Annotated in this window: 43 protein-coding genes (1 of these 43 running past the window's edge); 16 read left to right on the top strand and 27 right to left on the bottom strand. The window is 71.9% G+C overall.

Annotated features, from left to right (window positions below):
- Positions 1-10, bottom strand: the start of a protein-coding gene (locus tag ABD297_RS02210; RefSeq protein ID WP_344252553.1) for an extracellular solute-binding protein. 1,352 nt of this gene lie to the left of the window's left edge; the window shows 10 of its 1,362 coding nt (coding positions 1-10); the start codon lies at positions 8-10; its stop codon lies off the left edge, out of view.
- Positions 11-143: 133 nt separating this feature from the next.
- Positions 144-1,280 (bottom strand): ROK family transcriptional regulator, encoded by a 1,137-nt coding sequence (locus ABD297_RS02205; protein WP_344252551.1) that lies wholly within the window; start codon positions 1,278-1,280, stop codon positions 144-146.
- Between the two features lie 168 nt (positions 1,281-1,448).
- Here ABD297_RS02205 and ABD297_RS02200 point away from each other — a divergent pair, with 168 nt between their 5' ends.
- From ABD297_RS02200 to ABD297_RS02185, 4 genes are all read left to right on the top strand, one after another.
- Complete coding sequence (locus tag ABD297_RS02200; protein WP_344252549.1) at positions 1,449-1,724, top strand: DUF2277 domain-containing protein; 276 nt, start codon at positions 1,449-1,451, stop codon at positions 1,722-1,724.
- Positions 1,725-1,871: 147 nt separating this feature from the next.
- Positions 1,872-2,498 (top strand): class I SAM-dependent methyltransferase, encoded by a 627-nt coding sequence (locus ABD297_RS02195; RefSeq protein ID WP_344252547.1) that lies wholly within the window; start codon positions 1,872-1,874, stop codon positions 2,496-2,498.
- Between the two features lie 55 nt (positions 2,499-2,553).
- A complete protein-coding gene (locus ABD297_RS02190; protein WP_344252545.1) occupies positions 2,554-3,264 on the top strand; it encodes a DNA alkylation repair protein in 711 nt (236 codons plus the stop codon).
- Positions 3,261-4,598, top strand: a complete 1,338-nt coding sequence (locus ABD297_RS02185) for an MATE family efflux transporter (RefSeq protein WP_344252543.1) — start codon at positions 3,261-3,263, stop codon at positions 4,596-4,598. Before ABD297_RS02190 ends, ABD297_RS02185 begins: the two co-directional genes overlap by 4 nt.
- A gap of 247 nt (positions 4,599-4,845) precedes the next feature.
- Here the strand turns inward: ABD297_RS02185 and iolC are convergent, their stop codons facing one another.
- Positions 4,846-5,835, bottom strand: coding sequence for a 5-dehydro-2-deoxygluconokinase (gene iolC / locus ABD297_RS02180; RefSeq protein ID WP_344252541.1), 990 nt, complete (start codon positions 5,833-5,835; stop codon positions 4,846-4,848).
- Positions 5,836-6,049: 214 nt separating this feature from the next.
- Here iolC and ABD297_RS02175 point away from each other — a divergent pair, with 214 nt between their 5' ends.
- The 6 genes from ABD297_RS02175 to ABD297_RS02150 all read left to right on the top strand — a co-directional run bounded on the left by ABD297_RS02175 (position 6,050) and on the right by ABD297_RS02150 (position 13,759).
- Positions 6,050-7,381 carry an ABC transporter substrate-binding protein gene (locus ABD297_RS02175; protein WP_344252539.1) on the top strand — a complete coding sequence of 444 codons (1,332 nt, stop codon included), beginning with the start codon at positions 6,050-6,052 and terminating at the stop codon, positions 7,379-7,381.
- Between the two features lie 140 nt (positions 7,382-7,521).
- Entirely contained in the window at positions 7,522-8,517 is a 996-nt protein-coding gene (locus ABD297_RS02170) for a carbohydrate ABC transporter permease (protein WP_344252537.1), read from the top strand.
- Positions 8,514-9,407 carry a carbohydrate ABC transporter permease gene (locus tag ABD297_RS02165; RefSeq protein ID WP_344252535.1) on the top strand — a complete coding sequence of 298 codons (894 nt, stop codon included), beginning with the start codon at positions 8,514-8,516 and terminating at the stop codon, positions 9,405-9,407. The genes ABD297_RS02170 and ABD297_RS02165 overlap by 4 nt, the downstream gene beginning before the upstream one ends.
- Positions 9,404-10,933 (top strand): GH1 family beta-glucosidase, encoded by a 1,530-nt coding sequence (locus ABD297_RS02160; protein ID WP_344252533.1) that lies wholly within the window; start codon positions 9,404-9,406, stop codon positions 10,931-10,933. Before ABD297_RS02165 ends, ABD297_RS02160 begins: the two co-directional genes overlap by 4 nt.
- On the top strand, positions 10,930-11,961 hold the full coding sequence (locus tag ABD297_RS02155; protein ID WP_344252531.1) for a LacI family DNA-binding transcriptional regulator: 1,032 nt from the start codon (positions 10,930-10,932) through the stop codon (positions 11,959-11,961). The genes ABD297_RS02160 and ABD297_RS02155 overlap by 4 nt, the downstream gene beginning before the upstream one ends.
- Positions 11,962-12,139: 178 nt before the next feature.
- Positions 12,140-13,759, top strand: coding sequence for a S53 family peptidase (locus ABD297_RS02150; protein ID WP_344252529.1), 1,620 nt, complete (start codon positions 12,140-12,142; stop codon positions 13,757-13,759).
- A 111-nt stretch (positions 13,760-13,870) separates the two neighbouring features.
- On the opposite strand, the gene rplI is transcribed toward ABD297_RS02150, so the two are convergent.
- The 6 genes from rplI to ABD297_RS02120 all read right to left on the bottom strand — a co-directional run bounded on the left by rplI (position 13,871) and on the right by ABD297_RS02120 (position 19,587).
- The gene (rplI, locus tag ABD297_RS02145) at positions 13,871-14,317 is read right to left on the bottom strand and encodes a 50S ribosomal protein L9 (RefSeq protein ID WP_030197754.1); all 447 of its coding nucleotides are present in this window, start codon (positions 14,315-14,317) and stop codon (positions 13,871-13,873) included.
- Positions 14,318-14,343: 26 nt separating this feature from the next.
- Positions 14,344-14,580 (bottom strand): 30S ribosomal protein S18, encoded by a 237-nt coding sequence (gene rpsR / locus ABD297_RS02140; protein ID WP_013494395.1) that lies wholly within the window; start codon positions 14,578-14,580, stop codon positions 14,344-14,346.
- 141 nt (positions 14,581-14,721) lie between these two features.
- A complete protein-coding gene (locus tag ABD297_RS02135; protein ID WP_344252527.1) occupies positions 14,722-15,345 on the bottom strand; it encodes a single-stranded DNA-binding protein in 624 nt (207 codons plus the stop codon).
- A gap of 60 nt (positions 15,346-15,405) precedes the next feature.
- On the bottom strand, positions 15,406-15,693 hold the full coding sequence (rpsF, locus tag ABD297_RS02130; RefSeq protein ID WP_030197748.1) for a 30S ribosomal protein S6: 288 nt from the start codon (positions 15,691-15,693) through the stop codon (positions 15,406-15,408).
- Positions 15,694-15,942: 249 nt separating this feature from the next.
- Positions 15,943-17,286, bottom strand: coding sequence for a hypothetical protein (locus tag ABD297_RS02125; protein ID WP_344252525.1), 1,344 nt, complete (start codon positions 17,284-17,286; stop codon positions 15,943-15,945).
- A gap of 72 nt (positions 17,287-17,358) precedes the next feature.
- Positions 17,359-19,587, bottom strand: coding sequence for a transglycosylase domain-containing protein (locus ABD297_RS02120; protein WP_344252522.1), 2,229 nt, complete (start codon positions 19,585-19,587; stop codon positions 17,359-17,361).
- 300 nt (positions 19,588-19,887) lie between these two features.
- Here ABD297_RS02120 and ABD297_RS02115 point away from each other — a divergent pair, with 300 nt between their 5' ends.
- The 3 genes from ABD297_RS02115 (at position 19,888) to ABD297_RS02105 (ending at position 22,187) form a co-directional block, all read left to right on the top strand.
- Positions 19,888-20,553 (top strand): PadR family transcriptional regulator, encoded by a 666-nt coding sequence (locus ABD297_RS02115; protein WP_344252520.1) that lies wholly within the window; start codon positions 19,888-19,890, stop codon positions 20,551-20,553.
- A 3-nt stretch (positions 20,554-20,556) separates the two neighbouring features.
- Positions 20,557-21,648 carry an inositol-3-phosphate synthase gene (locus ABD297_RS02110; protein ID WP_344252518.1) on the top strand — a complete coding sequence of 364 codons (1,092 nt, stop codon included), beginning with the start codon at positions 20,557-20,559 and terminating at the stop codon, positions 21,646-21,648.
- 224 nt (positions 21,649-21,872) lie between these two features.
- Positions 21,873-22,187, top strand: a complete 315-nt coding sequence (locus ABD297_RS02105; protein WP_344252516.1) for a YtxH domain-containing protein — start codon at positions 21,873-21,875, stop codon at positions 22,185-22,187.
- 154 nt (positions 22,188-22,341) lie between these two features.
- Here ABD297_RS02105 and ABD297_RS02100 read toward each other — a convergent pair whose 3' ends face one another.
- Together ABD297_RS02100 and ABD297_RS02095 are read right to left on the bottom strand one after the other, a co-directional pair.
- Entirely contained in the window at positions 22,342-23,328 is a 987-nt protein-coding gene (locus ABD297_RS02100) for a DUF4190 domain-containing protein (protein ID WP_344252514.1), read from the bottom strand.
- 114 nt (positions 23,329-23,442) lie between these two features.
- On the bottom strand, positions 23,443-24,135 hold the full coding sequence (locus tag ABD297_RS02095) for a DedA family protein (RefSeq protein WP_344252512.1): 693 nt from the start codon (positions 24,133-24,135) through the stop codon (positions 23,443-23,445).
- 182 nt (positions 24,136-24,317) lie between these two features.
- Between ABD297_RS02095 and ABD297_RS02090 the strand changes: the two genes are divergently transcribed.
- Positions 24,318-24,956 (top strand): peroxiredoxin, encoded by a 639-nt coding sequence (locus tag ABD297_RS02090; protein ID WP_344252510.1) that lies wholly within the window; start codon positions 24,318-24,320, stop codon positions 24,954-24,956.
- Positions 24,957-25,041: 85 nt separating this feature from the next.
- Here the strand turns inward: ABD297_RS02090 and ABD297_RS02085 are convergent, their stop codons facing one another.
- The 16 genes from ABD297_RS02085 to ABD297_RS02010 form a co-directional block, all read right to left on the bottom strand.
- The gene (locus ABD297_RS02085; protein ID WP_344252508.1) at positions 25,042-26,103 is read right to left on the bottom strand and encodes a threonine aldolase family protein; all 1,062 of its coding nucleotides are present in this window, start codon (positions 26,101-26,103) and stop codon (positions 25,042-25,044) included.
- A 73-nt stretch (positions 26,104-26,176) separates the two neighbouring features.
- Positions 26,177-26,887, bottom strand: coding sequence for an SDR family NAD(P)-dependent oxidoreductase (locus ABD297_RS02080; protein ID WP_344252506.1), 711 nt, complete (start codon positions 26,885-26,887; stop codon positions 26,177-26,179).
- Positions 26,884-28,239, bottom strand: a complete 1,356-nt coding sequence (locus tag ABD297_RS02075) for a DUF6421 family protein (protein WP_344253108.1) — start codon at positions 28,237-28,239, stop codon at positions 26,884-26,886. The genes ABD297_RS02080 and ABD297_RS02075 overlap by 4 nt, the downstream gene beginning before the upstream one ends.
- A gap of 791 nt (positions 28,240-29,030) precedes the next feature.
- Positions 29,031-29,306, bottom strand: a complete 276-nt coding sequence (locus ABD297_RS02070; RefSeq protein ID WP_344252504.1) for a WXG100 family type VII secretion target — start codon at positions 29,304-29,306, stop codon at positions 29,031-29,033.
- Between the two features lie 97 nt (positions 29,307-29,403).
- Positions 29,404-29,679, bottom strand: a complete 276-nt coding sequence (locus tag ABD297_RS02065) for a WXG100 family type VII secretion target (protein ID WP_081633740.1) — start codon at positions 29,677-29,679, stop codon at positions 29,404-29,406.
- Between the two features lie 273 nt (positions 29,680-29,952).
- A complete protein-coding gene (locus ABD297_RS02060; protein ID WP_344252502.1) occupies positions 29,953-34,353 on the bottom strand; it encodes a type VII secretion EssC family protein in 4,401 nt (1,466 codons plus the stop codon).
- Positions 34,350-37,067 (bottom strand): transglutaminase TgpA family protein, encoded by a 2,718-nt coding sequence (locus tag ABD297_RS02055; RefSeq protein ID WP_344252500.1) that lies wholly within the window; start codon positions 37,065-37,067, stop codon positions 34,350-34,352. The genes ABD297_RS02060 and ABD297_RS02055 overlap by 4 nt, the downstream gene beginning before the upstream one ends.
- Entirely contained in the window at positions 37,064-38,527 is a 1,464-nt protein-coding gene (locus ABD297_RS02050) for a DUF58 domain-containing protein (protein ID WP_344252498.1), read from the bottom strand. The genes ABD297_RS02055 and ABD297_RS02050 overlap by 4 nt, the downstream gene beginning before the upstream one ends.
- 34 nt (positions 38,528-38,561) lie before the next feature.
- Positions 38,562-39,554 carry an AAA family ATPase gene (locus ABD297_RS02045; protein WP_344252497.1) on the bottom strand — a complete coding sequence of 331 codons (993 nt, stop codon included), beginning with the start codon at positions 39,552-39,554 and terminating at the stop codon, positions 38,562-38,564.
- Positions 39,555-39,639: 85 nt separating this feature from the next.
- On the bottom strand, positions 39,640-45,957 hold the full coding sequence (locus ABD297_RS02040; protein ID WP_344252493.1) for an Ig-like domain-containing protein: 6,318 nt from the start codon (positions 45,955-45,957) through the stop codon (positions 39,640-39,642).
- The gene (locus ABD297_RS02035; RefSeq protein WP_344252491.1) at positions 45,954-46,739 is read right to left on the bottom strand and encodes a hypothetical protein; all 786 of its coding nucleotides are present in this window, start codon (positions 46,737-46,739) and stop codon (positions 45,954-45,956) included. The genes ABD297_RS02040 and ABD297_RS02035 overlap by 4 nt, the downstream gene beginning before the upstream one ends.
- Before the next feature lie 178 nt (positions 46,740-46,917).
- Positions 46,918-48,621: a serine/threonine-protein kinase gene (locus tag ABD297_RS02030; protein WP_344252490.1), complete on the bottom strand. Its 1,704-nt coding sequence runs from the start codon at positions 48,619-48,621 to the stop codon at positions 46,918-46,920.
- Positions 48,622-48,664: 43 nt separating this feature from the next.
- Positions 48,665-51,502: an FHA domain-containing protein gene (locus ABD297_RS02025; protein ID WP_344252488.1), complete on the bottom strand. Its 2,838-nt coding sequence runs from the start codon at positions 51,500-51,502 to the stop codon at positions 48,665-48,667.
- Positions 51,503-51,504: 2 nt separating this feature from the next.
- Positions 51,505-52,317 (bottom strand): PP2C family protein-serine/threonine phosphatase, encoded by an 813-nt coding sequence (locus tag ABD297_RS02020; RefSeq protein ID WP_344252486.1) that lies wholly within the window; start codon positions 52,315-52,317, stop codon positions 51,505-51,507.
- Positions 52,314-52,802, bottom strand: coding sequence for a hypothetical protein (locus ABD297_RS02015; protein WP_344252484.1), 489 nt, complete (start codon positions 52,800-52,802; stop codon positions 52,314-52,316). Before ABD297_RS02015 ends, ABD297_RS02020 begins: the two co-directional genes overlap by 4 nt.
- Before the next feature lie 212 nt (positions 52,803-53,014).
- Positions 53,015-54,514, bottom strand: a complete 1,500-nt coding sequence (locus ABD297_RS02010; protein WP_344252482.1) for a CCA tRNA nucleotidyltransferase — start codon at positions 54,512-54,514, stop codon at positions 53,015-53,017.
- A 166-nt stretch (positions 54,515-54,680) separates the two neighbouring features.
- Here ABD297_RS02010 and ABD297_RS02005 point away from each other — a divergent pair, with 166 nt between their 5' ends.
- Both ABD297_RS02005 and ABD297_RS02000 read left to right on the top strand, forming a co-directional pair.
- Positions 54,681-55,166, top strand: coding sequence for an NUDIX hydrolase (locus ABD297_RS02005; protein ID WP_344252480.1), 486 nt, complete (start codon positions 54,681-54,683; stop codon positions 55,164-55,166).
- Entirely contained in the window at positions 55,163-57,550 is a 2,388-nt protein-coding gene (locus tag ABD297_RS02000; RefSeq protein WP_344252478.1) for a DUF6049 family protein, read from the top strand. Before ABD297_RS02005 ends, ABD297_RS02000 begins: the two co-directional genes overlap by 4 nt.
- The last annotated feature ends 121 nt before the right edge of the window (positions 57,551-57,671 follow it).

Raw genomic sequence — 57,671 nt, 5'->3', positions numbered from 1 at the left:
TCTTCTTCATCCTGTCTTCCTTTCGAAGGGCCGCGGAGCGGACCGGTTGCTCGCTGACGCGAGTGGAGGGGTGTCGTGCTGGTGAGCCTGTGGAGGGGTCAGTCGAGGAGAGGAGGGCGTATGCCGTCCGGCCGGGTCGGGGGTCAGGCGACGCCGAGCTGGTCCCAGAGGACGAGCACGGCAGCGCCGCGCAGGACGATGTCGTCGGGCCGGTGCGCGAGGCGCACGGTGAGGTCGGTGGTGGTGCGGGCGAGGAGGCGGGCACGGAGCGTCTCGTCGAGGGCGTCACGCAGGACACCCCCGAGGAGGTGCTCGGGTCCGCTGAGGACGACCTCGGAGAGGTCGAGGGCGGCGACGACGGGTGCGAGGGCGATCCCGAGCCGCTCGCCGGCCTCCCGCAGCGGCTCCTGCGGAGCGTCGGCGCCCGCCGCTTCGAGCGCCTTCTCGAGGTTGGGGGCCGACACCCACGTCTCGAGGCAGCCGACCTTGCCGCAGCGGCACGTGGCGCCGCCGTCGGTGCCGACGGTGACGTGGCCGATCTCGCCGGAGGCGAAGTGGGCGCCGCGGACGCGCTGACCCCCGACGATGAGCCCGCCACCGACACCGCGGCCGATCTTGACGAGGACGAGGTCGTCGCCGCCCTCACCGAGGGTGTAGTCGGCATGGACCGCGGCGTCGGCGTCGTTGACGACGAAGACGGGCAGTCCCGTGGCGTTCGCGACGATGTCGCGCAGCGGCACGTCGGTCCAGCCGAGGTTGGGGGCGGTGTCGACGACGCCCCCGGGGCCGACGATGCCGGGGGTCCCGACGCCGATGCCGAGCAGCGGTGCGGTGGCGGCGCCGATGACCTCGTGCACCAGGTCGAGCACCTTGTCGACGACGGCCTGGCCGGAGTCGTCGGCGATGGCGCGCTCGGCCCGCACGAGGATGTTGCCGTCGAGGTCGAGCACGGCCGCGCGCAGCACCTCGTGCTCGGCGAGGTCGACGCCGATGGCCTGCAGGCCGGTCCGGTTTACGTCGACGAGGGTGCCGGGCTTGCCGGGGCGCACCACCTCGGAAGGTCCGAGCTCGACCGCGTGGCCGCTGTCCATCAGCTCGGAGACGAGGTCGGACACGGTCACCTTGCTCATCCCGAGGCGGCGGGCGAGGTCGGCGCGGCTCATGGCCCCGACGGAGTAGAGCATCTGGAGCACGAGCGAGAGGTTGTGCCGCCGGCCGTGGGCAGGCAGGACGGCGGAGCGGGGGGAGACCCGGCGGGCGCGGGGCACGGTGGTGGACACGAGAGTTAGTAAAGTTTACTAACTCTCGTGTTGGCAAGGGGTTCGCCGGAAGTTTCCCAGGCAGGGCATCGTGCGCCGCCGAGTCCCGGTCGAGGTGATCGCGCGACCGGCGCCGCTTCCGCGATCACCTCGACCCACGGCGCGGGCGGCGCGACCTACAGTCGAGGCATGTGCCGCAACATCCGACAGCTCCACAACTTCGAGCCGGCCGCGACGAGCGACGAGGTCCATGCCGCCGCGCTGCAGTACGTCCGCAAGGTCAGCGGGAGCACCAAGCCCAGCCAGGCCAACCAGGCCGCCTTCGACGAGGCGGTCGAGGCGGTCGCCCACGCGACCGCCCACCTGCTCGAGCACCTGACGACGTCCGCACCGCCCAAGGACCGCGAGGTCGAGCGCCAGAAGGCGCGCGAGCGCAACGCCGTCCGCTTCGGCACCCCGGCCTGACCCGACCGGCAGCGACCCGGACCCGATCCGGTCCCGCTCCGGACGCATCCGGAGCGACGGCAGGCCCCGCTCTCGTCCGACCCGAGTCCGACGAGAGCGCCGGTCGTCGCCCTGCGCGCGGGCCGGGCGTCGCCCTAGGCTGACGCCATGGGCATCTGGGCCACCCAGGTCACTCCGCGCCTCGTCGCGGCCGGCGGCGAGGACGACGCGGTTCGGGCGCTGCGCGCCCGGGCCTGCCGCGGTCTGCGCGGTGAGGTGGTCGAGCTCGGCTTCGGCAGCGGCCACAACGTCGGCCTCTACCCGCCGGAGGTCACCCGCATCGTCGCTGTGGAGCCGTCCGACGTCGCCTGGGAGCTCGGCGCCGCTCGCCGCTCGCGCTGTCCGGTCCCCGTCGTCCGCGGCGACCTCGACGGCCAGTGGCTCAGCCTCGAGGACGAGAGCGCCGACGCGGTGCTGTCGACCTTCACGCTGTGCACGATCCCCGACGTCCACCGCGCGCTCGCGGAGGTGCGCCGCGTGCTGCGTCCGGGAGGCGCCCTGCACTTCCTCGAGCACGGCATCGCACCCGAGGAGGGCGTGCAGCGCTGGCAGCGCCTCCTCGAGCCGCTGCAGATGAAAGTCTTCGACGGATGCCACCTGACCCGACCCATCGACCGTCTCGTCGAGGAGTCCGGACTCGTCATCGAGACGATCGAGCGGGAGTACGCGCCGATGCCGAAGGTCATGCGTCCGTGGGTCTTCGCCTACCTCGGACGGGCCACCAAGCCCTACTGACCCGCCCACGGCACAGCGCCCGAGAGAGGTCGACGTCGCCGACTACGGTGGGCGCATGACGAGCGGCCCACACCCCGACCTCGTGTCGCAGGTGCGGGCGGCACTCGCCGCGCAAGCCGACCCGGGACGCGCCGCCGCGCAGCAGCGCTACATGAAGTCGGCGATGCCCTACGTCGGGCTGACCTCGCCGCAGCTCAAGGCCACGCTCGGCCCCCTGCTGCGCGACCCGGGTCTCGCCATGGCGTCGCGTGAGCAGTGGGAGGCGACCATCCGCTCGCTGTGGGACGGCGCCGCGCACCGCGAGGAGTGGTATGCCGCCATCGCCCTCGCGCGCCACCGTCCCTACCGCGTGTGGGTCGACAGCGACTCGATGCCGTTGTGGGAGAGCCTGATCCGGGCCGGCGCCTGGTGGGACGTCGTCGACGACATCGCCACCCACCTCGTCCGCGACACCGTGCTGGCCCACCCGAAGGTCGAGGGCCTGAGGATGCGCGACCGGGCCGGGTCCGACTCCCTCTGGGTGCGGCGGGCAGCGATCATCTGCCAGGTCGGCGCCCGTGACCGCCTCGACCAGCACCTGCTGGCCGACGTCATCGAGCCCAACATCGCCGACCGGGACTTCTTCAGCCGCAAGGCGATCGGCTGGGCGCTGCGTGACCACGCCCGCGTCGACCCCGGATGGGTGCGTGCCTTCGTCGCCGGCCATCCCGACCTGTCGGGTCTCTCCAGACGCGAGGCCCTCAAGCACCTGGAGCCCCTGCCGTGAGCGGGCCGCCACCGCCGGGAGGCCACCGCCGCGAGATCGTCCGCCTCGCCGTCCCGGCCTTCCTCGCCCTCATCGCCGAGCCCCTCTTCCTGCTCGCCGACTCCGCCATCATCGGCCACCTCGGGACCGCCGAGCTCGCCGGCCTCGGGGTGGCGAGCGCCGCCCTCGTCACGGCGGCCGGCGTCTTCGTCTTCCTCGCCTACGGCACGACGAGCGTCGTCGCCCGTCACCTCGGCGCCGGTGACGAGCGCTCCGCCGTGAGCGCCGGCATCGACGGGCTCTGGCTCGCCGTCGGCCTCGGCGCGGTCACGGCAGCCGTCGTCGCCCTCTGGGCCGGCCCGATCAGCGGGGTGTTCGGTGCGTCGCCCGCGGTCCTCGAGCAGGCGACCACCTACCTGCGGATCTCGGCCCTCGGCATCCCGGCCATGCTCGTCATCCTCGCGGTGACCGGCGTGCTCCGCGGGCTGCAGGACACGACCACACCGCTCGTCGCCTCGGTCGTCGGCTTCGGCGCCAACATCGTGCTCAACCTCGTCTTGGTCTACGGGTTGCACTGGGGCATCGCAGGATCCGCGTGGGGCACCGTCATCGCGCAGACGGGGATGGGCGTCGCCCTCGTCACCGTCCTGCTCGTCAAGGCTCGGGCCCGACATGCTCGTCTCCGACCCCATCCCGCACGCGTGCTCGCGGCCGCGCGCACCGGCATACCCCTGCTCGTGCGCACCGTCGCCCTGCGCGCCACGCTCCTCGTGACGACCTGGGTGGCGGCGTCCCTCGGCGACGTCCCGCTGGCGGCCCACCAGGTGGCGCTCACGGTCTGGTCGTTCCTGGCGTTCGCCCTGGACGCGCTGGCCATCGCGGCCCAGGCGATCACCGGTCGTGCGCTCGGCGCCGGCGACCGCGAGGGGGTGCGCCTGGCCATGGGCACGATGGTGCGCTGGGGGGTCTGGGGCGGCTTGGCGCTCGGACTCGTCCTCGTCGCCCTGCACACGGTGGTGCCGCCGCTCTTCAGCCCCGACCCCGCCGTGCAGCAGGCGCTCGGCGCCGCCCTCGTCGTCGTCGGCCTCGGCCAGGCGGTGGCCGGCTACGTCTTCGTCCTCGACGGGGTGCTCATCGGCGCGGGCGACGGGCGGTGGCTGGCACGCGGCATGGTCGTCACGTTCGTCGCCTACCTTCCCGTGGTGCTCGCGGTGCGCGCCGCGGGACCGAGCGGCTCGCCGACCCGCGACGTCGTCGTGCTCTGGCTCGCGTTCACCGTCTTCATGGTCATCCGCGGTGCCGTGCTGGGGTGGCGGGCACGCCACGACGACTGGATGGTCGTCGGCGCCCGCTGACCGCTCCGCACGCGCCGTCGCGACCGTGTCGGAGAGTCAGGGCCAACTGCTACGGGTTTCCCAGTGTTCTTTAAGGTCGGGCGCCCATAGTCGTTCTCGTGAGTTGCTCCTGTGCGACTCGGTGATCTCCTCCCCCTGTCGGATCACCGGGTCAAAGGGCACCCGCTCCCGCTGGTCGAGTTCGGCGACGTGACCAGCGGGGGCGGGTTTTCTCGTTTCCGGGCCCGTCTGCGTCCGAGGTCGGGCCTCACATCGCGCCGTCGGCGACCTCGACGTCGGAGAGCAGGGCCTGCACCTCGGCCGTCGTCGGCATCGCCGTCGAGCACCCGAGCCGGCCCGCCACGAGCGCACCGGCGACGGACGCGAAGTGCAGCGTGCGCTCGAGGTCCCAGCCGGAGAGCAGGCCGTGCACGAGCGCGCCACCGAACGCGTCACCCGCACCGAGCCCGTTGACGACCGTGACGGGGAAGGCGTCGACGCCGACCTCCTCGTCTGGCGTCAGGGCGAGGACGCCCTGTGGCCCCTGCGTCACGACCGCCAGCTCGACCCCCGCAGCGAGCAGGGCGCGCGCCGCGCGCCGGGGCTCGGACTCCCCCGTGACGAGCTCGCACTCGGCGAGGTTGCCGACCGCGACGGTCGCCTGCCGCAGGGCCACCACCGCCTGGCTGCGCGCCCGTGCGCGGGCGTCACCCTCGGCGTCGCCGGGCTCTCGCCAGAAGGCCTCCTGGTAGTCGAGGTCCAGCACCGTCAGCGGCGCCCGGGCACGCTCCTCGAGGGCGGCTCGGTGCGCGGCGCGGCTGGGCTCCTGGCTCAGTCCGGTGAGGCTCGACCAGTAGGCGCTTGCCTCTCGAATGGCTTGCAGCGGAAGCGATTCCGGCGTGATGAGCAGGTCGGGAGCGGTCGGGTAGCGGTAGAACCAGCGGGGGAAGTAGTCGGGCGGGAACATCTCGCAGAAGGTGACCGGCGTCGGCGGCCCGTCGGTGATGGTCTGCACGTAGGCGTCGTCGACGCCGAGCTGCAGCAGCTCGCGGTGGACGAAGCGTCCGAAGGCGTCGTCGGCCGTGGCGCTGACGAGCGCCGCGCGCCTGCCGTGACGCGCCGTCGCGACCGTGACGTTGGCCGCGGTGCCGCCCAGGAACTTCTCGAAGGTGCGCACCTCGTCGAGCGTCACACCGTGCTGGAGGGGATAGAGGTCGACCCCCACCCGACCCATCGCGACGAGGTCGTGGACGGTCATGGTGCCTCCTGCGGGACGCCGGGGCCCGGCCGCGGGCCGGGACCTCCACGCTAGCGGCGATCCGCACCCCGCAGCAGGTCACGGAATGGTCACGGCCCTTGACCGATGGGTGCCGACACCTCCATTCTCCTCGTGAGAGCGCTCTCACGGCCGCGTTTCACGCACGGAGAGCGCTCCCACACCCACACTGGGGATGAGACCAAAGGAGCTCTCCATGACATCCCGTTCCACCCGGATCGGCGCGCCCTCCGTGCGCTCTCGCCATGCCGTACTCGCCACTCTCACCGTCGGCCTCCTGGCCCTGACCGCCTGCAGCTCCGGCTCGGGCACCGACGGGAGCGCCACCCAGGCCGGCAGCACCGGCGGCGCCGCCGGCGGCCCCGTCACCCTGACGCTCGCCACGTTCAACCAGTTCGGCTACGAGGAGCTCATCCCCGAGTTCGAGAAGTCGCACCCCAACATCAAGGTCACCCACAAGAAGGCCGCGACGTCCAACGAGGCCCGCGACAACTTCTTCACCCGTCTCTCGGCCGGCAGCGGCATGGCCGACGTCGAGGCCGTCGAGGTCGACTGGCTCCCGGAGATGCTGCAGTACTCCGACAAGTTCACCGACCTCAACACCCCCGACGTCGCCGGCCGCTGGCTCGACTGGAAGGCCAAGGCCGCCACCGACTCCGACGGCCACCTCATCGGCTACGGCACCGACTCCGGCCCCGAGGCCATCTGCTACCGCAGCGACCTGTTCAAGAAGGCCGGCCTGCCCAGCGACCGCGAGTCCGTGGCCAAGCTCTTCGGCAACACGTGGGAGAGCTACTTCGCCGCCGGCAAGCAGTTCAAGGCCAAGTCCAAGGTGCCCTTCTTCGACAGCATCGGCGCCACCTACCAGGGCATGGTCAACCAGATCCCGGCCGCCTACGAGAACCCGAGCGACGACAGCATCACGGCGACCGACAACGCCGACGTCAAGAAGGTCTACGACCAGGTCATCCAGGCCGGCATCACCGACGGCCTCTCGGCCAAGCTCCAGCAGTGGGGTGACGACTGGACGGCGAGCTTCCAGAAGGACGGCTTCGCCACGATGCTCTGCCCCGGCTGGATGGTCGGCGTCATCGAGGGCAACGCCAAGGGCGTCAAGGGCTGGGACGTCGCCAACACCTTCCCCGGCGGCGGCGGCAACTGGGGCGGGTCCTACCTGACCGTGCCCAAGCAGAGCGCCCACCCCAAGGAGGCCCAGATCCTCGCCTCGTGGCTGACCGCGCCCGAGCAGCAGATCAAGGCCTTCAAGAAGGTCGGCGCCTTCCCGAGCCAGAAGCAGGCGCTCGAGAGCCCGGACCTGCTCTCGTTCAAGGTCGCCTCGTTCAACGACGCCCCCACCGGTCAGATCTTCGCCGACCGGGCCAAGGCCGTGACGATGACGCCGTACAAGGGGGCTCACTACTTCGCGATCAACGACGCGATGCAGCAGGCCCTGACCCGCGTCGAGCAGGGCACCTCCCCGCAGGAGTCCTGGGACAAGTGGGTCGGCGACGTCAAGGCGCTCGGCTGACCTGACGCCGCCGGTCGAGGGGTGCGCCACACGCCATGCGCCCCCTCGACCGACCAGCAGACCAGCCGACCGCGGACGGCCCGGTGCACCCCTCACCGTCACCCGGGCACCGGGCCGTCCGCCCGACCATCGGAACCGCCATGACCGTTCAGTCCCCCACGCGCACCACGCAGCCGGACCCCTCCGGCGCCCCGGGCTTCGTGCAGCGCTCGCCCCTCAAGCCCCGGTCGCCGTGGCGCCGCCGCCTGACGAAGCTGGACGAGAAGGGTGCGCCGTACGCGTACATCTCGCCGTTCTTCATCCTCTTCGGCGTCGTCGGGCTCTTCCCGCTGCTCTACACGGCGTGGGTCTCGCTCCACAAGTGGAGCCTCATCGGGGGCCAGGGCAACTTCGTCGGCCTCAAGAACTACACCGACGTGCTCGCCCAGCCCTACTTCTGGAACGCGCTGAAGAACACCATCAGCATCTTCCTGCTCTCGAGCGTCCCCCAGGTCATCGCGGCCCTTCTCATCGCCGCCGCGCTCGACAGCGGCCTGCGAGCCCGGACGTTCTGGCGGATGGGCGTGCTGCTGCCCTACGTCGTCGCCCCGGTCGCCGTCGCCCTCATCTTCAGCGACCTCTTCGGCGACAAGTTCGGGCTGGTCAACCACCTGCTCGGCCTCGTCGGCGTCGACCCGATCCAGTGGCACAAGGAGGTCCTGCCGAGCCACGTCGCCATCGCCACGATGGTCAACTTCCGGTGGACCGGCTACAACGCCCTGATCTTCCTCGCCGCGATGCAGGCCATCCCGCGCGACTACTACGAGGCCGCGATGATCGACGGCGCCGGCCGCGTGCGGACCTTCTTGTCGATCACCGTCCCGCAGCTGCGCGCGACGATCATCTTCGTCGTCATCACCTCGACGATCGGCGGCCTGCAGATCTTCGACGAGCCGCGGATGTACGACCAGTACGGCCTCGGCGGCGCCGACCGGCAGTGGCAGACGCTGACCCTCTACCTCTACCAGCTCGGCTGGACGCAGAAGAACTTCGGCCGCGCGGCCGCGGTCGCCTGGATGCTCTTCCTCATCGTCGTCATCTTCGCGGTCGTCAACTTCCTCGTCACCCGCCGGATCGCCTCGAAGGGACAGCGATGACCGCCCCGACCCTGACCCCCGCACCCGCCGTGGAGCCAGCCGCCAAGACCCGGCGCGGCACCCGCCTCGTGCGGCGCACCCAGGCCAGCCCCACGGCATACGTCTTCCTCGCGATCGTGCTCGTCGGCTCGGCGTTCCCGCTCTGGTGGTCCTACGTCATCGGCAGCAAGGACTCCGCCGCGATCGTGCAGGACCCCTACTCGCTCGTCCCCGGCGGGCACTTCCTGCAGAACGCGAGCACCGTCATCACGACGATCCCGTTCTGGAAGGCCCTGGGCAACAGCATCCTCGTCAGCGGCACCGTGTCCGTGCTCGTCGTGCTCTTCTCGGCGATGGCCGGCTTCGCCTTCGCCAAGCTGCGCTTCCGTGGCCGCAGCGGGCTGCTCGTCTTCGTCATCGCGACGATGGCGGTGCCGACGCAGCTCGGGATCGTGCCGCTCTTCATCGTCATGAGCAAGCTCGGCTGGATCGGCAGCCTGTGGGCGGTCATCCTGCCCAGCGCGGTCAGCGCCTTCGGCGTCTTCTGGATGACGCAGTACCTCCACGAGGCCCTCCCCGACGAGCTCATCGAGGCCTCGCGCGTCGACGGCGCCTCGACGCTGCGCACGTTCTGGTCCGTGGCGCTCCCCGCCGCCCGCCCGGGCGCGGCGATGCTCGGCCTCTTCACGTTCATCGCGACGTGGACCAACTTCTTCTGGCCCTTCATCATCCTCGACCCGGGCAACCCGACGCTGCCCGTCGCCCTGCAGCAGCTGCAGGCGGCCTACTTCGTCGACTACTCCCTCGTGCTCAACGGGGTCGTGCTCATGGCACTGCCCCTCATCGTCCTGTTCGTCTTCGCCGGGAAGCAGCTCGTCTCCGGCATCATGCAAGGAGCAGTCAAGGGATGACCGCGCAGACGCGTAGCCCCCAGCCCCTCACCGTCCCCGCCGCCGATCTCGTTCTGGCACAGACCCGCCCGGTCCCCACGGACTTCGTCCTGGGTGCGGCGACGGCTGCCTACCAGATCGAGGGCGCCCGCCACGAGGACGGCCGCACCGACTCGATCTGGGACACCTTCAGCCACGCCCCGGGCGCCGTCGTCGACGGCGACACCGGAGACGTCGCGTGCGAGCACTACCACCGGTATGCCGCCGACGTCGCCCTGATGAAGTCGCTCGGGCTGCAGTCCTACCGCTTCTCCACCTCCTGGGACCGGGTGTGCCCCGACGGCGGAGCCGTCAACGCCAAGGGCCTCGACTTCTACGAGCGGCTCGTCGACTCGCTGCTCGAGGCCGGCATCGCGCCGTGGCTGACGCTCTACCACTGGGACCTGCCCCAGGCCCTCGAGGACCGCGGCGGCTGGACCTCGCGCGAGACGGTCGACCGGTTCGTCGACTACTCGCTCGCCGTCCACGACCGGCTCGGTGACCGAGTGCGCACGTGGACGACGCTCAACGAGCCGTTCTGCGCCGCCTTCCTCGGCTACACCGCCGGCATGCACGCGCCGGGACGCACCTCGCCGGCCGACGGGCTGGCCGCCGCCCACCACCTGATGCTCGCGCACGGCCGCGTCGTGCAGGAGCTGCGCGCCCGCGACGCCTCGCTCGAGCTCGGCCTGACGCTCAACTTCACCGTCGCCGACCCGCTCGACCCGTCCGACCCGCGCGACGTCGACGCCGCGCGCCGCGTCGACGCCCAGATGAACCGCATCTTCCTCGACCCGGTCTTCCGCGGCGCCTACCCGGCCGACCTCCTCGACGACGTCCGTCACCTGGGACTCGAGGACCACATCATGGACGGCGACCTCGAGGTCATCTCGACGCCCATCGACGTGCTCGGCGTCAACTACTACAACGGCGAGGCCATCGGCCACGAGCCGCCCGCGGCCGCACGCGCCGACAGCCTCAACGGCGGCCGCTTCACCCGCTCGCCCTTCCCCGCCGCCGACGACTCGCACCGCCACCCGCGCGGACTGCCCGTCACCGCGATGGACTGGGAGATCCAGCCCGAGGGCCTGACCCGCCTCCTCGTCCGGCTGCACGAGGAGTATGCCGGCCCGGCCGGGGTCACCCTCCACGTGACGGAGAACGGCGCCGCCTTCGACGACGCCCCCGACGAGGACGGCTTCGTCGACGACCGGGGGCGGACGGCATACGTGCGCTCGCACCTCGGCGCGATCCTCGACGCCGTCGACGCGGGCGTGCCCGTGCGCGGCTACTTCTACTGGTCGCTGCTCGACAACTTCGAATGGGCCTGGGGATACGCCAAGCGCTTCGGTATCGTCCGAGTCGACTACGACACCCAGGTGCGCACCCCCAAGGCGAGCGCCCTCGACTACGCACGGATCATCGCGACGCGCCGGCTGCCCACCCCGTGGGCCGATCTGGACGCGACCGGCGACGGCGACGAACCAGCAGGAGAATCCACGACATGAGCGACGGGACGCTGGCCACCCCCGTCGGGCGACCCACCCTCGAGGAGGTCGCCCGGGTGGCCGGCGTGTCCCGGGCCACGGTCTCGCGCGTCATCAACGGCTCGCCCCGGGTCAGCGCGGACGTGCTCGCCGTCGTCGAGAAGGCGATCGCCGAGCTCAACTACGTGCCCAACCGCGCGGCGCGCTCGCTCGTGGCCCGGGCCACGATGTCGATCGCGCTCGTCGTGCCCGAGGACGCGCACCGCTTCTTCGGCGACCCCTACTTCGCCGACGTCGTCCAGGGCATCAGCGACCGCCTCGACGACAGCGAGTACGTCCTCAACCTCCAGCTGACCCACCCGAGCAGCCCGTCCGAGAAGACCCGCCGCTACCTGCTCGGCGGCAACGTCGACGGCGCCATCGTCGTGTCGCACCACTCCGGCGACCACTTCCTCACCTCGCTCAGCCGGTCGCTGCCCGTCGTGTTCGGTGGTCGGCCCATCGGCGAGGAGGCCAAGGACAGCGACTACTACATCGACGTCGACAACCGGCTCGGCGCCGTCACCGGCACCCAGCACCTCATCGACCGCGGCCGCACCGCGATCGCGACGATCACCGGACCGGCGGACATGCCCGCCTCCGTCGACCGCGAGCAGGGCTGGCGCGACGCGCTGGCTTCGGCCGGACTGTCGGACCACCGCGTCGCCCACGGCGACTTCACCGAGGCGGGCGGCATCCGGGCGGCGCTGACGCTCGTCGACACCTACCCCGACGTCGACGCGATCTTCGTCGCGAGCGACCTCATGGCGAGCGGCGCGCTGCTCGCCCTCGAGGAGCGCGGGCTGCGCGTCCCGGACGACGTCGCCGTCGTCGGCTTCGACAACAGCAAGTACGCCACCCGCGGCAGGGTCGGCCTGACCACCGTCGCGCAGCCGGCCCAGGAGATGGGCGTCGTCATGGCCGACACCCTGCTGCGCCTGCTCGCCGGGGAGTCCCCGCCCCGCGTGACGACCCTCGACACCCACCTCGTCGTCCGCGACTCCACCTGACGCCTGCCGGGCCGCCCATTCGCGCGGTTCCGTGGGTCGGCGCCCCCGATCGGTGCCACAGTTGATGACGTCGCCGGATCACAGCAGGTCCATCCACAGGTCGCATCCCATGGATCGGGGCCCCGCGCTGCGTGAGAACTCCCGGGGTCCGCCATGGTCAACCCAAGGCGGTGAGGGCATGGCTGCCCGCAAGATCTTCTCCGACAGTGTCGTCCCCCTACCCGAGTCCGACGGTCCGGCGCCCAACGGGGCGATCGTCCAGTCGGCCACCCAGCGTGAGCTCGACGACTCGCTGGACGTGCTGTTCACGCTGTCGCTGGATCCCGCGGCGACCGCCAAGCTCGAGGCCCGGGTGGCGGCGGGCGAGGTGGCCACCCCCGAGGAGATCGCCGCGGCGACCGCCCCGGACGATGCCCGTGCCAAGCTCACGCAGTGGCTGGAGTCCCACGGCTTCTCGGTCGCCAAGACCTCCGCCGACGGCACCTCCGTCTACGCCTCCTCGACGGTGTCCAACATCGCCAAGCAGCTGCAGGTCGACATGGCCAAGGTCACCAAGGACGGCGTGACCTACTCGGCCGCCCGCACCGCCCCCAGCCTCCCCTCCGACGTCGGCGAAGGGGTCCGGGCGATCCTCGGCCTGCAGCCCTTCCGTCAGCTCAACAAGCACTTCCGCAAGTACGTCGGCCCGACCGACGTCTCCGGGTCGCGTGCCCTGACCGCGGCAGCCGCGGCCGCGGCGACGGGGACCCCGCCCTACCTCGTCGACGACCTGCGAGACGCCTACGGCGCCCAGGGCCTCTCCGTCACCGGCGACGGCCAGATCATCGCGATCCTCATCGACACCGTGCCCCTGACCAAGGACCTCAAGGCGTTCTGGGCGCGCAACGGCTTCACGGGCACCTCCGCCAGCCCGAAGCGGGTCACGAAGGTCAACGTCGGCGGCACGACCCTGCCGCCGCCCGAGGGCGAGGAGACCCTCGACGTGCAGTGGTCGAGCGGGATCGCGCCCGGGGCGAAGATCCGGGTGTATGCCGCGGGGTCCCTCCGCTTCGTCGACCTCGACCAGGCGCTCGACCGGATCATCACCGACCTGCCGCGCTACCCGGGCCTGCGCCAGCTGTCCATCAGCCTCGGGCTCGGCGAGACGTTCCTCGGCGGCCCCGGCGGCGAGGTCGCCGCCCAGCACCAGAAGTTCCTCAAGCTGGCGGCCGCCGGAGTCAACGTCTTCGTCTCCAGCGGGGACGCCGGCTCCAACCCGGACGGCTCCGGCCACGGCTCGAGCGGACCCCTCCAGGTCGAGTACGAGGCCTCGGACCCCGTCGTCATCGGCGTCGGCGGCACGACGCTCGACCTCAGCTCGGCCGGAGCCGTGACGAGCGAGACCGCCTGGCCCGGCAGCGGGGGCGGCATCAGCGCGCTGTTCCCGCGCCCCGCCTGGCAGACCGGTGCCGGGGTGCCCGCCGGCGACAAGCGCCTCGTCCCCGACGTCAGCGCAGCCGCCGACCCGAACACCGGCGCGCTCGTGATCCTGCACGGCCACGACAACCAGATCGGCGGCACGAGCTGGAGCGCCCCGGTCTGGGCGGGCATCTGCGCACTGCTCAACGAGGCCCGAACCACCGCCGGCAAGCAGGCCCACGGCTACCTCGCGCCGCTGCTCTACCCGCTGGCCGGGACCGACTGCTTCCGCGACATCACCTCGGGCAGCAACGGCGCCTACCAGTCGGCGGCCGGCTACGACCCGGTCACCGGCCTCGGCTCGCCGCACGTCGGCAACCTCATCAACCGGCTGACCTAGCCCCTGCCGACCCGAGCCTGTCCCGACATCCACCCTGGCAACGCGAAGGGCCGGGTCCGCGTGGTGCGGACCCGGCCCCTCGACCGTGCTGGTGGTGCTGGTGAGCTGCGCTCAGGCGGGGACGACCTCGAAGGTGAGGGTCGCCGCGACCTCGGGGTGCAGACGGACGGTCGCCTCGTAGGAGCCGAGCGTCTTGATGGCCTGCTTGACCTCGATCTTGCGCTTGTCGAGCTCGGGGCCACCGGCAGCCTTGACGGCAGCGGCGATGTCACCGTTGCTGACGGCGCCGAAGAGGCGGCCGGACTGACCCGACTTGGCCGGGACCTTCACCGACGTCGCCTCGAGCTGGCCCTTGATGCCCTTGGCCTGGTCGAGGTCCTTGATCTCGCGGACCTCGCGGCCCTTCGTCAGGGCGTCGACCTGCTTCTGGCCACCCTTGGTCCACGGGGTCGCGAGACCACGCGGCATCAGGAAGTTGCGGCCGTAGCCGTCCTTGACCTCGACGACGTCACCGGCGGCACCGAGGCCGGAGACCTCGTGCGTGAGAATGAGCTTCATGGTGTTCTCCTCGTTCCCGAACTAGCTCAGCGAGCGGAGCTCGAGTAGGGCAGCAGGGCCATCTCACGGGCGTTCTTGACGGCCGTGGCGATGAGACGCTGCTCCTGGACGGACACACCGGTCACGCGACGCGCGCGGATCTTGCCGCGGTCGGAGATGAACTTGCGCAGGAGCGCAGTGTCCTTGTAGTCGATGTTCTCGACCTTCGCCGCCTTCAGCGGGTTGGCCTTCTTCTTGGGCTTGCGCACAACGGGCTTTGCCATCGTGGTGCTCTCCTTCTTGATGAGAGCCCGGGGTTTCACGCCCCGGGATGGAAATGAACTTCTGGGTATGTCGTCCGGCTCAGTGCGCCGGACGACGGTGCTGACCTGCTCGACCGAGGTCGAAGGAGATCGACGGGTCGATCAGAAGGGGGGCTCGTCGTAGCTGGGGGCTGCGCCCCAGCCGCCACCCTGCTGGCCGCCCTGCTGACCACCGGACTGCTGGCCGCCGGAGGGCTGGTTGTTCCAGCCACCCTGGCCACCGCCGGCCGGAGCCGCCTGGCCACCGGCGCTGCCGCCGGTCGCCCACGGGTCCTCGGCCTGGCCGCCACCGGAGCCACCGCTCCAGCCGCCGCCCTGGCCACCCTGGCCGCCGCCGAAGCCGCCACCGCCGCCGCCGCCGCGCTGGGTCTTGTTGACCTTTGCGGTGGCACTGCGCAGGGACGGGCCGATCTCGTCGACGTCCATCTCCACGACGGTGCGCTTCTCGCCTTCCTTCGTCTCGTACGAACGAGACTTGAGTCGGCCGGACACGATCACGCGCATGCCCCGCTGGCAGGACTCGGCGACGTTCTCCGCCGCGTCGCGCCAGACCGAGCAGCGCATGAACAGCGTCTCGCCGTCCTTCCACTCATTGCTCTGGCGGTCGAACTGCCGCGGCGTCGAGGCCACGGTGAAGTTCGCGACCGCAGCACCGGACGGCGTGAAACGCAGCTCCGGGTCGGCGGTCAGGTTGCCGATGATCGTGATGACGGTGTCGCCTGCCATGCGTGGGCTCCGTTCAGTCCTTCGTCGGGTGATCGAGCGGGTTCAGTGACTGTTACTGAATCAGGCGCCGGGGCGCAGCAGCTTGGTGCGCATGATCGACTCGCTGAGGTTCAGCTGACGATCGAGCTCCTGAGCGGTGGCCGGCTCCGCCGTCATGGTGACGACGACGTAGATGCCCTCGGACTTCTTCTTGATGTCGTAGGCGAGACGGCGACGGCCCCAGATGTCGACGTTGTCGACGGTGCCGCCGTCGTTCTTCACGACGGTGAGGAACTTGTCCATCGTCTTGTCGACGGTGCGCTCTTCGGTCTCCGGGTCGAGGATGACCATGAGTTCGTACTGACGCATGCTTCTAACCCACCTCCTCTGGTCTCGGCGGTCACGAGTCTCTCTCGTGACAGGAGGGTTGCATTCGTCCCACCGCGGGCACGGGGCCCGGCCTGATCTTCCAGCCGGGTTCAGCCTCGCAGACCTCACCGACATCGAGTCGCTTCGATCCACAGGCCACCGGGCACACGGCGAACTGGGCAAGACTACCGGGCCGGACGGCATACGCCGAAATCGGCGGACGCACGGCTCCGGGTCGGCCGGTGCCGGTCAGGAGAAGCGGACGATGAGGCGGTCGTGGGCGCCGCTCATCGGGCCGGCGAGGTCGTCGGCCTCGACGGAGGCGGTCCCCCACCGTTCACGGGCGCGCAGCCACACGACGGCGACGAGCCAGAGCACAGCCACGACGCGCAGCATCGAGAAGAAGGCGTACCACGGGGCCGGCAGGCCTCGGTCGGGCACGGTCGTCGCCGCGATCGTCAGCCAGACGGCGACGAAGTTGAGCGCCTCGGCGCCGGCCCAGATGAGGTGGTCGCGCCACTGCAGCGCGCACCAGGCGATGAGCGGCAGGAGCCACACGGAGCTCTGGACCGTGAACGACTTGCCGGTGACGAGGACGAGCCCGACCATGACGAGCGACACCTCGGCGACCGTCGGCCGGCGCGCCGACGTCAGCGCGAGCACGGCCCCGACGACGAGCGCGACGAGCCAGCCGACCACCGCGAGCGCCGTCACGGCCCCCGCGGGTAGCGCGTGTCCGGCGAGCTGGGGCAGCAGCCACGGCGAGCCGTAGCCGGCCGACGCGGACGCCCACCCGAGGTAGGGCGACGCGGCGGCGTCACGGTTGAGCAGCCACAGCCCCGACAGCAGCGCCCCGAAGGTCAGCAGCGCGTAGCCGACGAGTCGGCCCATCTCGCGCAGCCGGCCGGACCGGACGGCGAGCAGGGCGATCGCGACGACGATGAGCACGGGGTAGGACCGCGCCCCGATGGCCAGGCCGAGCAGCACCCCGGCGAGTGTGGGGTTGCGCCTCGACCACGCCCACATGCCGGCGGTGGCGAGGGCCACCCCGAGCAGGTCGGCGGAGATGAAGGCGGAGAGGACCACGACCGGCGAGAGCGCGACGTGCGCCGCCGAGAAGGGCCGGGACGCCGACGAGGCGACGAGCCACACGATCGCGAGCAGCAGCAGGGTCAGCAGCACCGACCACAGCGCGAAGTACCACGCGGCCCGCGTCTTCAGGGTCCCGTCGTCGGGCCCGAGGCTGGCCACCGCCGTGAGCACGAGCCCGGTCAGGGGCGGCTGGCCGGTCGCGGGGGCGCCGGCGCCACCCTGGAGGTATGCCGCGACGCCGGCCTTGAGGTTGGCGTCACGGTAGGCGTTGGGCAGGTCGGCGTAGCAGGCGCTCCAGAACTGGGTGTCGCCGGTGAACCCGTTGCGCAGGCACGGCGCGCGCAGGAGCATGGCGAGCCCGGCCGTGACGGCGGTCAGGGCCGACAGGAGCGCAGCCGTCAGCAGCCACGGCAGCTCGCGCGCCGCGGCATACCTCCCGCGTGGGCCTCCGACCACCTCGGAGGCCGCGCGGACGACGGGGTCGTGGACCGTCTCGCTCACATCGCGCTCATGGCGTCACCCGACGAGCCGGCCGTCCCGGCGCGCCACCGCGCATCTCCCCCTGCCGGCCCATCAGCCGTTGCCGGGTTTGGTGGAGGTCGGCGACGGGCCCGGGAGCGGGATCGTGATCGACGGTTGGGTCGTCGACGGCTGGGGCTTGCCCGTGCCGTTCGTCTTGGTGGGCAGCTGCGTCGTCGTCGGCGCCTGCGTCGTGGTGGTCGGCGCCTGCGTCGTCGTGGGCGCCTGCGTCGTCGTCGTGGGAGGCGGCGTGAAGGTCGTCGTCGGCGTCGGGATCTTGTCGTCCCCGACACCCGCGCGGGCCGGGAAGTCCTGGACCTCCATGCCGCTGAGGGCCACCTTCATGAAGTCGTAGAAGACGTCGGCCGGGATCGTCCCACCGGTGAGGTTGGTGTCCTCGTTGCTGGTCAGCGTCTGCGGGTTGCCCTTGTCGTCCGGCTTGTACATGCCGATCGAGACGGCGAGCTGCGGGACGAAGCCGGAGAACCAGATCGACTTGGCGTAGGACGACGTTCCGGTCTTGCCGGCGATCGGGCGGCCGAGGCGCTGGAGCTTGGTGGCGGTGCCGCCGTCCTTGACGGTGTAGGTCATGGCGTCGGTGACGTCCGCCGTGACGTCCTTGTCGAAGGCACGCCTCGTCTCGGGCTTGGCCGTGTAGGTGAAGTCGCTGGAGACGGAGGTGACCTTCTTGACGAAGTACGGCTTGGCCCGCACGCCCTGTGACGCGATGGTGGAGTAGGCGGTGGCCATGTCGATGACGTGGGGCGAGGCGGTGCCGAGCACGTTGGTCAGCGTCGTGTCGAGGCCGGGTGTCCGCTCGGGGATGCCGGCGTCGATGGCGGCCTGGCGGGTCAGCGCCGGCGTGATCGTGTTGTTGAGGTTGACGAAGGCCGTGTTGATCGAGCGGCCGATCATGCGGCGCATGTCGACCATGCCGTAGGAGCGGCCACCGAAGTTGGTGATCGTCGTGCCGGCGATGTCCTGGGGCTGGTTGCCGTCGAACTTCGTCTTCGTCGAGACCCCGTCGCGCACGGCGGCGAGCACCGCGAACGGCTTGAAGTTCGACGCGCCCTGCATGATCGCCTGGGTCGAGGTGTTGAACTGCGACTTGGAGTAGTCGGCGCCGCCGTACATCGCGAAGACCGCGCCGTCACCGGGTCGCACCGCGACGAGCCCGCCGGTCACCTTCTTGGGGAGGTTGTCCCTCATCGCCGTGATCGCGGCCGCCTGGGCCCGCTTGTCGATGGTGGTGACGATGCGCAGGCCGCCGTTGTCGATGTCCTGCTCCGAGAGCCCGGTCGAGAGGAGCTCACGCTTGACCTGCGCGGTGATGTAGCCGTTGGGACCCGAGGAGAACTTGTTGCCCTTGTAGGGCTGGATCTTCGGGACCTCGGAGTACTTGGCGCGGTCGGCGGCGCTGAGCCAGCCCTCCTGGACCATGCCGTCGAGGACGTACGCGTAGCGCTTGGTCAGGTTGGCCTTGGCGTCCGCGCCGTTGGCCGGGTCGTAGAGCGAGGGGGCGTTGATGACCGCCGCGAGCACCGCGCCCTCGCCGACGGTGAGCTTGGAGACGTCCTTGCCGAAGTAGGCCTTGGCCGCGCTCTGGATGCCGTAGGCGCCGCGGCCGTAGTAGATGGTGTTGAGGTACTTCTCGAGGATCTCGGACTTGGAGAGCTGGCCGTCGATCTTGACGGAGATGAGGATCTCCTTGGCCTTGCGCGAGATCGTGCGGTCCTGGGTCAGGAAGTAGTTCTTGACGTACTGCTGCGTGATCGTCGAGCCGCCGACCTGGGCCTCGCCGGTGATGCTCGTCTTGACGGCGCGCAGGATGCCGCCGACCGAGATGCCGTTGTTCTGGTAGAAGGTGCGGTCCTCGGCGGCGATGTGCGCGTCCTGGACGAACTTCGGCACCTTCGAGAGCGGGACGGACTCGCGGTTGCCGTCCTGGACGGCGATGCGGTCGAGCTCGGTCTTGCCGTCGCTGTAGTAGACGATCGAGACCTGCTTGTTGGCCAGCTGGTTGGGCTGCGGGATCGACGTCTTGTTGTAGGCGACGACGACGCCGACGACCCCGAGCACGAGCAGGACCGCCGCGGCGATCGAGCCCCACTTCAGCGTGCCGAGCAGCCACTTCTTCCACCCGGTGCGGCCCCCGCCGTCACCGTCGTCGAAGCTCGCGCCCTGCGCGGGCCGGCCGGTGCCGTTGCCGCCGCCGGCACGCTGGGGCCGACCCTTGGCAGCCGCCTGCTGGGCAGCGCGGATGTCGCGCCTGCTCTGCGTCACAACCTGCTCCATTCACTGATCCGGCCCGAGAGAAACCATCCCGAGCCGCCACTCAGTATGACCTGACCGGCGCTGGGACGACGAAACGAAGGAGGCGGCTCACACGACCGGCACAAGTGCCCCACAGACTCCTCTCACATACCCCCCGGGGAGTCGGCGGGGTCGAGCGACCGGATCCAGCCGCCGAAAGCGCCTCCAGCTGGCAAGAACCGGTGTCGGACCTGTCGGTCGACCCACCGTGTCGCGAAGATGCGTCGGCGAGATGTATCGCAGCGATATATCTGGGTGTACGGTGGGTCCGTGCCGAAGTCCGACCGCCCCCAGAGCCGCCGCGCCGCGCTGCTCGAGTTCGCGGTCCTCGGCCTGCTCCACGACGGCCCCCTGCACGGCTACGAGCTGCGCAAGCGCCTCACCACCGCGCTCGGCATCTTCCGCGCCCTGTCGTACGGCTCGCTCTACCCGGCCCTGAAGCACCTCGTCGACTCCGGCTGGATCCACGAGACCACCGAGACCTCCCCTCGAGGCACGGCGAGCAGCAAGCGGCCCCGCATCACCTACGAGCTGACGGCCGACGGCAAGGAGCACTTCCAGGACCTCGTCGCCGCCAGCGGCCCCGACGCCTGGGACGACGACGACTTCGACGTCCGCTTCGCCTTCTTCTCCCGCACCGAGGCCCAGGTGCGCCTGCGCATCCTCGAGGGCCGGCGCTCCCGGCTCGAGGAGCGCCTCGCCAACGTCCGCGAGGCCTCGCAGGCCCGCCGCGAGCGCATGGACAGCTACACACTCGCCCTCCAGCAGCACGGCGAGGAGCGCGCCGAGCGCGAGGTCCGCTGGCTCGAGGAGCTCATCGTCGCCGAACGGCGCGCGGCCCTCGACCCCGGCCCCGCGGCATACGACGAGCCCACCCCAGACAGCTCCACCCGCAGCACGACCACCGAGAGCACGACCACCAACAACAAGGAGTGATCCATGGGATCCGTACGCGTCGCCATCGTCGGCGTCGGCAACTGCGCGAGCTCGCTCGTGCAGGGCGTCGAGTACTACAAGGACGCTGACGCCACCACCGGCGTCCCCGGCCTCATGCACGTCAAGTTCGGCGAGTACCACGTCGGTGACGTGGAGTTCGTCGCCGCGTTCGACGTCGACGACAAGAAGGTCGGCAAGGACCTGTCCGAGGCCATCAACGCCTCGGAGAACAACACCATCAAGATCGCCGACGTCCCCACCACGGGCGTCGAGGTCCAGCGCGGCCACACGCTCGACGGCCTCGGCAAGTACTACAAGCTGACGATCGACGAGTCGTCCGCCGAGCCGGTCGACGTCGTGCAGGTGCTCAAGGACCGCAAGGTCGACGTCCTCGTCTCCTACCTCCCGGTGGGCTCCGAGCAGGCCGACAAGTTCTACGCGCAGTGCGCCATCGACGCGAAGGTCGCCTTCGTCAACGCCCTGCCGGTCTTCATCGCCTCCGACCCCGAGTGGGCCGCGAAGTTCGAGGCCGCCGGCGTGCCGATCATCGGCGACGACATCAAGAGCCAGGTCGGCGCGACGATCACGCACCGCGTCATGGCCAAGCTCTTCGAGGACCGCGGCGTCGTGCTCGACCGGACGTACCAGCTCAACGTCGGCGGCAACATGGACTTCAAGAACATGCTCGAGCGCGAGCGTCTCGAGTCCAAGAAGGTCTCGAAGACCCAGGCCGTCACGAGCAACCTGACCGGCCCGCTCTCGGGTCTCGTCGACAGCAAGAACGTCCACATCGGGCCGTCCGACTACGTCGCCTGGCTCGACGACCGCAAGTGGGCCTACGTGCGCCTCGAGGGTCGCGCCTTCGGTGACGTGCCGCTGAACCTCGAGTACAAGCTCGAGGTGTGGGACTCCCCCAACTCGGCCGGCATCATCATCGACGCCATCCGTGCGGCGAAGATCGCCAAGGACCGTGGCATCGGCGGCGCCCTGCTGTCCGCCTCGTCCTACCTGATGAAGTCCCCGCCGGAGCAGCGCCCGGACGACCTCGGTCGCGCCAAGCTCGAGGCCTTCATCGCGGGCACCGAGGAGCGCTGACCTCAGCTCCCGATGCCGGAGCCGGGGGTGGGTGGCGAGCGCGAGCGTGCGAGCGTCCCCACCCACCGCTCCGGTATGCCGTGAGGCCCCCTCCCAGCCGGGAGGGGGCCTCACGCGCGCCCGGGCCGGGCGAATGGCGGGCAGGTGCGGCGGCGGTGGGTATGGCTGCAGTGAGACCGTCGGCGCCCAGCACCGGGCCGCCGACCCGAACCACGGAGGCTCCCATGAAGAGACTGCTCATCGTCACCGCCGGCGCCGTCGGCTTCCTGCTCGGCTCGCGGGCCGGCCGCCAGCCCTACGAGCAGTTCATGCGCACGATCGGCCAGCTCAAGGACGACCCCCGCGTGCAGGAGAAGGCGCAGCAGGGTGTCCAGCTCGTGCGCGAGCAGGCCCCGGTCGTGGCCGAGAAGGTGGCCGACGCCGCCCGGACCGCGACCGACAAGGTCACCTCGCACTCGACGAGCGAGGACGCGGACGCCCGCGTCGAGGAGGCCGTGCAGTACCAGAAGGACCACGGACCCAAGGGCCCGCTGCCCTGAGCCCGCTGCCCTGAGCCCGCTGCCCTGAGCTCGGGCCCGCCGGACGGGCTCGAGCTGCTCGAGTGTGCCGTGGGGCCCCTTCCGCGCCGGAGGGGGCCCCGCGGCCTACCCCGTCCACGGCTCGGCCCTCGCGACGTCGGGCGAGGAGCCGGGGTCAGCTGAGCGCGGAGCCGGTCGTCGTGCCCGACGGGGCCTCGACGACGCACACGACCGTGCGGTCACCACGCCAGGTGTAGGCGTCCGACGGGCTGATCGAGGACGGGTCCAGCTCGTCGTACGCCTTGTCGGTGATGAGCGGGTCCGCCTTCTCGGAGCACCCCTTCTCGGCGGCGGCCGAGACGGCCTTGTCGCCCGGGTAGGGCCCGGCCGGGAGCTCGAAGGTGACGACGACCTGGCTCTCGTGCGGCGACGCGCACGGCACCACCGTGACGAGGTCGACGGCGTCCTTGCGACCACCCGAGAAGCAGTCGCCGGCCTTGAGGGCCTCGACGAAGACCTCGTGGCGCTGCGTGACGGTCGTGGGTGCGGCGCTGGGTGCCGGCGGGTCCTCCGGGAGGAAGACGATCAGGGCGACCCAGCCGAGCAGCCACAACGCCCCGAGGACGATGCCGGCGACGGCCATGCCCTTGCCCTGCTGCACCCGGCGCCGCAGCTGTCCGAGGGCGACGATGCCGAGCACGATGCCGACGACGGCCGCCGGCGCGAAGAGGCCCGCGATCCCGCAGCAGAGGGCGGCGATGGCGAGGCCGTTGTGCCCGGGGGTCGGCACGGGGGACGCGTAGGGCGACTGGTACGGCGACAGGTGGGGCGCGGCCGGCGGCGAGGTGAAGAGCGACCCCTGCGGCGCGGCGAAGGGCGAGCCAGCGGGCGACGCGAACGGTGAGCCCGACGGCGCGGAGGACGGCGGCGCGAACGGCGAGGTCGACGCCGTGGACGAGCCCTCGGCGGACCCGGGCGGCGGCCCGGGAGGCGGCATCGTCGACGCCGCTGCCTGCGGCACGGGCACGGTCTCGGCGCTCGCGGCCGCGGGCGGAGCGGAGGTGTCAGGGCCGTCGGGCTCCCGGCGGTCCGCCTGGTGCGGCAGGTCGCTGCCCGGCGGCGGCAGGGGCGCGCCGGTCGGTGGCGGCAGGTGTTCGGTCACGCCGTGGAGCATCGCACGCACGTCGCCCGAGGGGCACGAAACGGGACACCCGACCCCGGATCGTGACACACCACGGCAATCCGGCCGATCCGCAATGGCGGGTGCGGTGTCCGGTCAGCCCGCGGACGGCAGGCGTGAGGGGCGTTCGGCGCCCTCGGCGGACCCGGCCTGCTCGGCGCCGGCGTCCGACGCCTTCTCGCCACGGTGCCGACGGACCTGCCACACGACGAGCGCCACGACGACGATGACCCCGACGGCCACGGCGGCGCCCCGACCGAGCCACGTCTCGACCTTGGCGTAGGACTGGCCGGCGAGGTAGCCGGCGGTGACGACGACGCTGCCCCAGGCGATCCCACCGGCGGCGTTCCAGACGAGGAACGTCGGGTAGTGCATCTTGGACATGCCGGCGAGCGCCGGCATGACGGCGCGCAGGAAGGCCGTCCAGCGGGCGAGGAAGACAGCCGCACCGCCCCGGCGGCCGAGGAAGTCCTGGGCCTGGTCGATGCGGTGTCGGTGTCGGTCGAAGGCACTCAGGCGCACGACCCTCCCCCCGAGGTGGCGACCCACCTCGAAACCGACCGTGTCGCCGACGATCGCCGCGACGACGACCACGATGAGGACCGCGGCCAGTGGGACGTGCCCCAGCGAGGCTGCGACACCGCCGAGGATCGCGACCGTCTCGCCGGGCACGACGAAGCCGACGAACAGCGCGTCCTCGACGAAGACGACCCCGCCGACCACGAGCAGCACGAGCCACACGGGCGCGTGCAGGACCTGGTTGGTGATGGTGTCGAGCAGGGCGCTCACGGCAGCTCCTCGGGACGGCGACAGGGGCGAGTCTGCACGCTCAGTCTTCGTCCCGAGTCTGGACGTTCGCTGAGTGCCCATCACAATATTTGGACACCCATAACTTCATGCATGGTCTTGTGGTGACAATGATCCGCAGAACCGGGGCGCGCCGTGCGCCCGACCCGCGAGAGGACGAGCCAATGGCAACACCACGACTGGGCGAGATCGCCCCCGACTTCGAGGCCACGACCACCGAGGGGCCGATCCGCTTCCACGACTGGAAGGACGCCAGCTGGGCGGTCCTCTTCAGCCACCCGGCCGACTTCACACCGGTCTGCACCACCGAGCTCGGCCGCGTCGCCGCGCTCGAGGACGAGTGGGCCAAGCGCGATGTCAAGGTGCTCGCCGTCTCGGTGGACCCGATCGAGCAGCACGAGGAGTGGAAGGGCGACATCGAGGAGGTCAGCGGCGCCACGGTCGGCTACCCGATCATCGCCGACGACTCCCGCCAGGTCTCCGAGCTCTACGACATGATCCACCCCGGCGAGGGCGACACGTCCGGGGTCCGCTCGGTCTTCGTCATCGACCCGGCCAACAAGGTGCGGCTGTCGCTGACCTACCCCAAGAGCGTGGGCCGCAACTTCGACGAGATCCTGCGCGCGGTCGACGCCCTGCAGCTGACCGACCGCGGCCCGTTCTCGACGCCGGCCGACTGGCGCGAGGGCCAGAAGGTCATCGTCGCCCCCACCGTCTCGACCGCCGACGCCCGCGAGCGCTTCGGGGCCGACGCCGTCGAGGAGGTCAAGCCCTACCTGCGCTTCACGAGCGCGCCGGCCTGACCCGTCCGGACCGTCAGGTCCACCTCGGACCCAGCGAGAGCCCGCACCTGCTGGAGGTGCAGGCTCTCGCTGGGTCCGGGACGGCTCAGGCGTGAAGGAGACGGCGCAGCTCGGCCAGGAACGCGTCGACGTCGGCCTCGGTCGTGTCCCACGAGCACATCCAGCGCACCTCGCCGGTGGCCGGGTCCCAGTCGTAGAAGCGGAACCGCTCGCGCAGCGCGTCGGCCACGCCCCGGTCGAGCACCGCGAAGACGGCGTTGGCCTGCACGGGCCGCTGGACCGTCACGCCCTCGAGCGGCTCGACCCCTGCCGCGAGCCGGGTGGCCATCGCGTTGGCGTGCGTCGCCGAGCGCAGCCACAGGTCGCTGCCGTAGAGGGCGATGAGCTGGGCCGAGACGAAACGCATCTTCGAGGCGAGCTGCATCGACAGCTTGCGCACGTGGACGAGCCCCAGCGAGGGGTCGGCGGCCAGCTCGGGGTCGACGACGACGACCGCCTCGGCCGCCAGGGCGCCGTTCTTCGTCCCGCCGAGGCTGACGACGTCGACGCCGGCGGCGCCGGTGAAGGCGGACAGGTCGGTGCCGAGGGTCGCCGCGGCATTGGAGATGCGGGCGCCGTCGAGGTGGACCCGCATGCCGAGCGAGTGGGCGTGGTCGGCGATCGCCTTGACCTCGGCCGGCGTGTAGCAGGTGCCGAGCTCGGTGGTCTGCGTGATCGAGACGACGAGCGGCTGCGCGCGGTGCTCGTCGCCGAAGCCCCACGCCTGGCGGTCGATGAGCTCGGGCGTCAGCTTGCCGTCGGGCGTCGGGACGGTGAGCAGCTTGATGCTGCCCATCCGCTCGGGCGCGCCGCCCTCGTCGGTGTTGATGTGGGCCGTCTCGGCACAGACGACGGCGCCCCAGCGTGGGAGCAGCGCCTGCAGCGCCACGACGTTGGCGCCCGTGCCGTTGAAGACCGGCCACGTGACGGCGCCGGCGCCGACGTGACCGGCGACGACCTCCTGGAGGCGCGCCGTGTAGGCGTCCTCGCCGTAGGCGATCTCGTGACCGCCGTTGGCGTCGGCCAGCGCCGCCAGCACCTCGGGGTGCAGTCCGGCGTAGTTGTCGGACGCGAAGCCGCGGCGGTCGGGGTCGTGCAGGGTGCTCACGGGGTCCTCACTCAGGTGGTGCGATGACGTTCGCCGGGTGGGCGAGGTGGGTCGACGGAAGGACGTCGGACGACTAGAGCTCGACGCGTGCGCCGTTGAGCGCGCTGGCCTCGCCGTCGAGCAGCCCGGTCAGCCACTCGGCGATCCGCGCCGGGGTGGTCGCCGTGCGGCCGGTCCCGATCCACTTCACCACACCGACGACGGCGGCCGACCCGGGGGGCGCGTCCTCGGAGCCGAACGAGTCGGCGAGGGCGCCCAGCCACGTCTCCGCGGCCGCCTTGGCGCTGGCGTATGCCGCGTTGCCCGCCGTGGGTGCCTGCGCGCCGGCGGCGCTGACGATGGCCACCCGGCCCCGCCCGGAGGCGAGCAGGTGGTCGTGCAGGGCGAGCGTCGTGTGGCGCAGGGTGTCGACGAGGTTGCCCGACAGCCAGCGCCAGTCCTCGTCGGTGGACTCGGTGAAGCCCTTGCCGCCACGCCAGCCGCCGACGAGGTGGAAGAGGGCGTCGACGTGGCCGTGCTCCTCCACGACCTCGCGGGCGAGGGACTGCACGGCCTCGCCGTCGAGCAGGTCGCAGACGCGGGTGTCGAGCAGGGCGGCAGGCCCGGCGTCGGCGAGCTCGGCCCGGAGCGAGTCCAGCGAGGCGGCGTCGCGGCCGACGGCCACGACGCGCTCCCCGCGCGCGAGCAGGGCAGCACACGTGGCGCGTCCCGTCGCCCCGGTGGCGCCGGTGACGACGACCACGCGCGGGTCACGGTCTGCCCGAGGGGCGTCCGTCGCGGTCACGCGCTGGCCCCGGTGATGCCGGACGTCGACTCGATGACGCCCTTCATCTTCTTGGCGAGGGCTTCGTAGAACATCGACAGCGGGAACTCGTCGGGCAGCACCGCATCGGTCAGCCCCTTGGGCGGCCCGTCGAGGGGCAGGGCCGTGAGGTCGCCGTCACGGTGACGGGCCCACGCCGAGAGCGGGTGCGGCGTCAGCACCGACGCGACGAGGTCGTAGGCGGCGAGCCAGTGCGCCGTCTTGGGCCGGTCGATGGAGCGCCAGTAGAGGTCCTCGACAAGGCGGCCGAGCTCGAGGACCGGCTCCGCCACGCGCTCCCACTCGATCGTGAGGCGGTTGTCGGTCCAGTGCAGCACGCCCTTCTGGTGCAGCCAGGCGAAGAGCAGCTGGCCACCGAGGCCGTCGTAGTTGCGGGTGCGGTCACCGGTGATCGCGAAGCGGAAGATGCGGTCGAAGAGCACGGCATACTGCACCGAGCGGGCGTAGGGGTGACCCTGGCCCTCGAGCGCGACGGCCTCACGGAAGGCGGTCAGGTCGCAGCGCAGCTCCTCGAGGGAGTAGAGGAAGTAGGGCATCCGCTGCTTGATCATGAACGGGTCGAACGGCAGGTCGCCGTGCATGTGGGTGCGGTCGTGGATGAGGTCCCACATGACGAAGGCGCGCTCGGCGAGCTCCTGGTCCGCGACGAGGCGGGCGGCGTCCGGCGGCAGCGACAGGCGCGTCACGGCGGCGGCCTCGGAGACGACCCGGCGGAAGCGTGCGGCCTCGCGGTCGGCGAAGATGCCGCCCCACGTGAAGGTCGGGACCTCACGCATGGCGACCGTCTCGGGGAAGAGCACCGCGGAGTTCGTGTCGTAGCCCGCGGTGAAGTCGAGGAAGCGGATCGGCAGGAAGAGCTTGTTGGAGTAGTCCCCGCCCTCGAGCTCGGCGACGAAGTCGGGCCAGATGACCTCGAGCAGCACGGCCTCGACCTGGCGGTTCGGGTTGCCGTTCTGGGTGTACATCGGGAAGACGACGAGGTGGAGCAGGCCGTCGACGCGGTGCTGCGCCGGCGCGAAGGCGACGAGCGAGTCGTAGAAGTCCGGCACGGCGAAGCCGCCGTCGACCCAGCGACCGAAGTCCTTGACGAGCGCCTCGAGGTAGTCGGCGTCGTGGGTCAGCTCCGGCGCCATGGCCTGGATGCCGGCGACGAGGCGGCCGACGTGCGCGGCGGCGGCCTCGTGGTCGGCGGCATCGGGCACGGACCCGTCGGCCGCCTGCAGCTCGCGCAGGTCGGTGACGGCCGCCTTGAGACCGCGCCACGCCTCGGACGCGACGAGCGGGTGGTCAGCGGCGACGTCGACGTGGCGCACCCGGCGCGGCGCGACGAAGCAGACGGCGTTGTGCACGAGCTCGGCGAGGGACAGCTCGCCGGCAGGCGATCCGGCGTCGGCGGCGAGCGCCAGCACGACGACGCGCCCGGCCTCGGAGCCGTGGCCGGTGGTCGTCGCGGCCACGGTGGAACCGCCGGCTGCGAGCAGGGGACGCGCCGGCGCCTGCAGCTCGAGCGAGGAGGACGCGCTCAGGGCGTCGAGGTCGACCCGCGCGAGCAGGTCCTCGCCGACCTCGGTGTCGCGCTCGACCCGCACGGCGGGACGGGGGCGGCCGGAGGGGGCCTCTGCGCCTGCGGCGACGCCGGTCACCGCGTCGGCGAGCTCGCCCGCGGGCGCGCCGAGCACGACGACGCCGCGGCCGGCGGCGAGCGCCTCGCGGACGACGTCGGCGCTCACACGGTCGGCGAGGGCCGCACCGTCAGCGGCCGTGGCCTCGACGACGGGCACCTCGGCGGTGTCGGTGGGGGCGGGCACGCAGCCACGACGGGTCAGCGCGTCGGCCAGACCGGGTCGGTCGGCGGCGACGGCCACGAGGGGAAACAGGCTCACGAGGGGCCTCCTGTCCGGAGAAACTTCGGCATTGATGCTGTGCTCATGAAGAATCTACGGCCTAGGAGCCCATCGAGGCCAATTAGTCTCGCCGAAGGGCGAGGTGGCACACCTTCCGTCCCCGCGCGGGCACACGAAAGGGTGGCCGCTCCTCCCCTGAGAGAGCGACCACCCCTCGCGCTTGCGGATGCCGCGGAGCCGGGCTCACGCAGCAGCCGGGCTCACTTGGACGACGTCTGCTTCTGCGTCTCGGCGTTCGTCTTGCACTTCTTGCCCATGGCGTCGAGCTTGTCGCCGGCCGCGGAGACGACCTGGCGCTGGCCGTGCCAGTCGCTCTGGAACTGCTCGGCGTCCGTGCCGCCCCAGTTGCCCTTGATGTTCGAGACGGCGCTGTTGACGGCCTCGACGATGCCGTCGAGCTCGCCCTTGTAGCCGACGAGCTTGTCACCGGACGCGGACACCGCGTCGGCGTTCATACCCTTCTTGTAAACAGCCATGTCAGTTCCCCTTCAGAAGTGAAGCGTGTGTAGGTCTTGGTGTGAGCTGAGGACGATCAGGCCGATCGGACCGATCGGCCGACCAGTACGAGTGCGCTCAGTACTGCGACGAGGTGCTGCGCTGCTGCTGGACCTCGTGGTCGATCGTCGACTTCATCTCGGTGAGCAGCTTCTGTGCCTTCTGGAGCTCGGGACGGTGCGTGCCGGTCCACTCCTGCTCGAACTGCTTGGAGTCGTCACCCTGCCAGTTCTGCTTCAGGGACTCGACCTCCTGGTCGACCTTCGTGATGAGCTTCTGGATGGCCTCCGCCTGCTGCTGCAGGACGTTGCCCTGGGCGTTGACCTCATCGTCGTTCATTCCGAGCCAAGCCATGACCTTCTCCTTTGCCTGTGTTCCCCCGACTGATTCGGGAAGTTCTCCTCCGGACCAACCGTGCAGGCCCGCGCTTTGCGAAACTCCTCGACGTCCGCACCCTTCGTCCGAAGAGCGGCTTTCGTCGACATGCAGAAACCTATGTCAGCCCTCGGGGGGTGTCGATGGGGAGCACTCCCCATGACCTCCCCACCCCTTCGGGCACCACTGGCGTATGCCGTGTGCTCCCGCCGATTCCCTTTTGCACCAATGCTTTTGGCGTTGTCCAGGGCATCACGGCTTGGCCACCTGGAGCAGCTCGAACTTGCCCTTCTCGATGAGGAACCCACGCCCCGGGGGGAGCTCCGCGCGGTTGAGGGCGGGGAGGTTGGCCTTGAACACCGAGAGACCCTCGTTGCCGTCCGGGTGCAGGGCGAGGCCCGAGCGGGACGTCTTGAGCAGGGCCTGGAGCCCGAAGTTGCTGCTGAAGAAGGCCGCCTCGCCCTCGGCGACGACGAGCTGGTCGTTGTCGACGCACGCCTTGGCGAGGGTCGTGAGCGCGTTCTCCGCACCCGCCGGGGCGAGGTCGTCGATGCGCTCGACGAAGACCGCGATCGGCCGGGTGACCCGCCCCTCCTCGATCTCGGCGGCGAGCCGGCTCGCGAGGGCCGACGTGGGGCCGCTGCCGACGGCCGTCTCGGCCCAGATGCCGAGGTCGAGCAGCTCCGAGGTGCGCCGGGGTGTCATGAGGTAGAGCGCCGACGCGGAGCTGAACCGGAAGAGCCCCGCAGCGGTCGCCGCGACCGCCGTCGTGCGCCCCGACCCCGACGGACCGGTGATGATGAACGTGCCCTTGGGGTCGAAGCCGTGCGGCTCGAGGCTCGAGGAGGCGACACCGACGACGGGCCGGCCGCGGAACTCCGACGGCAGGTCCCCGAGGGGGATGACCTCGGCGAGGCTCTCAATGGGCGGGGCCTGGCTGACGCCCGCCTTCCGGGTCGCGTCGGCGAACGCCTCGATCGCGGCGGCCTGGACGGTGACGTCCGAGGAGCCGCCGAGCACCGCCACCTGCACCTCGGACCCGGCCATGAGGCCGCGCCCGGGCGGTGAGGCCATCGTCAGGACGTCGCCCGGCACGCCGAAGACGGAGTAGTCGTCGACGTTGCTCATGCGCAGGATGATCCGGCCCTGCACGGCTGCCGCGAGGTTGGTCGGCAGGCCCGTGCGCTGGTCGGAGGCGATGATGAAGTGGACGCCGACCGGGCGGCCGTCGGCCGCGAGACCGGCGAGCAGGTCGAGCCAGTGGAAGCGGCCGCCGACCTCGTAGGCCTGCCGGAACGCCGTCATGTTGTCGATGAGGACGATGACGCGCGGCTCGTCGGGGCGGCCGGCGAGGCGCCGGTAGTCGGTGATCGTCGCGGCGCTGACGGCCGAGTAGCGCGAGGCCCGCTCGTCGATCGTGGCCCGCAGCATCCGGAGGAGGCGCGTCACGCGCTCGTGGTCGCCGCCGGGCACGATGGAGCCGACGTGCGGCAGCGCCTCGAGCATCGCGAGACCGCGGTTGCCGAAGTCGAGGCCGTAGACGTGGCACGGCCCGCCGCGCACGGTGTAGCCGGCCGCGACCGCCATGGAGCGCAGGAAGACCGACTTGCCCGAGCCCGAGGTGCCGTAGATCGCGATGTTGCCCTCCTTGTCGGGACGGAACGCGATCTCGGGCTGGGCCTGGTTGTCGGGGTCGTCGGCGATGCCGAAGACGAGCTCGTCGTCACGGCGCTGCGTCGGCAGGCTCGCGAGGTCGTAGACCGGGCGCATGTCGGGCAGCCACGGCTTGCGGGGCTTGGCCAGCTCGGCGACGCGCGCCGCACGACCCAGCGTCGACACGAGCCGCTGGATGTCGGTGGGACCGAGGTCGGCGGAGTCGTCGGCGCCCTCGACGCGGGGCGGCTCCCACTCGGTGCCGCGACCGAAGGTCAGCGTCTCGACCTTCATGTCCGGCGGCGGCGGGACGTCGGAGGTCCACCCACCGGCATACCCCGTCTGGAAGGGGACGAGCCTGCCCGGGCCGGTCTTGGAGACGGCACGACCCGGGAGGGCCGGGTCGAAGAAGGCCGCCTCCTTGGAGCCGAGGACGTCGTCGGAGTCGTTCTCGTCGGCCATCCGCAGCGCCATGCGCAGGTTGGTGTTGGCGCGCAGGTTGTCCTTGATGACACCGGCGGGGCGCTGCGTGGCGAGGATGAGGTGCAGCCCGAGGGAGCGGCCTCGCTGGGCGACGTTGACGACGCCGTCGACGAACTCCGGCACCTCCTGCACGAGCGCGGCGAACTCGTCGACGACGAGGATCAGCGACGGCGGGGCGTCCACCTCGCCGCGCCGCTCGAGCTCGAGCAGGTCCTTGGCCTTGTGCCGGGCGAGCAGGTGCTCGCGGTAGTGCAGCTCGGCCGCGAGCGAGGCGAGCGCGCGGCGCACGAGGTGCGGCGACAGGTCGGTGACGAGGCCGACCGTGTGCGGCAGCTTGACGCAGTCGCGGAAGGCGGAGCCACCCTTGTAGTCGACGAGCAGGAAGGTGACCCGCTGCGGCGAGTGGGCCGCGGCCATGCCGAGGATCCACGCCTGCAGCAGCTCGGACTTGCCGGCACCGGTCGTGCCGCCGACGAGGGCGTGCGGGCCGTCGGAGCGGATGTCGACCGAGAAGGTGCCCTGGCTCGACTGGCCGACGACGGCGCGCAGGTTGCCGGGCTTGCGCGGCAGGACCGCGGGCGCGTAGGGACCCGTGAGGATCGAGCGGGACTCGCCCCACTTCTCGATGACCGCCTCCTCGGAGCTCGCGAGGTCGGTGCCGGTGAGGGTGAGCAGCGAGACCGCTCGCGGCAGGTCGCTCGCGTCGTCGACGGGGACACCGGCGTCGACGACGGGCGCGAGCTGGCGGGCGCCCGCCATCGCCTCGTCGTAGGAGATGCGGTCGACGGCGACGGGCTGCACCTCCTCGCCGGCGTGGACATAGCCGGCGAGCGAGGTGTGGTCGTCGGACACGACGAGGAAGGTCTGGCACGCGGCGGGCAGCAGCTGCTGCGTCTCGGCGACCCACAGCACGACGATGCCGTGCCGGTGGCCGCGCTCGGCGATCGCGACGAGGCGGCTGCGGTCGATGGGGGCGTCGCTCTCGACGAGCACGAGCACGGTCGGCCGCTCGGCGGTGGCCTGGTCCTGCTCCTTGCCGGTGCCCTTGGCCTCGACGATGTCCTCGAGGGCGTCGGCGAGCGCCGAGCACCCGGGGGCGCTGGCGGCGAGGTGGTCGACCCCGATCGGGCTGTGCGGAGAGGTCGTGTGCGGGAGCCACTTGAGGAAGTCCCAGTCGCGCGCCGAGCTGCCGGAGGCGAAGGAGCACACGGCGAGCTCGGCCGGCGAGTGCAGCGCGGTGCCCTGGAGCACGAGCGAACGGGCCGCGCCGAGGGCTGCGGCGCGCTGGCCGGCGATGCCGACGGCGCCGTCGCTCAGCGGCGTGGCGACGACGGGGACGTCGTGGACGACCTCGAGGCCGCTCAGCTCCTCGGAGACGGCGAGCCAGGCCTGGGCCTTGGAGCGGCCGACCGCGGGCATCTTGATCGGGGAGCGCGACGGACGGGTGCCGAGGCCGAGCCGCAGCTCGCCGAAGCCGTTGCCGTCGCGCCGGCGGGTCCAGAGCAGGGCGCTGCGGTCGCGCACGGCGGTCAGGCACTCGAGCCCGCTCGGGTGCTCGCCGCGGCGGGTCTGCCCCTCGACCTCGAGCGACCCGCGGATGCGCTGGGAGAGCAGCCCGAGGTCCTCGCGGAAGTCCTCCATCGCCTGGGCGAAGTCCTTCTTCTGCTGGCGACGCGCCTCGTAGTAGGTGCCGGCCATCATCATCGGCATCATCAGCATGAAGATGATCGAGAAGGCGCTGCGGGTGATGAGGTACATGACGATGCCCATCAGCAGCGGCACGACCATCGCGACGAGCGGCATCGGGTTGAGCTTGCCGCGCTCGGGCAGGTCGGGGACCTGCCACTCCTGTCCGGTGAAGAGGGGCGCCACGCGGGGTGAGCGGGAGAACGCGACGGTGCCGGCGTCGCCCGACAGGACGCCGCTGCCGGGCCGGCTGACGACGCCGTCGCCCTGCAGGTGCACCTCGAGCTCGGTGTCGCCGACCCGCACCACGTCGCCGCTCTTGAGGTGCGCGCGCGTCACCTGCTGACCGCCGGCCGTGATGCCGTTGGCCGAGCCGAGGTCGACGACCTCCACGACCTCCTGGATGACGAGCTTGGCGTGCTTGCGAGAGACCGACTCGTCGGACAGCTGCACCTCGCAGCCGCGTCCACGGCCGACGTATGCCGTCCCGCGGGCGAGCGGGAACTCCTTGCCCGCGTCGGGGCCGGACCGGATGAAGGCGACCGCCGCCGGGCGCCCCCGGTCGACGAAGCCCTCTCCGGCCCGGGTCACCGAGACGCGCATGCCGGACTGGAGGCCGCTCTCGGCGACCGTCGCGCGCGGGTCGAGCGCCCGCAGGTCCTGGTCGACGAGCGCGAGCGTCATCGGGGCGTCCGCGCCGAGCACGCTCGAGCGGTTCGGGTCGGCGGCCGCCAGGAAGCCGGCGAGGTCGCCGACCGTGGTGGCGGAGTCCGTCGTCGCGACGAGGTCGGTCTCGCGGTCACCGGACCGGAGGACGAACTTCAGCTTCACGCGTCACCCTTCGTGCGGGCCTGGCCCGTGCTCGCGCCGCGGCGGCTGCCGCGGCGTCCTGCAGTGGTCGTGGTCGGCAGGCTGGTGCCGATGCCCGCCTTGCTCGTGCTGCGCCGTCCCCGGCGCGGGGGCTCGCTGCCGCCCCGGCCCTGTCCTCGCGACGTCCGCGTGCGGGCGGGCCCGAGTCCGGCGCCGCTGGGCTGCCGGTCGCGGAACGTGCGGAGCGAGACGTCGCCGCGCAGCTTCTGCCAGAACGTCTGCTCGCTGCGGATCCGCTTGCGGGCCGTCTCGACGTCGGCCCAGAAGGCGGCGACCTCCTCGGGGGTCGGCTCGTCGACGTCGAAGACGTGCCCGTTGGCGGAGGCGGCGAGCGGCACGAGGGCCAGCTGCCCGCGGCCGCCCGTCTCGGCGGCCGGGGTCGGCAGCGGCTCCGTGTCGGCGCTCGGCACCGTGCCCGGGCCGAAGGGACCGTGCGCCGCCACGGGCGCACCCATGAGGGCGCCGTCGACGACGACGCTCGGCTTCGGCGGCGGAGGACCGTCGACGTGGAGCTCGAGCGCGCGCGCCTGCTCGATGCGGGTCCCCTTGGGAGGCAACGGCATCCGAAGGTCACGGGCGGTGTCGATGATCTCGCGCCAGCCACCGGTGACGCGGGCGGAGGTGCCACCTGTCGTGCGACGGCGGCGACGCCGCAGCCACTTGGCCCCGCGGATCGCGCCATAGACGGCGAGCAGGACCAGCAGGGGCACGAGCACGTAGAAGAGGAGCCAGCGCAGCCAGTCAGGCCAGTTGTCGGGGTTGAGCGGGTTGTCGTCCTTCTGCGGGTTGCGCAGCTGCGTGGCGTTCTGCGCCTGGTCCGGGCCCTGGAGGACGCTCGGCGGGTTGTTCGCCGCCGGCGGCGGCACCTGGGCGCCGGTCTTCTTCTCCTCGGACTTGCGGATCAGCTGCTGCGGCTTCTTGTTGCGCTCGGGGACGAACTGCGTGGCGAGGATCGGCATCCACGTGTCGTCGGCGAGCTTGACCTCGACCCACGCGCGGACGTCCTTGCCCTTGACGACGCCGCCGGCCTCGGGGATCGCGCCCAGCACGACCCGCGCCGGGACGCCGAGCCGGTTGGCGACGAGCGCGTAGGCGGCGGCGTACTGCTCGTCGTTGCCGGCCAGCTGGGTCGACTTCATGAACTGGCTCATCCGCAGCAGGCTGTGCCCGGGGAGGAAGACGTTCTGGTAGTCCCCGGGTGCGCCACCGTCGGTGTAGGCGCCGTCCTGGAGAGCCTTGGCCACGGCCGCGACCTTCTCCCACTGGCCGTCGACGCGGTCGGTCCAGGGCGTCACCTTGTCGTCGAGGAACGTCAGTGCCGACGCGTCGACGGTGGAGCCGTCGGCGAGGTTCACCGACTTCGGCAGGGCCGTCGGCGGAGCCTCGACGTAGGCGGTCACGGTGTATTGGTCGCCGGCCGCGAGCTTCTCGGGCAGGACCCCGGTGTTGGTGTCGATGTTGAAGCGCAGGTCGTCGCTGAGCTGGTCGCGGCGCCCGCCGCCGAAGTCGAGCCCGGTGACGGTGCCGAAGGTCGGCAGCCACACGTCGCTGTAGCCACCGGCCGGCACCGCCACGGTGGCCGTGACCTCCTGGCCGGGACCCTCGGCCGCGATGTGGCTGCCGACCTTGCGGAAGCTCGTGCCATCGGGGACGGGGCCGCTGCCGAGGTTGGCGAAGTTGCCTGCGCCCCAGACGTACCCGTCGTAGGAGTCGAGGGCGGCGAACCGCAGCGGCACGTTGGCCGGAAGGCCCTTGACCGTGAGCAGCGTCTTGTCGAACTGCTTGGCGCTGTTGGGCTCGGTGTACTGGCGGAAGCCGGCGAGCGGCGACGCGTACTGGCTGACGTCGTACGGCGGCTCGAGCGAGGAGCGGAACACCGTGCGCGTCGGGTCGGCCCCGGGCAGCAGCGGCCCGACGAAGAAGCCGCCGACCGTGGCCACGGCGAGCAGGCCCGCAGTGGTCACGGCACGCGTCGTGCGCCCGGCACCGTTCTGGAGCGCCGGACGGTTGCGGTTGCTGCGCAGCGCGGTCCAGCCGATGGCCACGAGGGCGAAGACGGCGCCCTGGACGAGCACGGCTGCCGGCGTCTGCGTGCCGAGCACGATCGAGGCGACGAGCAGAGCCACCGGCGAGACGAGCGCGAGGACCGCGCCCGGCCAGCGCCGGGCGACGCCGTAGGTCAGGGCGGCGCCGACGAGCCCGAAGAGGAAGGGCAGTGCCATGTAGGGGCCCTTGGAGTCCACCGGCGGCAGGGCCGTCAGCAGCTCCTTCCAGCCCGGGACGGCCATGTGCACGAGGGTCCCGAAGGTCGACCCGGAGGGCAGGAACCCCGCGATGAGGTCCTCGCGCACGGCCAGGGGCCCGCCGAGCAGCAGGTAGGCGACTGCCGCGCCGAGCATCGTCACGACGCCGAAGGCGCGGAACGCGGCCCCGACGTGGCTGACGAGGAGCCCGACGAGCAGGCCCGCGAGGCCGACCCACAGCCAGCCGAGGCCGAAGAACGTGGTGCGGAAGCCGACGAGCGCGATGCCGACGAGCGCGATCGTGAAGCCGGCGTCGACGAGCTGCGGCACCGTCGGGCGCAGCTTCGCCAGCTGGGCTCCGAGACGCTCGCGGGCGCTCGGTGGTCGCACGAGGGCGCTCGGCGGCGGGGCGGTGATACCGGTCTGGCTCATCGGGCAACTCCGGTGAACAGGAGGGGACGGAGGTCCTCGAGCGCGCTCAGCGTGAGGATCGACAGGCCGCCGCCACGGCGGATGCCGTGCTGGGCCTGCGGGTCGACGACGACGATGACGCGCGTCACCTCCGGCGGGAACTGCCCGGCCGCTCGCTGCAGCTCGATGAACGGGCGGTGCGGACCGGTGACGATGAACACCGTCGAGGTGTCGGGCGCCAGGTCGGTGGCGTCGAGGCTGGCCGCGAACAGGTCGATCGGGCCGGGCTCGACCCGCGACATCGCGTCGAGGCCGACCTGCGGCACGGACTTCGTGACCTTCTGGGCGCCGCAGACCATGGTGCAGTCCTGCTCGTCGAGCATGACGCGCACCATGATCGAGGACCCCACCGAGATCGCCGTCTCGACATCGGCCTGGATCGCCGTCGGGGCGTTGGCCGCCATGACGTCACGCTCGACGTCGCGGTCGGTCCGGCCCGTCTTGCCGTGCCCGGAGCGGTACTGCTCCGGGTCGGGGTCGACGATGACCGTGACGTGCGAGCGCCGCGTGTCGAGGAACTGGCGCACGAGCAGGCGTCCCGCCTTGGCCGAGCTGCGCCAGTGGATGTAGCGGCGGTCGTCGCCCGGCTGGTACTCGCGCAGGGCGTGGAAGGCGAGGTCGCTCATCGAGACGTCCTCGGTGGTGCTGCCCTCGAGGTCGCGCAGCAGGCCGGCACCCAGCGGCTCGAGGGCCACGGTGCGCGGGTGGACGAACAGCTCGGTGCGCTCGGTCCACGTCAGCGTGCGCCGCATGAGACCGAGCGGGTCGCCCTGCACGGTCGTGGCCGGACCGACCTGGATGACGCCGCGGCGCGAGGTCGGCACGACGAAGAGCTCCTCGTGCGCGGTGCCCGGGGTCAGCGCCGGCAGGACGAACCGCGCCGCCGACAGGCCCACCGGCAGCTCGACGAGGATCGGCAGCATCGGCGTGCGAGCCTCGTTGGTGACGAGGATCCGGCCCGTCGCCGGCTCACCGACGACGACGCGGCGGGGGTCGACCTCGGCGAGGATGCGCACCTTGGTGCGTCCCAGAGCGAGAGCGAAGCACACGCCGAAGAGCACCAGCGCCGCACCGGCCACCATGAGCAGCTCGGTCCAGCCCCAGCGGGCACCGACGCCCCAGCACACGAGGCCGAGCGCGAGGATCGTCCACCCGAGCGGCGACACCCACCGCAGGATGCCCGCCACCGGACGCCAGACACCCTCCGTCTGGCCGGCCACCTGCTCGATGGACCGGGTGATCGGCGCGGTGATCTGGCGGATGCCACGGCTCGTCGAGCCGGCGACGGCGTGACCGCCGGTCCCGCCCGCCGTACCCCCCGCCACGGGCGCGACGGCACCGGCCCGCGCTCCCGCGCGTGACGGCATACGGAAGCGGCCGCCGCGACGCGACGGCGCGGCCTCCTGGTCCTGCTGGGTCATGCGGTCCCCTTGGTTGCTTCTGCGGACGACGCGGTCAGGCCGAGGCGCGCTCGGCCGGCGGCGCGATGTCGCCGAGGATCTGGTCGACGCACTGCTCGACCGTGGTGCCCGCGAACTGCGCCTCGGCGTTGAGCAGGAGGCGGTGGCTCAGCACCGGCTCGGCGAGCACCTTGATGTCGTCGGGGACGACGTAGGTGCGGCCCTGGCTGGCCGCCCACGTCTTGGCGCAGCGCACGTAGGCGAGGCAGCCACGGACCGACAGGCCCAGCTTGAGGTTGGGGTGGCGGCGCGACTCCTCGGCGATGCGGCTGACGTAGCCGAGGATCGCCGGGTCGACGTGCACCTCGTCAGCGAGCTTGCTCATCTCGACGATGACGTTGCTCGCGATGAGCGGGCTCAGCGTCTTGGCGCGGTCACGCGTCTTGGCGTCGGCGAGGACGGCGATGGTCGCCTCGTGGTCGGGGTAGCCGACGCTGGCCTTCATGAGGAAGCGGTCGAGCTGGGCCTCCGGCAGGCGGTAGGTGCCCGCCTGCTCGATGGGGTTCTGCGTCGCGATCACCATGAAGGGCTCACCGACCGAGTGCGGCTTGCCGTCGATCGTGACCCGGCCCTCCTCCATGACCTCCAGCAGCGCCGACTGGGTCTTGGGCGAGGCGCGGTTGATCTCGTCGGCGAGCACGATGGTCGCGAAGATCGGGCCCGGGTGGAACTCGAAGGTCTGCTTCGTCGGCTCGTAGATCGTGACGCCGGTGACGTCGCTCGGCAGCAGGTCGGGCGTGAACTGGATGCGGCTGTGCGTGCCCTGGACCGTCGCCGAGAGGGCGCGCGCGAGCTGCGTCTTGCCGGTGCCGGGAAAGTCCTCGAGGAGCATGTGGCCCTCGGAGAGCAGGCAGGTCAGGGCGAGGCGCGTCACGTGCTGCTTGCCGAGCACGGCCTTCTCGATGTTGCCGACGAGCTGGTCGAAGGTGTGGGCGAACCAGGTGACCTGCTCCTGGGTGATGCGACCGGTGGTGGGCGTGGCCGTCATGGGTGTCGTTCTCCTGTCAGGTGTTTCATCGAAGTGGGGGTATGCCGTGTGGCCGGGTCGGGTGGTCGCCGCGAGGCTCGCGGGGTCAGCCCCACGGACTTCGCCTCGCGGAGTCGCTGCCGTTGGAACCGCTGCAGGTGATCGACACCCAGCCGCCGGGATAGCCGTAGTACTTGCCCGAGTTGTTCGAGCCGTTGCTGGGCCGGTGGGTGCCACTGCCGCCGTTGTCCGGGAGGGCCCAGCCACCCTTGTCGCTGTCGAACGTGCAGCTGATCGACCCCTGGTAGTTCTGCAGCGTGTAGCCGATGTGGTAGCAGGTCGTTGTGCAGGGGTCGCTGCCCGTCTTGCACTCGGCGCCGCAGAGCGAGCCGTGACCGATGAAGGTCACCTGCGGCTTCGGCGCCGCGTTCGTCGTCGCGGACGCCGACCGCGAGGGACCGTTGCCCGACCGCGGGGCGTGGGCCGTGACGGTCACGGTGACGCTGCTGGAGTAGCCGAGTCCCGAGACCGTGCACGACGTCCCCCCGGTGCGGCCGTCGCAGCCGCTGCCGCCACCGCTGCTCGACACCGAGTAGTAGTCGATGGCGTTGCCGTTGTCCGGCGCCGCACCCCACGAGAACGTGATGTCGTGGTCGCCGACCGAGCTGGCCCGCAGACCGTTCACGGCCTGCGTCGGGCCGTAGGGGTGGTAGCTCACGGCGTTCGACCAGGGCGAGCACTTGCCGGCGACGTTGCACGCCTGCACCTGCATCGACTGGTTGTTGGTGCCCAGGTTGCCTGCGGTGCCACCCGCGCAGCCGCCCGAGCAGGCCCAGGAGCCCGAACGACCCTCGGACGTGCGCCAGTTGACGGTGCCGTAGCCCGTGGAGCGCGAGTCCCCGAGCGTGAAGGAGGCGACGGCCTTGTAGTCCTCGTTGGGTGTCCGCACCGCGTTGAGCGTGGGCGTTTGCGGGATGCCGTCGGCCTTGTACCCCGAGAAGTTGGCCTTGTCGGAGGTGGCCGGGCCGCCGTTGGTCGCCGTCACGGTGTACTCGACCGTCTGCCCCTGGTAGGGGATCGTGTCGGACGCCACGCGCGGGTCGCCGCCGGAGACGGTGGCGATGCCGGTCCACGCGCCGCCGCCCGTGCGGCGGAACACGTCGTACTTGGTGATGGGCGGGCCGTTCGGGTCGGTCGCAGGCCACCGGATGGTGACCTGGGCGTTGGCGTCACCCGGTGACGGGGTCCGCGGCGACAGCGTCGGCGCCGGCACGGCCGGCGGGGTGCCGAAGGACTGCCCCTTCACCTGCGGACCGTAGGGGCCCCACCCGGCACCGTTGTGGGCCTGGACGCGCACCTGGTAGGCGTCGTCGTTGACGAGACCGGAGATCACGGCCGACAGCTGCGGGGCCGGGACCGGCTTGGACCCGCTCTGTCCGGCGCCGGACCCGATGTTGACCCACTGCACCCGGTACTGGTCGATCGCGCTGCCCTTGTTCACCGGCGCCGACCACGAGGTGTTCAGCGTGTGGTCGCCGGCGACGATCGTCGTGATCGAGGTCGCCTCGGGCTTGGTGTCCGGACGCACGGTGTTGCTCTCCGGGCTCGGCTCGGACCAGTCGACCGCGTTGCGCGAGCGCACCGTGAAGCGGTAGTCCTGACCGTTGGTCAGCCCGGTGATGGTGCACGGCGACGCGGCGCACTTCTGCTTCGGGCCGCCGACGGCGCTGACCTCGTACTCGAGGATCGGCAGACCGCCGTCGTAGGCGGGCGGCTGCCAGTCCACGCGTGCGGTGCTGCCGAGGATGCGGTCGGCCACCGCGACGGGCGCACCCGTCGGGTCCGGCTTGCTGCGCACGCTGACCGTGATCTCACCGATCGCGAAGGGACGCCCCGGTGCGTCGACGACCTGCACCTGGATCCGGGCGTCGCCACGGGCGGCGCTGCTCGCCGTGACGGTGACCTGGCAGCCGCTCTGGCTCGCCGTGACCCCGGTGCCGCTGACCGCCCGAGTGGCCTGGATCGCGCACTGCGGCGCCCCCAGCGGGCTGTCGAGGTACTGCGCGATGTTGACGGTGCGGCTCGTGCCGGCGATGAGCCCCTCGATGTGGGCCGGGCGCACGGTGGCGATCGGCGGGGAGCTGACCACGCGCACCCGGATCTTGAACGAGTCGGTCCCGCCCTTGGCGTTGACCGTGAAGGTGCCGGTGGCACCAGCCTGCGCGGCCGGCTCGGCCCGCAGCACGACGGCACGCCCGCCGGCGCCGGTCTGGGTCAGGTCGACGCGGTCGACGGCCTGGTCCCACTTGGCCTCGTACTGCGCCTGGGCGTCGGACATCCCGGTCGGGAGCCACGCGTGGCACAGGCGCGGGATGTCGACGGTACGGGCCGGGCCGTCGGCGACGAGCCTGACCTCGTGGTCGGGGCACCGGAGCACGGGGACGGCCGGCCCGATCTGCACCGGGATCGTCACGTAGGCCTTCTGGGCTCCCTTGTCCTGCGGGCTCTTGGCGTTGGTCACCTCGAGCATCAGGGCTGCCGGTCCGACGTAGCCGTTGGTGGAGCTGAGCGTCAGCTCGGTGGAGGAGTCGGCAGCCTGCTGGAGGTTCTCCCTGGGGCTCGTCGACACGGTGTCGGGGGACGTGAGGGCCACGGCACCCCCGCGGGGGTCGACCACGTAGTCGGACAGCTTGACCTTCGTCGTGGAGTTGGCGCCCATCTGGATGGTCTTGCCGTCGACGACGTAGGGCAGTCCGTTGTTGCCCGCCGGCACGTAGATGAGCGCCATCGCCGAGGCGCCGTCGGCGTCCTCGATGACGTACGGCACGACGCGGGCCTCGGGCTGGACCTGGATGCGCACCTTGCGGCCCTCGACCGTCACGCCGTTGCCGACGACCTTCGTGATGTGCAGCGAGGCCTGGGTGCCGTCGATGTCGCGGTCGTTCGCGAGCGCGTCGACGAGCACGGTGCTCTCGCCCGGCTTGAGCACGGCGGTGTCGTCGACGGCGATCGGCGGGTTGTTGAAGCCCTTCTGTCCGCGCACCGTCAGCGTCGAGCGCGACGGGTCGAACAGGCCGTCCGTGATGCCGTAGGCGAGCACCTTGGCCGGGCCCTCCTCCGGGGTCACGACATCGAAGGTGTCGTCCTTCTGGCGCTTGAACTCCTTGAGCACGTCGGCGTCGTTGAGCTTGGAGAGGTCCTCGAACTGGACCGAGTCGCCCGCCCCGATGAGGTCGTTGGACAGCACGTCGGCGTGGACCGTGCGCCCGGGCGCGGCGACGATGTCGTCCTCGACCGCGACGGGCGGCTGGGGGTCACCGGGCTGCACGACGCCGACCCGGATGAGTCCCTCGCTCGAGAGGCCGAAGCGGTCCCGCAGCTGGTAGCGGATGACCTCGGTGCCCGAGCTGCGGGGATAGGCCTCGTAGCGGATCGTCGCTGCGCCGAAGCCGTCGACGCGGCCGAGCTTGAGGTTGACCGGCCCTCCGTCCTCGCCGACGATCCCGCTGACGAACGTCAGGTCACCGTCGGGGTCGACCCCGCTCGTCGGCACCGTGATCGACAGGGTGTCACCGGCGGTGACGCTCGCGGAGAACGAGCGCGCCGTCGGGGGCTGGTCGGGGTTCTTCTTCGGGTCCGGCAGCGGCATGACGGTGACGGTGACGCGCCCCGTGACCGACCGGGCCCGGAGGCCCTCGGGATAGGCGGTGTACTCGAGGATCGCCGTGCGAGGCCCCGTGATGGGTGCGGTGTCGGGGACGTAGCGCACGACCGAGCCCGAGGCGAACGCCTGGCCGCCGCCGGACAGGACGCGCACGCCGCCGGGGTCGAGCACGAGGGGGATCCCCTCGGTCATGGAGTCGTTGTCGAGCACCGGCACGGTGACGGCGTCGCCGACGCGCACGAGGGCCGTGTCGTCGACGACGGTCGGCAGCACCTGCGCCTTGAGCTCCGGCTTCTGGACGACGGAGAGCTGGCCCACGGCCGTCCTGGTGCCGTCGGAGATCGTGTAGCTGACGATGCCGCGCCGCTGCTGGCCGTCGGTCAGCGGTCCCGTGGCCTGGACCCGGACCCACCGGCCCTGCACGATCGAGGCGCGCAGCCACTCGGCGCCGGAGACGACCCGCTGGACGACGAGCACGTCGCTGCGGGGGCTGTAGTCGTTGGACAGGACGTCGGCGATGACCGGGGCCTGGCCGCGCACCACGGCGGCGTCGGGCGAGGCCACCGGGGGCAGGTCCTTCGACGGGTCGGGCAGGATGTCGACGCGGACCCGGCCGACGTTGACCGCCGCACCGACCTGCGCGGCGTAGGTGATGGTCGTGGTGCCCGGCGTCTGTCCGGTGACGGTGAGCACGTTGGTGTCGAGGTTGGTGTCGATGGTCAGCTGGCCCGGGCCACGCACCTGCTGCGCGAGGTGCATCTGCGCCTCGGGGTCGCTCGGGTCGGCTCCCGGGATGTCGTTGCCGAGAGGCTGGAGCTGCACCGGCTTGCCCACCACGGCGCGCAGCACGTCCGGCTGGGTGCGTGGCGCGACGGCGCGGTCGTTGTCGCCGAGCACGCGCAGCCCGACCGTCGACGACGTCGTCCCGTTGTGCCCGTCGTCGATCTGGTAGTTGACGACCTGTTCGCCGGGGCGGTCCTGGGCGTGGACGGTGAGTGCTCCCGCGCCGTCGACTCCCACGGAGGGGTCGGCTGCGGTGACCTGGAGGGGGTCGTTCTCGGCGTCACGCCAGTCGGCGACGACCCCGACCTTGACCGTGCCGCCGGCGACGACGGGGTAGGCCGTGGAGGCGAGCTGCTTCTGTCCGGCACGCAGCCGTGGAGGGGTGTTGACGTCGGGTCCCACGATGCGCACGGTGACCCTGGCGGTGGCCCGCCCGTTGGCCGCCGACGTGCCGTTGTTGACGGTGTAGCTGAACGAGAAGCCCTGGGAGCCGGGCTCGTCGGGGACGGTGACCTGGACGGTCTGCCCGTCGGCCGACGGGGTGGCCTGGATGCCGGCCACGTCCGGCTGCGTCACGTCGCCGGGGCCGATGGCGAGGATCGAGCCCTGGCTGTCGGAGTCGTTGTCGAGGACGTGCAGGGTCGAGGTGCGACCGGGCCTGACCTGCATGGCGTCCGGCTGGGCCTTGGGAGGCGTCCGGGTCTGCTGGTCGTCGAGGAGGTTCTCGTCCTTCTTCTTGTTCTTGTTGTCGGTCTGCGGCGGCGGGATGACCGAGTTCCAGTTGTCGATCTTGACCTTGTCGCGGTCGACGTCCCACACGTCGCCCGAGTCGAGGTCGTTGAGGACGATGAGGCCGCGGTTGACGCGCAGCTTGACGCCGTCGGTGCGCACGCCCTTCTTCATCGCCCCGAGGTCGACGGTGTCGGCGTCGGTGGGCGAGCCGCAGTTGCGGCCGTAGTAGACGTTGGACGGGCCGGCCCACGCGGCGTGGACGCAGCTTCCGAGGCGGACCGGCGCGGAGAGGAGGAGCTGCTGGCCCGGCGCGCCCTGGCCGAGCTTGACGCCACCGGTGGTCGGGCTGTCACCCGTCAGCGACACCTGCGAGAGCTGCGCCTCGTCCTGGATCAGCACGCTCGGGGCGTCGGGCCCCGGCTGCTGCAGCGCGGCGAAGGCGGGGTTGCCCGGCTCGGCGTTGCCGACCGACAGCTGCTGCGGCTGCGGCAGCGCGTCGGAGTAGAGCTTGCCGGTGCCGGAGTCCCAGACGACCCAGTGCGAGCCGACGGCCGTGATCTGCGCCGACTTGGAGGCGAACTTCAGGTCCGTCGTGACCGGCTTGTCGAAGGCGGTGCCCTTGGGCCGGACGACCGTGACCGTCCCCTTGGCGGCCGAGAGCGCGTAGACGGTGCCGTCGACGCCGACGGCGACGGCGGCGTTGCCGCCCACCTTGGCGACGGGCTTGGCCGTGGCCTGCAGGCCCTCGAGGCCGGTGACGCCGCCGCGGTCGTCGACGTGCTGGGCGCGCAGCTCACCGCTCGCCGGGTCGATCATCGCGATGCTGCCGCCCCGGAGGTCGATCGGCGGCGAGGTGAAGACACGGTTGCCGGTGGCGGTGCTCGCCTTGGGCAGCAGCACGGCCTGCTCGGACCGGAGCGTGCCCTCGGACGGGTTGATCGGGATGACCTGGTTGCTCGCCTTGGTGTAGCCGACGACCGCCGCGCCGTCCTGGTACATGTCGAGGCCCGAGCTGGAGCCCACGTCGGCATAGACCCCGGCGTCGAGCTGCCCGGCCGCCTTGTTGATGCGGCCGAAGCGCGACTGCTCGGAGTTGGTGACCCAGATGCCGCCGTCGTTGAGGTCGGCCTTGCGCGCCATCTCCCCCTCGCTGCGGGTCGCGAGCCAGACGAGCAGGCTCGCGACGAGGGCGACGACGACGGTCGAGATGACCCCGATACGTCGCTTGGTGACGGCGGTGCTCATGCGTTCCCCTGTTCGGCGACGACCGTGCGGCCGTCGACCCTCGGCCCTGCGTCGGTCGTGGTGTCGGTGGTGACCGGGCCGTCGAGGAGGGCGAGATCCGCCTCGGTGACGAGCTTGGTCGAGAGCGCGTGCTCGACGAGTCGCGCCTTCCGGTTGGTCGCGAGCTTGCCCACGCCGCCGTGCAGGCCGCGCGTGCCGGCATCGGCGAGCTTCTGGCAGACGTTGTCGAGCTTGCGGTTGAAGCGCGTGAGGGTCCAGCCGAGCCGATCTGCGGCGGCGGCCGAGGAGGGTATCTGACTCGTACCCGCTTCACGGCGCAGCAGGAACGGCTCGCACAGCGCGACGACGAGCAGCTTCTGGTCCGGGGTGAACGACACGCGCCCGACCGTGGCGGCCCCCAGGTCGTCGTCGTCCTCGTCGGTGCCCGGGTCGGCCGTCACGGACTTGAAGGCCGGGCTCGCCACGTGGATCTCGAAGTCGTAGGTCGTGGGGCCGGCGGTGAACCAGACGATGAGCTTCTTCATCGCGAGCGGGATCTTCGCGCCCGGGTTGAGCCAGGCCTGGAACAGGCCCTGCTCGTCGGCCACCGTCGCCGTCAGCGTCGAGCCGGTGTTGCTGATCCACCAGAAGCCGTTCTCGAAGGAGACGACGAGGAAGGTGCGGTGCAGGTAGGGGTTGTCGTCGACCTCGACGTCGCCGGTGCGTCCGATGGACAGGCCGGTCTCCGGTGACACGGAGTACTCCTCGCCGCAGAACACGACGGTCACCTTGCTGTGGATCACGATCAGGTCCCCTAATCCCTGTCGACACGCCCTCCGGCTGTGACTCGCGGTCAACGATGTCCGGCCGTGCGGCGTTACGGAAGCTTGTGGTGGTTTGGTGGTGTCCGGGACGAGGCTGCCGTCCCGGCCGTGTGGTGTCCACCCGCCGGCATACTCAGACCCGGGTCGGCCCGGCGCCTCACTGCGCCGTCTCGCACTGGACGTCCGACCCCGGCGAGATCTGGCCCGAACGGGACACGCGGACCGTGACGCACACCTTGGTGCCCTTGGCCGCCTTGACCGTGTAGCTCGGGGTCGTGACGGTGACGAGCTTGGAGCGCTCGGGGTTCCCGGCGTCGGACGGCGTGGGGCCGTAGGACAGCCGGAAGGTGTCCTTCTTGTCCGGCTGCGGGTAGTTCCACGTGAAACCGACGCTGCCGGAGCCCGACTTCGCGGTGACGCTCGGCTTGTCGAAGACCCCGTTGCCGATGGCGCTGTCGTCGCCCGGCATCGAGACCGTGGCGCTCGGCGCCGGCATCGCCGGGTCCTCGCCGCTGCCGCCGGACGGACGGAGCAGCAGGAAGACGACGAGACCGACGAGCACGACGACACCCGCAGCCAGGCCCCAGAGCACCGGCGGCCTGGAGAGGGGCGACGTCGGTGCGGCCGCCGGGGCCGGAAGTGCTTGTGCCCCAGCGGCGCCCACGGCCCGACGGACCGTCGCCTCGTCCGAGGCGTCGGAGCCCAGGGGTGCGGTCTGGCTCGTGACCGGGTCTGTCGTGGCTGCGGGACGGACCGGTGCCGCGGAGGTCGCCGGGCCCGCGGTCGGCATCGGGGCCGGTGACCAGCGCTGCCCTCCGGCGTCGGAGCGCCGACGCGTCTCGCCGTCCGGCGCGGAGGGCGAGGGACCGAGCGGCTGGGCCACGACGGTCTGCGGCGCCTTGATCCGGGTGCGGTCCTCGTCGTCGCCGCCGCGCCCGGTCGGCGATCCCTGCGTCTGGCTCACGAGGGTCGTGTGGCCCTGGTCGTCGAGCACGACGATCGGGGTGCGGCCCAGGCGCTGCTGCTGCTCCACGGCCTGCAACGCCCGTGCGAGCTCCAGCGCCGACGACGGCCGGTGCGCGGGGTCCTTGGCCATGGCCTGGGCGAGCAGGCGCTCGAGGCCGGGCGGCACGTCCTGGCGGCCGGTGGCCGGTGGCGGCGTGCTGCGGATCCGCGGCATCAACGCATACGCCGAGTTGTCCCCACCGGGGACCTCGAACGGCGAGCGACCCACGAGCAGCTGCCACAACGTGGCGGCGAGCGAGTAGACGTCGGAGCGCTCGTCGCCGTTGCTCTGCCCGTAGAGGACCTCGGGCGGCGCCCATGGCACCGAGACCCCGACGTCGTCGGTGGCCTCGGGCTCGACGTCGCCCTCGCGCGCGCCACGTCCTGCGATGCCGAAGTCGGTCAGGCCCGGCGCACCATAGGCGCTGATGAGCACGTTGGCCGGCTTGATGTCGCGGTGGGTGATGTGCGCGCGGTGCGCGGTCTCGACCGCGCTCGCGAGCTGGATGCCGGTGCGCAGCACGTCCTCGACGGAGAAGCGCTCGGCCCGCGCCCGCATCGCGAGGTTGGGTGGCGGGTAGTACTTCATGACGAGGTAGGGCCGGCCGTCGTCGGACGTGCCGGAACGGAAGACCTGCACGATGTAGGGGTGGTCGCCGAGAGCGGCCATGGTGTCGGCCTCGTCGACGAACTGCTGGCGCAGCGCGTCGGTCAGGCCCTCGGACTTGAGCACCTTGACCGCGACCGGCATGCGGGGGCTCTGCTGCTCGTAGAGGAAGACGTCGGCGTAGCCCCCCGAGCCGAGCGGCTGGACGAAGACGAGTCCCGGGATCTTCGGTGGCGCGCCCTTCTTCACGACGCACCTCCCGACGGCCGGCGGGGGTGGACGGACCATCGGGTCACAGCGCCGCCTCGAAGGTGAAGGAGACCTCGTCGGCCATGGACACGAACGACCCCGGCTCGAGGACCTGCTGGTCGTTGGCGCGCAGGCGGATCGGGCTCTCGCCGGGCAGCGTCACCGTCGTGCCGTTGGTCGTGCCCAGGTCGCGGATCAGGACGTGCCAGCCCTCGAGGATGACCTCGACGTGGTTGCGCGAGACGTCGCGCTCCGGGCTGGGCACCTTGACCACGTGCGGGCGGTCGTGGGCGGCGAGGCCGTCGCCGAGGCGCGGGGCACGACCGAGCAGGACGCTGCGGTCGAGGGTGACGACGTCACCGGTCGACAGGCGCAGCACCCCGAGCGGCGGGCGCGGCATCGTGAACGGCTCCTGCGGGGGGATGCTCGAGCCGCACACCCGGCAGCGGTCGCTGTGCGGCGGTGCGGGGTGGCCGGCCGAGCACAGGACGGCGAGCACGCTCGGTCCCGAGATGGCCTGGTTCTGGGCGGCGTTGCGAGCCTCGAGGAGCGCGCTGCGGTCGACCGTCAGCTCGGTCTCGTCCTCGTCGTCGTCTGCCACCGGTGGCGCCGGGGTGGCCGCGGCCGCGGGGCTCGCCGGCACCGCGGGCGGCAGCGAGATCGGCACGTCGAAGCTCGGCTCCACCTGTGGCGGGGTCGAGGGGGCGTATGCCGTGGGCGCGCTCGGCACCGACGGCGCGGCGGGTGCCGGGCCGGAGTGCGTCGTCGGGTCAGGGACCGCAGGGACCGCGGGAGCAGGTGACGGTGACGGCATCGCCGGCGCGGCGGTGGGTGCCGCGGACGCGGGCGGCGGGCCGGTGGAGATGAGGGGCGTGACCTCGGGAGCACGCAGGCCGGGCGACGGCGTGTTCATCGGGGGCAGGAGGCTGGGTGCGGGGGGTGGCGTGTGCCGTCCCGAGAAGGTCGGCGCGGCCGGCTCGGGGTCCGCCGCGCGCGCCGCGGGTGCCGGAGTGGCCCACGGCACGGACGAGATGAGACCGCCCTCGGACACCTCGGGAAGGTCGGGCAGCCGCGGAGCGGACGGGAGTGGTCGCTCGGGGACGTCTGGCGCGGGAGCGGCGTTGGTGACCGCCCCGGCTGAGACGTCGGCGACGGCCGGCACCGACAGGTGCTCCTCGTCGGCCCCTGGCTCCTCGTCGTCCGGCCGGTTCAGCTGCGCCAGGGCCTTGCGGTGCTCGTCGGCGGTGGTGGTATGCCCGAAGAGGTAGTCGTAGCTGGGCAGCGCCGGCTGGTCTCCGTCCTCGTCGTCGGCCGACGGCGTCGACGTGCCCGAGCCGCCGGCAGCTGTTGTGGCGCGCGATGAAGGGGGCGCCGACACGGAGGGTGTTGCCGAGACGACGACCTCCGGCTCGAGCACGGGCCGGGCGGCCCACGTCGAGTCGATGTCGTGGGCCTCCGCCGCCGGCAGGTCGTCGGCCACGGGAGCCGGCGCCTGCGTCGAGGTGGCGCCTGTCGCCGGCGCGGGTTGCACGGACTCGTCCTGTGCGGGCGCCGACTGGACGGCGGTGGGCTGAACGGCGGTGGGCTGGTCGGGCGCAGGCTGGAGGGGCGCAGGCTGCACGGGCAGCCCCGCGGCGGACTGCTCGTGTCCCGGGTTGTCCGCGACGGGTGCGGCAGCGGGCGCCTCGACGGGGGTGGCGCTGACGGAGGGAGCGCTCGTCGGGGTCGCCCGGACCGGCATCGGAGGCGCGACGGAGGTCCACGACCGCAGGGCAGGCGCGCGAGCAGCCGGAGCCGACTCGGCCGCACCCGTCGGCGCGGCGTCGGCGGCAGCGCTCGGAGCCGTGGTGGTCAGGGACGCCGGGGTCGCTATCGCCGGCTGGTCGTCGGAACGATCGGGTCCGGGGGTCGCCACCGTGGCGGCAGCCGTGGCCGGGGTGGGGTTCGCCGTTGTGCTCGCCGGCGCGTTCGGTGCCGCCGCGGACTCCTCGGGTGAGGTCGTGGCAGCCGAGTCCCGGGTCGCCCAGCTGCGGTCCCAGACCGACGCGCTGGAGCCGGCCGAGCCTTCGGAGCCGCCCGCCTGTCCAACCGCGTCGTCGTCCCGTGAGCCCGACCCGGCACCGGACGACCGAGCCGCGGTGCCGAAGGTCGGGATGACGCCCCCCGTTCCGGGTGAGTCCGGTCCATCGCCGTGGGTCGCGCCCGTAGTCGTCGCAGCGGTCGCGGTCGTCGGCGTGTCCGTCGCGGTGCCTGACGGGGTGCCCGAAGAGGTTCCTGTCGTCGTGCTCGCAGTCGGGTGCTCGGGCTGCGCCGCCCCTTCCGCGACGACGGCCGCTGGAGCCTGGTTCGCGCCGGTGTCCCCACCGCCGTCCTGCGCCCCGCCGACCGCGCCGTCAGCACCGTGACCGGGAGCGACCGATGGGGACGCGTCGCCGGCGGGCGGCTTCGTCGTAGCCGGTGCGGGCCCGTCGACGAGGTCCTGGGGCGGGGCGGGCTGCGAGCGCTCCGACTCCTCGAGCACGCGCAGGACGACACGCTCGGGGTGCTCGGGCAGCTCGACGTCGGTCCAGACCTTGCTGCTCGTCGCCCGGACGTCGTGCTCGCTGCCGTCGGCCAGGGTGACGAGGGCGGACACGGGACCGAAGGCCACGATGCGGGTGCGTGGCTGCCAGTGCACGCCGACGAAGTGCTGGGCCTTGCGCATGCCGCCGGCCGTCAGCACCTCGACGACGTCGTCGACGTCTCCGCCGTCGGCCGCGTCGCTCGCGGCGATCGTGCGGTCGTCATCCTCGTCGAGGCCGATGAGCAGGTGCATGCCGGGGCCCCCGATGTGCGTCCACCCGTCGGGGGCCCGTTCGACGACGACGGACGGGCCACTCACGTCTATGACCTGCTCTCCCCTGATGAGCCGTTCACGTTCTCGCGCGGGGTGGTGTCCTCGTCGACATCCGAGTCGGCGTCCTGCCCCTGTACCGCGACGACGATAGCAGTGACGTTGTCACGTCCCCCGGCTGCGACACCACGCCGGACGAGCTCGTCGGCGGCCTCCGCGGCGTCGGGGTGCTCGGCGAGGACGGCCTCGATCTCCTCGAGGGTCAGCTCGTTGGAGAGACCGTCGGAGCAGATGACGAAGACCTCGCCCGGGTAGGGCGGGAAGACCCACGTGTCGACGATGCCCATCGGGTCGCGGCCGAGGGATCGGGTGACGACGTTGCGCCCGGGGTGCCGGTGCGCCTGCTCGGGGGTGAGGAGCCCGCGCTCGACGAGCTCCCACACCTCGGAGTGGTCGACGGTGACCTGTGAGAGGCGGCCGTCGAGGCAGCGGTAGACCCGGGAGTCGCCGATGTTGAAGACGGCCCAGTGGCGTGAGCCGCCGACGGAGACGAGGGCGAGACCCGCGACGGTCGTGCCCATGCCGGTCTGCTCGGGGTGGCGGGCGGCCGAGCCGAGGATGCGCCGGTTGGCCTCCTCGACCTGGGCGACGATGTCACGCACCTGGATGGACGGTCGTCCGGCGAGCTCGACCACGGTCTCGGCGGCGATGCGGCTCGCCACCTCGCCCGCTGCGTGGCCGCCCATGCCGTCGGCGACGACGTAGACGGTCCCCTCGATGAGGGCGGCGTCCTCGTTGTGCTGGCGGACGCGGCCGACGTCGGTGGCGACGCCGGACGTGATGGACGGCAGATGCGGGCTCATGCCGCGCTCCAGGGCGTGACGCGCGCCGTGGTGAGGACCGACCGGATGAGCTCGTAGTCGGCCAGGGCGTCCGGGCCGCCGACGGTGCCGGTCAGCTGCACGAGGTGGGCGCCCGCACCGGGGGCACCGGTGCCGACACGGTGGAAGAGGTTGGCCTGCAGGACCGTCTCGACGTCGTCGTCGGGCCAGGTCGCGTCGCACCCGACGAACTGGGCGCCACCGAGGTCGGCGGCATACGGCTCGGACACGGTGCCTCCGCGGGAGGTCGCGAGCGAGGCGATCTGCTCGAGCGACTCCTCGACCCGGAAGCCGGGCCCGCACGGCTCGATGGTGACGACGACGTTGGGCGCGAACGCACCCTCGCGTGGCAGACGGGCCGACATGGTCGTGCCCGGGGCGTGAGCGGGCTCCCATCCGTCCGGCACCTCGAGGGCCACCGACGGCTGGCCCGGGAAGGCGGCGCTCGGATAGGCGAGGGTGGTCATGGGCTCGTTCCTTTCGGTCGTTCCCGCAGGGGTCGGGGACGGCGCGGTCAGTCAATCATTCACGGGGTGCCGTGTCAGATCGGCCGAGCACCGTCTCGCAGGCGGTGGCGGAGAGGGAACGAGGTGCTGCAGAGACTACGACGGCCCCGGGACGGCCGCGATGGGGAGAACTCCCCGCCGCCGCCGGGCCGGGCAGCGTCTGCACCGCGCCGTCAGTCCGTCGAGCCGCGTGCCGCCCACCAGGCCTGTAGCCGCTCGCGTGCGGCGTCCTTGCCGATCGGCCCGTCGTCGAGCCGGACCGACAGGAGGAAGTCGTAGGCCTCACCCAGCACGGGACCCGGTCGGATGGCGAGCGCCTCGGCGATCTCGTTGCCGTTGAGCTCGGGCCGCACGCTGGCCAGCTCCTCCTCGGCGGCGAGGCGCTCGATGCGCTGCTCCAGGTCGTCGTAGGCCCGGGAGAGCCGCTGGGCCTTGCGGGCGTTGCGGGTCGTGCAGTCCGAGCGGGTGAGACGGTGCAGCCGGGTCAGCAGGGGCCCCGCGTCGTTGACGTAGCGCCGCACGGCCGAGTCGGTCCACTGGCCGTCGCCGTAGCCGTGGAAGCGCAGGTGCAGCTCGACGAGGCGCGCGACCTGCTTGGTCGTGTCCTTGTCGAAGCGCATGGCCTTGAGCCGCTTGCTCGTCAGCTTGGCGCCAACGAGCTCGTGGTGGTGGAAGGAGACACCCCCGCCGTCCTCGAAGCGCCGGGTCGCGGGCTTGCCGATGTCGTGGAGCAGGGCCGCGAGCCGGAGCACGAGGTCGGGACCGGGGACCGACTCGGCCGGTCCGTCGGCGGGACCCTCGAGGTCGATGGCCTGCTCGAGGACGATGAGCGAGTGGTCGTAGACGTCCTTGTGGCGGTGGTGCTCGTCGAGCTCGAGCCGCAGCGCCGGCAGCTCGGGGAGGAAGACCTCGGCGAGGCCGGTGTCGACGAGCAGGGTCAGCCCGAGGCGGGGCCGGGGCGACAGGAGCAGCTTGGTGAACTCGTCGCGGACCCGCTCTGCCGAGATGATCGAGAGCGTGCCGGCCCGGTCGACCATGGCCGCCCGCACCTCGGGGGCCACCTCGAAGCCGAGCTGCGAGGCGAACCTGGCGGCACGCATCATCCGCAACGGGTCGTCGGCGAAGGACTCCTCCGGGGCCGACGGGGTCATCAGCCGCTGCTGCACGAGGTCCGGGAGGCCGCCGTGGACGTCGACGAACTCGAGGCTCGGCAGCCGGATGGCCATGGCGTTGACGGTGAAGTCGCGGCGCACGAGGTCGCCCTCGAGGTTGTCGCCGAACATCACCTCCGGCTTGCGTGAGGTGCGGTCGTAGGTGTCGGCGCGGTAGGTCGTGATCTCGATGACGTGCTCGCCCTTGCGCAGGCCGATCGTGCCGAACTCCCGGCCGATGTCCCAGTGGGCGTCGGCCCAGCCGCGGACCGCAGCGAGGATGTCGTCGGGGCGGGCGTCGGAGGTCAGGTCGAGGTCGGGCGAGACGCGGCCGAGGAAGGCGTCGCGGACCGGTCCGCCGACGAGCGCCAGCTCGTGCCCGGCCGCCGCGAACCGTTCCCCGAGCTCGGTGAGCATGGGCAGCACGGGGGCGAGCCGGGCGACGGCAGCGCGCAGGAGCGGGAGGCCGGCGTCGGCGGGCTCCCGGCCGGCGGGGGCGGGCGTGTCGGGTCGGTCTGGCACGCGCCCAGCCTAGTGAGCGTGGGTCGTGGTCCCGACCGCGTGCGCGAGGGGCGTGGCACGGCATACGACACGGCGTGCCGCAGCGACGGGGTCGGCCACCGCGGCCCACGTGTCGCCTTGTCACGACGACAGGAGCGCCCATGGCCCCGCCCGTTATGGTGGCGATGTGAGCGCGCTGCCCGTCCCCAGCCCTGTGCCGGGGAGGCGTCTGCCCGCCGTCGAGGAGCGCTCAGCCGGGGGCATCGTCGTGGACGTGCGCGAGGGCCTCGCCCTCATCGCCGTCATCGCCCGCCGCAACCGGGCCGGGCGCATCGAGTGGTGCCTGCCCAAGGGTCACGTCGAGCCCGGCGAGACGCTGGTCGAGACCGCGGCCCGTGAGGTGGCCGAGGAGACCGGGATCGTGGGTCGGGTGCTCATCGAGCTCGGCACCATCGACTACTGGTTCGCGACGTCCAACAAGCGGGTCCACAAGTTCGTGCACCACTACCTCCTCGAGGCGACGGGTGGCGAGCTGTCCATCGAGAACGACCCGGACCACGAGGCCATCGACGTCGCCTGGATGCGGCTCGACGAGGTGCACCGCCGCCTGACCTTCCCCAACGAACGCCGCATCGCGCAGGCGGCGTGGAACCGGCTGGCGGGGACGGCGTGATCCTTCGAGGGTCGCGGCGTCCGGACACGAGCGGGCGTCGCGCGACCCGCCTCGTGCGCACCCTGACGGTCACCGCGTCGACGCTCGCCGCCGTGGGGCTCTCCGTCGGTGGCACCCTCGCGAGCGCCGCTCCCGTGTCGAGCCGACCGATCTCGTATGCCGTCTCCCCCGTCGCGTCCCCGGCCTCACCCACGCACCTGCCGACGGTCACGGCCGCCAAGGACGTCGCCGTCATCGTGCTCGACACCCTGACGCCGGCGGTGGTGGGACCCGGCAAGGACGTCACCATCACCGGCACGGTCACGGCGCCGTTGACCGGGCCGCTGTCGACCCCGGAGCTGCGGGTCGTGCGCGGCGAGGTGCGGGTCGACCAGCGCACCGCCCTCGACGACTGGGCTTCCGGACGCACGCAGACCGCCGGTCGCACCATCGACGTCACGGCGCTGCCGACCGTCGGTGCCGGCCAGAGCCGGGCGTTCACGACGACCATCCCGTGGCACCAGCTGCGCAGCGAGACCGCGTTCGCGGCCGTGCCGATCTCGGTCGAGGTGGTCCAGCAGGGTGCGAGCGAGCCCACGGGCAGGACCCGGACCTTCATCGCGTGGAACGGCCGCAAGGAGTACGTCCCGATCCAGGTGGCCACCGTGCTGCCCGTGACGCTGGACCCCGACGTCGACCTCTTCTCCCGTGACGACGCCGCGCGCCAGAGTGCCTGGCAACGGGCGATCGGTCCCGGGTCGCGCGTGGAGCGGATCATCCAGGGCACCCGCTCGAGCCGGGCCGACCTGGCCGTCGACCCGTCGGTGCTGGGCCCGGACACTGGGGTCGACGCCGCACCGGGCGGTCCCACGCCGTCACCGTCCACCTCGGGTACGCCGTCGGGCAGCCCTGCACCCACGAGCCCGTCCACCACCCCGCCCACGAGCCCGTCACCGAGCACCTCGACGAACCCGCCCGCGAGCCCGTCCACCACCTCGGGCGGACGGCCGGCGACCGCGTCGGCCACGATCGCCCAGCTCGGCGACGGCATCGCCTCCCAGCTCAGGGGCCGCAGCGTCTGGGCCCTGCCCTACGCCGACGCCGACCTCGCGGCGACCGTCGGCATCGACCCCGCCAACTCCCTCGTGCGCGACCTCGTCAGCCGGGCCTCCACCCTGACCAAGCGTCTGGCCCAGCCCGCGCGGGCCGACGTCGTGTGGCCGGTCGACGGCCTCCTGCCGACCGGCCGCGAGCAGGGCATCAAGCGGCTGCTGGCCGCCACGTCGGTCAAGAAGCCCGCCGGCATCGTCGTCAACGCGGCCGCGGTGACCAAGGTGACGGCATACACCCCCAGTGCGCGACGGGTCGCGGCCGGCGGCACCCGGCTCCTCGCCTACGACCCGCGGCTCTCGGCGCTGCTGCCCCGGCGCACCGACCCCAGCCCGGTGCTCTCCGTCCAGCGCTACCTCGCCGAGACGCTCGTCCTGCTCGGCGAGCGGGCCGGCACGCCCCGATCGGTCCTCGTCGCGGCGCCCCGCGACTACGACCCGGACCCCACCGCCCTCGCCGCGTTCCTGTCCGCCACGTCGTCGGCGCCCTGGCTCGAGACGGTCGATGCCGGGGCCCTGCTCTCGGACCACGGCAGCGACAAGGCCGTCCCCCAGACGAGGCCGGCGACGACGGTCGCGTCGGCCGCGCCCCCGGCTGTCCTCACCGCCCGCAGGCTCACGCAGATGGCCGAGCAGCGCGACACGCTGCTCAGCGTCTCGTCCGTGCTGCGCGACGGGGCCGAGTTCGAGCGCACCTACCGGGAGGTGCTCGACGAGCTCGGCAGCGCCCGGTGGCGCTACCAGCCGGCGTCGTGGGCGACCCTGTCCAACTCCGTCGCCCGCGACGTCCGCGCCGCCACGAGCGCGATCCGCGTCGTGCCCCGCACGAGCACCATCAACCTGCTCGCCGAGAACGGCACGCTGCGGATCACGGTCGAGAACGGCCTCGACTACACCGTCCAGGACATCCGGCTGCGGCTCGTGCCCGACAACCCGCGCATCCGGATCGTCGAGCAGCCCGCACCGGTGACCATCGGTCCCACGTCGCGCACGAACGTCCCCGTCGAGGTCGCGGCCGTCGCCGCCGGCCGGGCCGAGATCCGTGCCTACCTGACCACGGCCGACGGCACCGTCATCGGCTCGCCCGCCTCGATCCCGGTGTCGGCCAACCCGCTGGACGGTGCCATCTACTGGGTCGGCGGCATCCTCGTGGGGCTCGTCCTGCTGGCCGGCGTCGTCCGCGCCGTCGTCAAGGGAACCTCGCGCGTCGACGAGATCGCCGACATCGAGGCGGTGACCGCGGCGCACGAGTCTCTCGGCGGTGCGGACGAACGGGATGGCGACCGACCCGCCTAGGTGTACTCGGTCAGCACGTTGGTGACACGTGGGCGTTGACGACAAGGAGAACCTCCGGATGAGGTGAGGAGTGTCTACGTCCCGCACCGTCCGGAGGTTCTCGTGTCCCACGCTAACGCCC

It is taken from the genome of Terrabacter carboxydivorans (assembly GCF_039532035.1).
GTDB classification, from domain to species: domain Bacteria; phylum Actinomycetota; class Actinomycetes; order Actinomycetales; family Dermatophilaceae; genus Terrabacter; species Terrabacter carboxydivorans.
This window is presented reverse-complemented; position numbering and strand designations above follow the sequence as displayed.

Excerpts from the sequence above, each read along its gene's own strand:
- ABD297_RS02200 (WP_344252549.1), top strand. The coding sequence starts at position 1,449 with ATGTGCCGCAACATCCGACAGCTCCACAACTTCGAGCCGGCCGCGACG.
- ABD297_RS02195 (WP_344252547.1), top strand. The coding sequence starts at position 1,872 with ATGGGCATCTGGGCCACCCAGGTCACTCCGCGCCTCGTCGCGGCCGGC.
- ABD297_RS02190 (WP_344252545.1), top strand. The coding sequence starts at position 2,554 with ATGACGAGCGGCCCACACCCCGACCTCGTGTCGCAGGTGCGGGCGGCA.
- iolC (WP_344252541.1), bottom strand. The coding sequence starts at position 5,835 with ATGACCGTCCACGACCTCGTCGCGATGGGTCGGGTGGGGGTCGACCTC.
- ABD297_RS02175 (WP_344252539.1), top strand. The coding sequence starts at position 6,050 with ATGACATCCCGTTCCACCCGGATCGGCGCGCCCTCCGTGCGCTCTCGC.
- ABD297_RS02170 (WP_344252537.1), top strand. The coding sequence starts at position 7,522 with ATGACCGTTCAGTCCCCCACGCGCACCACGCAGCCGGACCCCTCCGGC.
- ABD297_RS02165 (WP_344252535.1), top strand. The coding sequence starts at position 8,514 with ATGACCGCCCCGACCCTGACCCCCGCACCCGCCGTGGAGCCAGCCGCC.
- ABD297_RS02160 (WP_344252533.1), top strand. The coding sequence starts at position 9,404 with ATGACCGCGCAGACGCGTAGCCCCCAGCCCCTCACCGTCCCCGCCGCC.
- ABD297_RS02155 (WP_344252531.1), top strand. The coding sequence starts at position 10,930 with ATGAGCGACGGGACGCTGGCCACCCCCGTCGGGCGACCCACCCTCGAG.
- ABD297_RS02150 (WP_344252529.1), top strand. The coding sequence starts at position 12,140 with ATGGCTGCCCGCAAGATCTTCTCCGACAGTGTCGTCCCCCTACCCGAG.
- rplI (WP_030197754.1), bottom strand. The coding sequence starts at position 14,317 with ATGAAGCTCATTCTCACGCACGAGGTCTCCGGCCTCGGTGCCGCCGGT.
- rpsR (WP_013494395.1), bottom strand. The coding sequence starts at position 14,580 with ATGGCAAAGCCCGTTGTGCGCAAGCCCAAGAAGAAGGCCAACCCGCTG.
- ABD297_RS02135 (WP_344252527.1), bottom strand. The coding sequence starts at position 15,345 with ATGGCAGGCGACACCGTCATCACGATCATCGGCAACCTGACCGCCGAC.
- rpsF (WP_030197748.1), bottom strand. The coding sequence starts at position 15,693 with ATGCGTCAGTACGAACTCATGGTCATCCTCGACCCGGAGACCGAAGAG.
- ABD297_RS02110 (WP_344252518.1), top strand. The coding sequence starts at position 20,557 with ATGGGATCCGTACGCGTCGCCATCGTCGGCGTCGGCAACTGCGCGAGC.
- ABD297_RS02105 (WP_344252516.1), top strand. The coding sequence starts at position 21,873 with ATGAAGAGACTGCTCATCGTCACCGCCGGCGCCGTCGGCTTCCTGCTC.
- ABD297_RS02090 (WP_344252510.1), top strand. The coding sequence starts at position 24,318 with ATGGCAACACCACGACTGGGCGAGATCGCCCCCGACTTCGAGGCCACG.
- ABD297_RS02070 (WP_344252504.1), bottom strand. The coding sequence starts at position 29,306 with ATGGCTGTTTACAAGAAGGGTATGAACGCCGACGCGGTGTCCGCGTCC.
- ABD297_RS02065 (WP_081633740.1), bottom strand. The coding sequence starts at position 29,679 with ATGGCTTGGCTCGGAATGAACGACGATGAGGTCAACGCCCAGGGCAAC.
- ABD297_RS02055 (WP_344252500.1), bottom strand. The coding sequence starts at position 37,067 with ATGAGCCAGACCGGTATCACCGCCCCGCCGCCGAGCGCCCTCGTGCGA.
- ABD297_RS02050 (WP_344252498.1), bottom strand. The coding sequence starts at position 38,527 with ATGACCCAGCAGGACCAGGAGGCCGCGCCGTCGCGTCGCGGCGGCCGC.
- ABD297_RS02045 (WP_344252497.1), bottom strand. The coding sequence starts at position 39,554 with ATGACGGCCACGCCCACCACCGGTCGCATCACCCAGGAGCAGGTCACC.
- ABD297_RS02040 (WP_344252493.1), bottom strand. The coding sequence starts at position 45,957 with ATGAGCACCGCCGTCACCAAGCGACGTATCGGGGTCATCTCGACCGTC.
- ABD297_RS02020 (WP_344252486.1), bottom strand. The coding sequence starts at position 52,317 with ATGAGCCCGCATCTGCCGTCCATCACGTCCGGCGTCGCCACCGACGTC.
- ABD297_RS02015 (WP_344252484.1), bottom strand. The coding sequence starts at position 52,802 with ATGACCACCCTCGCCTATCCGAGCGCCGCCTTCCCGGGCCAGCCGTCG.